A 55,910-nucleotide genomic window follows, 5' to 3' on the forward strand; every position below is an offset into this window, starting at 1 on the left:
GCAGCCGGGTGACGGCGTGCGCGGTGGTGCTCTTGCCCGACCCCGACTCCCCCACCAGCGCGACGATCTCGCCGGCCCGCACGTCCAGGCTCACGTCCCGGGCCGCCTCCACCCGGCCGGTGCGGGTCCCGTAGGAGACGGACAGGCCGGTGACCTCGAGGACCGGGGCGTCCTGGCCGCTCATCGCCGCCTCGCCCATTCGCCGTCGAGCGCCCGCGCGATCCGGTTCGTCGCGAGCACGGTCGCGGCGATCGTCAGCCCCGGGAGCGCGGTCATCCACCAGGCGTTCGCGAGGTAGTTGCGGCCGTCGGAGATGAGCGTCCCCCATTCGGGTGCGGGGGGCGCGGCGCCGTATCCGAGGAAGCTCAGCGACGACACCGCGAGCACGGCCGTGCCGAAGTCGAGGGTGGCCAGCACCAGCACCGGGCCGATCGCGTTCGGCAGGACGTGCCGTCCCAGCACGCCGTACCAGCGCGTCCCGCAGGAGCGGGCCGCCTCGACGTAGACGGCCTGCCGGACCCGCAGCACCTCCGACCGCATGACCCGCGCGAACGTCGCGACGCTCGCGACCCCGACGGCCACGGCGACCTTCACCGTGCCGTAGCCGAGGGCGGTGACCAGAGCGAGCGACAGGAACAGCGCGGGAATGGACAGCAGCACGTCGACGAACCGCATCAGCACGTCGTCGATCCAGCGGCCGGCGAACCCGGCGAGCAGGCCGAGCAGCCCGCCGACGGCGAACGACACCGCGACGGCGATCAGCGTGGCCTTCAGCGACAGCGCCGCGCCGTGCACGACGCGGGAGTACAGGTCGCGGCCGAGCTCGTCGGTGCCGAACCAGTGCCCGCCGCCCGGCGCCCGGAAGCTCTGCGCCGGAACCCCGGTCAGCGGGTCGCGCGAGGTGAACAGGGCGGGCCAGAACGACGCCAGGACCACCGCCGCGATCACGGCGATGGACAGCACGAGACCGGGACGTCGCAGGAGGAAGCGCGCGATTTGGGCGGCTCCGGCGCGGCGGCGGACCGCCGGTCCGGGCGCGTCCGGCGCGCCCGGCGCCACCGGGACGCCGAGGACCGCCTCGGCCGCGATGCCGTTGTCGAGGGTGCTGCTCATGCGGGACTCCAGCGCCGGCCGGACGCGGCGGCGATCCGCGGGTCCAGCAGCGGGTAGACGAGGTCGACGATCAGGTTGACCAGGACGAAGACCAGCGAGCCGAACACCACGACGCCCTGCACCACCGGGATGTCCTGGGTGGTGACCGCGCCGGCAGTGACCCGCCCGAGGCCGTTGCGGGAGAAGACCGTCTCGATCACGACCGAGTTGGCGATGAGCTGCCCGACGAGGATCCCGACCACGGTCAAGGCCGGCAGGGAGGCGTTGCGCAGCGCGTGCCGCAGGTGGATCCGCGGCCGTCCGGCCCCCTTCGCCCGGGCGGTCTGTATGTACGGTTCGTCCAGCGTGGTGAGCAGGCTCTTGGACAGGACCTGCGCCACGACCGCTCCGGTGGGGATCGCGAGGGTGACGGCGGGCAGCACGAGACCGCGCAGCCCGCCGTTCCCGAACGCCGGCAGCAGCCGCGCCTGGAACGAGAACACCTCGACGAGCATCAGGCCGACCCAGAACGTCGGGACCGACACGCCGAGCGGCGGCAGCGACAGCAGCAGCTGCCGCAGCCATCGCCGGGACGTGTAGGTCGCCGCCATCGCGAGGCCGCCGCCGAGCAGGACCGCGAGCGCGAGCCCCGCCCCGACCAGCTGGAGCGTCTGCGGGAGCGCGTCGCCGATGACCGACGTCACCGGCCGTCCCGTGGACACCGAGTCGCCGAAGTCGCCGCGCAGCGCCTTGCCGAGGTGGTCGAGGTACTGCACCGGGATCGGCTTGTCGAAGCCGTACTCGCTCTTCAGCCGCTCGATCTGCGCGGGGTCGATCCCCGCCTGGTCGGCGCCCTGCCCGGCCATCGCCGAGACGGGGTCGCCGGGCAGGAGGTCGAGGACGAGGAACGACAGCGTGTAGGCCGCCCACAGGACCCCGGCCGCCTGCGCCAGGCGCAGGGCCACATAACGTCGCATCGGTTCACCTCTCTCCGGAAGCCCGCCGCGATGCCCTCTAGCCGATCCAGGCGTCGTGGAGCTGGATGCGGCTCGACGCGTCGAACAGCACGCCGTGGACCTTCTTCGCGACGCCCAGTTCGGTCTGCAGCTCCACGACCGGGATCGTGTAGGCGTGCTGGACGATGTCCCGCTGCGCCTTGGCCACCAGCTCCCACCGCTCGGCCTGGTCGGACGCGGCGGCCTGGCCGTCCAGCAGGCCGTCCAGGCCGGTGGCCGGGAGCTTGTAGAGGTTGGCGAGCCGAGTCGAGAACGAGCTGCGCAGGATGTCGGGGTCGGCCCGGGTGACGTTCCCCCACAGCAGGTCGAACGCCCCGGACCGCTGAACTTGGGTGAGCTGCGCGATCGGCTTCTCCTGCAGGACCAGCTGCACGCCGACCGCCTTCAGCTGCTGCTGGAGCAGCTCCAGTGCCGGCTTGTTGGTGGCCGCGTTGGCGAACCAGGTGACGGTCAGGGCCAGCTTCTTGCCGCCCTTCTGCCGGACGCCGTCGCTGCCGGCCGTCCAGCCGGCGGAGTCCAGCAGTGCCTTGGCCTGCGCCTGGTCGAGGGCGAGCGACGCCCCGGCGTCGGTGTATCCGGGCGTGGTGTGCGCGAGGACGCTGGTGGCGGGCCGCGTCCCGGACGGGAAGACGGTCTGGGCGACCTGCTTCCGGTCGACCGCCAGCGTGATCGCCCTGCGGACCTTCTCGTCGTCCAGCGGAGGACGCGCGTTGTTCGGGGAGACGCCGAAGACGACGCCGGGGTTGGCACGTGCCAAGAGCCGGACCCCCGACGCCTTCAGCGCCGACTCGTCGGCCCGGCCGACGCTCCCGATGGCGTCGACCTGCCCGGACTGCAGCCCGCCCGTCCGGACGCCCGACTCGGGAAGGATCTTGAAGACGAGCCGGTCGAGGTAGGCGGCGCCCTGCTTCTTCCACAGCGAGGACCCCCACGCGTAGCCCTTGCGGTTCGCCAGCGCGATGGACTGGTTCGGCACGTACTTCGACAGCGTGAACGGCCCGGACCCGACGATGCCCTCACTGCACCGCTGCTGGGGCGTCCTGCGCACGCTGGCCTCCGCCTCGATGCCCAGCGAATGCGTGGCGGTGGCCTGCAGGAACTGCGCGTTCGGCTGCTTGAACCGCACCTCGGCGGTGAGGTCGTCGACGACCGTGGTGCCCTCGTATCCGCTCAGGTACCCCTCGGCCAGGACGCCCAGCGCGCCCAGCTTCGGAATGGCGTCGAAGTTGGCCTTGACGACCTTCGCGGTCAGCGCGGTCCCGTCGCTGAAGGTCACCCCGGGCCGCAGGTGGAAGGTGAACTTGCGCGCTCCGTCGCCGACATCCCAGCTCTTGGCGAGCCACGGCACGATCTTGCCGGTGGACGGGTCCTGGTCGGTGAGCGAGTCGACGAACTGCCGCACCGAGTAGATGGTGTCGTTGCTGCCGACCTGCTGCGGGTCGACGCAGCCGGCGTCCGACCCCACCGCGAAGGTGAGCGTCCCACCGGTGCGGGGCGCCCCGCCGGCGGCGCCGGACGCGCCGCCGCCGGAGCCGCACGCGGTCGGCGCCGCCAGGGCGGCCGCCAGGACGGCGGCGGTTCTCCACGGGCTCGACGTCACTCTCACGGGGCTCTCTCCCATCACCGGTGGCCGGATCACCGCGAACGTAAGCCTCCGGCCATGTTCTCGTCAATACCAACCAATTAAGTATGAAATCACATCGGCCCGGCCGCCGGTGAAGCCCGCGTCCCGGCCGGGACGTGGGTTTCGAACGTTCCACCGCCGGATCAGCCCAGGCGGCGGAACGCGCTGGCGTGGAAGACCAGCGGCGGGACGTCGGACGCGGCGTCCAGGTCGTGGACGCGGAAGAGGACGATGTCGTGGTCGCCGGAGCGGAACTGCTCCTCCAGCGTGCACTCGTACCAGGCGGACGAGCCCTCGACGAGCACGCAGCCGTCCGGGGTGGCGCGCCAGTCGACGCCGGCGAACCGGTCGCCCGTGCGGGCGCCGAGCCTGCGCCCGACGTGCTCCTGGTGGGCGCCGAGCACGCTGATGCCGATGCGGGGCAGTTCGCGCAGCAGTGGCCAGGTCGTCGAGGTGTGCGCGACGCACACCGACACCAGAGGCGGGTCGAGCGATACTGGGACGAAGGAACTGGCGGCGATTCCCGCAGGGCGCCCGCCGACCAGGCCTGCGACCACGGCGACGCCGGTCGGGTAGGCGCCGTAGACCCGGCGCAGGTCCAGGCCGAGTTCGGTCATCGCGAGCCCTCCTTCGGCAGGAGCGCGGTGTGACCGGCGCCGGGACCGGACGTCAGGTACACATCGGCGTGCTCGGCCGCGACCGGCCCCGCCGCCGCGGACGAGCCGCCGAAGTACAGCCGCTGGACCGGATCGGACACGGTCGTCAGATGCGACGGAGGCGTCTTTTCTATATTTCCTACCGACATGGTTAGGATTGTGCGCCTCGTCCCCCCGCCGGTCAAGGTGGCGGTCCCGACGGGACGAGGGCGGGGTCAGGCGTCGCGGAAGTGGAGAAGCAGCCCGCCGGCGAGGAGCGCCGCGGCGGCCCAGGCGGCGAGGACGCCGAGGCCCGCCCAGGGGGCGATGGGCAGGCCGCGCAGGTCGGTGGTGGCCTGGACGGTGAGCCCGGCCGTCATCGGCGACAGTTGCCGGAGGTGCCGTGCCAGGTCGGAGCCGCCGAGCACGGTGGTGAGGATCGGCAGGAGGTAGAGCAGGCCGAGGACGGTCCCGATGGCCGTCGCGGCGTCGCGCACGGCGGCGGCGACGCCCAGGCTGAGCAGGGCGATCAGCCCGAGGTAGAGGACCGATCCCACGGCGGCGCGCAGCACCGATCCGTCGGTCGGTGACAACGGTGGGATGCCGTGCGCGGCGGTGAAGCCGTGGCCGGGCAGGACGAGCCGTCCGGCGAGCAAGGATCCCAGGACGGCGGGAATGCCCGCCGACAGCGTCAGGCCGGTGACGGTGACCGCCTTGGCGGCCAGGACGACGGTCCGGCGGGGCATCGCGGCGAAGGTGAGGTGGATCATGCCGCTGCCGTACTCGCCGCTGATCGCCGGCACGGCGAGGACGACGACGATCGCCTGGCCGAGGTAGATCCCGGTCAGGCCGGTCCGCGCGGGATCCAGGTGGCAGCCCGCGGACGGGCACCGGGCCGCCGCGTCCGCCACGAGACCCAGCGCCACGGTCGCGGTGACGACGGCGAGCAGCAGCCAGATGGTGCTGGGCACCGTGCGCAGCTTCGTCCACTCCGCGCGCAGGGCGCGGCTCATGCGTCCCTCCTGCGCAGCAGGACGGCGGCCAGCACCAGGGCGAGCACGGTGTAGCCGCACAGCACGGCGAAGCCGGCCCACGGCGGTAGCGGGAAGTAGCCGTTGCCCGGTGTGTAGGGGGCGTCCACCTGCCGGTAGTGCGGGGTGGTCTGCTGTACGGCGAAGGCGGCGGCCGGAGTGACCCGCAGCAGCCAGTCCGAGACTCCGGCGGGCAGCACCGACAGCGGGGACGCGAAGAAGTACGGCAGGACGATCGCGGTGACGACGGCGGTGACCGCCGCGGCGCCGTGCCGCACGATCGTGCCCACGGCGAGGGCGAGGACGGCGGCGACGGCCAGGAGCGCCGCGGTCCCGGCGACCACGCGGATCTCGGTGAGCGTGCCGACCGGCAGGACGAAGTCGCCGTTGGAGCGCAGCAGCCGCTCGCCGAGCGCGACCGCGGCGATGCTCCCGGCGAGCCCGGCGGCGAAGGTCACCGAGCCGATCACGACGGCCTTCGCGGCCAGGACCCGGCCGCGTCCGGGGACGGCGGTGAAGGTGACGCCGATCAGGCCCCGGCGGTACTCGGCGGTCATGAAAAGCGTCGCCACGACGATCACCGCGATCAGCCCGCCGAACGCCCCGAGCAGGGTCCGTTCGACGGCGACGCCGCCTCCGTCCACCGCGGGCACGTAGGGCGCCACGTCCCCCGATCCGGTCACGGTGACGGTGCCGGCGGCCTGATGGAACCCGACGTCCGGCGACGGGCCGTCACCGGACCCGCCTCCCACGTTCGCACCGGCCCAGGCGCCGCCCCGCCACGAGCCGCGCAGGTCGATGTGGTCGAAGCGGGCGGTGGCCAGGGTGCGGGCGCCGCCCCCTCCCGATCCGCCGAGGGACTGCGCGGAGCCGGACTGCGCGGACGCCGGGGAGGCGGCGAACATACCGGCCTGCACGGTCGCCGGCAGCCCGTGCAGGTGGACGGTGCCCGCCGCGCTCCAGTGGGTTCCGTCGGCGGACTGGTAACCGGTGAGCGCGTCACCGGAGCGGGAAAGCCGGAGCCACCGCGGGGACGCCGCCGAGCCGGTGCCGGGCGAGGCCTCGATGTCGCCGGTGAAGTCGTACTGCATCCGCACGCCGTGGCCGGGGGTGACGATCAGGGCCGCGTACGCCGATCCCGGGCGGGTGCCCGCCTTGACGATCAGTCCGGCCTTCGACCACGGCTGCAGGCCGGCCGGGCCCCGCCCGGCGGTGAGGGAGGCCATGCGGACGGTGATGCCGCCGTCGCCGTCCAGTGGCCGGTGCACGAAGGAGAAGGCGTCGGTCACGGCCTCGCCGTCCGGCCCCACCGGGGCGGAGCAGCCCGCGCCGGGGGCGGCCGCATCGCCCGGAGCGGTCACGCCGCCGCACGAGCTGTGGTCGAGTAACGCGATCCCAGCGGTGGCCAGCACCGCGATGACCATGCCGATCGTCCAGCCCCGGACGGTGCGGAACTTGGTCCACTCGGCCCGCAGCAGCGCACCGAACCCCGCGCGGCCGGTCCGTGCCCTCGGCTTGTCCGGCGTCATCGTGGGCGTGGTCATCGCGTGGCCTCCCCGGCCGGCTCGGCGCGGTACTCGACCGCGTCCCGGGTCAGCCTCAGGTAGGCCTCCTCCAGCGTCGCGCGGTGCGCCGACACCTCCGAGAACGGCACCGCGCCGGCGCCAAGCAGCGCGACGACCCGCTCGGCCGGCAGCCCGGAGACGGTCAGGGTGTCCCGGCCGGTGGCCGCGACGGTGGCGCCCGCGTCCGCCAGCACGGCCATCGCCTGCGGCGGAGCGGTGGTCCGCACGGCCACCCGCCCGGCGGACACCGTCGCGATCAGGTCGGCCACGCCGAGGTCGGCGATCACCTTTCCGCGGCCGACGATCACCAGGTGGTCGGCGGTGTCCTCCAGCTCGCCCATCAGGTGGCTGGACACCAGCACCGCGCGTCCCTGGGCGGCCAGCGCCCGCAGGAGCCCGCGCATCCAGACGATCCCTTCCGGGTCCATGCCGTTGAACGGTTCGTCCAGCAGCAGCACCGGCGGGTCGCCGAGCAGTGCCGCGGCGATCCCCAGCCGCTGCCGCATGCCGAGGGAGAACCCGCCCGCCCTGCGCCGGGCCACCCGTTCCAGGCCGACCTTCCCGATCACCTCGTCGACCCGGCCGGCGGCCAGCCCCTGCGAGCGGGCCAGCCACAGCAGGTGGTCGCGGGCGCTCCGGCTCGGCTGGACGGCGGCGGCGTCCAGCAGCGACCCGACCAGGGTCAGCGGGTGGCGCAGGCTCCGGTAGGGCCGCCCGCCGATCAGCGCGGTGCCCGCGTCGGGCGCGTCCAGGCCCACGATCACCCGCATCGTGGTGGACTTCCCGGCGCCGTTGGGGCCGACGAATCCGGTGACCCGGCTCGGCCGGACGGTGAACGTCATGCCGTCCAGCGCCGTCGTCGGCCCGAACCGCTTGCGCAGGCCGCTCACTTCGATCGTCCCCTGGCTCATCCGGCCGCCTTCCGGTTCGTGAACATTCGCGTCGAAAGCGGTTGTACGCCGGCGCCGGTATCAGCACGGTGCCCGCGGCTGAAACCCGGCTGATACCCGCGGCCTGGCATCGTCGGGGCCGGGCCGCATACCCTCGCGCTGGGCCGGGCGGCGCCGCGGAAGGATCACGGACGATCATGAGAGTGCTGGTAGCCGAGGACGTCGAGGACCTGGCCGCGGCGATCGCGACCGGGCTGCGCCGCGAGGGCATGGCGGTCGACGTCGCCCTCGACGGGAACGCCGCGCTCGACCGCCTCGCGTGCACCCGCTACGACGTCGTGGTGCTGGACCGGGACCTGCCCGGGGTGCACGGCGACGAGGTCTGCCGGCGGCAGGCCGCCGACCGGTCCGGGAGCCGGGTGCTGATGCTGACCGCGGCCGGCACGGTCAGGGACCGGGTGGAGGGCCTCGGCCTGGGCGCCGACGACTACCTGCCCAAGCCCTTCGACTTCGCCGAGCTCGTCGCGCGCATCCGGGCCCTCGGCCGCCGCCCCGCGACCTCGCTGCCCCCCGTGCTCGAACGCGGTGACGTGACCTGCGACCCCGGCCGCCGGGTCGCGTTCCGCGCCGGGCGGCGCCTGGAGCTCAGCCCGAAGGAGTTCGCGCTGCTGGAGTGCCTGCTCGGTGCCGCCGGCCGGGTCGTGTCCGCCGAGGAACTGCTGGAGCGCGTCTGGGACGAGGCGGCCGACCCCTTCACCACCGCGGTCAAGCAGACCATGCGCCGGCTGCGGGCCAAGCTCGGGGACCCGCCCGTCATCCGCACCGTCCGGGAGGGCGGATACCAGATCGGAGAGCCGTGATGCGCCTGCCCCAGCGGACGCTGCGGACCCAGCTCACCCTGCTGTACGCCGCCGTGTTCTGCACCTCGGCCGCGGCCCTCGCCGCCCTCGCGGTCATCTTCAAGCCGAACTTCTTGGTGGGGAGCGAGTGCACGGCCGCCCCGTCCGTTCCGCACCGTCCACCGTCCTGCGGCAGATCCGCGGACTCGTCCGTCATCGGCACCATCGCCCACGACGCGAGCCAGAACGTCGCGGGCGTGGCGATGGTCGCGGTCTTGGTCGTCCTCGCCGTCGTGGTCGGGCGGCTGATCGCCGGACGGGTCCTGCGACCGCTGCGCACGATCACCAGGACCGCCCAGGACATCTCCGCCCGGAACCTGCACCAGCGCCTGGCCCTCGACGGCCCCGGCGACGAGTTCCGGGAGCTCGGGGAGACGCTCGACAGCCTGTTCGGGCGGCTGGAGGCGGCCTTCCAGGCGCAGCGGAACTTCGTGGCCAACGCCTCCCACGAACTGCGGACCCCGCTCACCGCGGGGCGGACCGTCCTCCAGGTCGCGCTCGCCGAACCGGACGCCACCGCGCAGTCGCTGCGGTCGGCCTGCGAGAAGGCACTGAAGTGGGGCGATCAGCAGGAACGCCTCATCCAAGCGCTGCTCACCCTGGCCGGCAGCGAGCGCGGGATCGAACGCTGGGAGCCCTTCGATCTCGCCGACATCACCCGCAAGGTCATCGCGGACCACCGCCGCGCAGCCGACCGGCGGGACGTCCGCATCGACGCGACCCTCACCCCGGCGCCCGCCACCGGCGACCCGGCCCTGGCCGAGAGCCTGATGGCGAACCTGGTCGGCAACGCCGTCCGCCACAACGTGGACGGAGGCCGGGTGGAGGTCGCCACGACCGTGTCCGGCGGGCAGGCCGTCGTCACGGTCGGCAACACCGGGCCGCTCGTCCCGCCCGACGAGGTGGACCGCCTCTTCCAGCCGTTCCAGCGACTCGGCGCCCAGCGGATCCGCCATGACGGCGGGCACGGGCTCGGCCTGGCGATCGTCCGCGCGATCGTCCGCGCCCACGACGCCGCGCTCACGCCCCGTCCCCGCCCCGAAGGCGGCCTGGACATCACGGTGGCCTTTCCGCAGTCCCGCAACGCCTGACCCGGGTTTCGCGCCGATGGCGCGGCGGCGCGGTGTCGTGGGTCACATGAACGATGTAGGCTAACGTACTAGTTCGTCCATTAAGAGGGGGCTCATCGCGGTATGCGCAGGTCAATCGCGACCGTGTCGCTCAGCGGCTCACTGGCGGACAAGCTGACGGCGATCGGCGGCGCCGGCTTCGACGGGGTGGAGATCTTCGAGAACGACCTGCTCGTGAGCGGCCTGAGCCCCGAGGACGTGCGGCGGCGCGCGGCCGACCTCGGGCTCGCCATCGAGCTGTACCAGCCGTTCCGCGACTTCGAGGCGGTGCCGCCGGACGTGCTGGCGGACGGGCTGCGCCGGGCGGAGCACAAGTTCGCGGTGATGGAGCGCCTCGGCGCCACGCGGATGCTGGTGTGCTCGAGCGTGTCCCCGGCCGCGATCGACGATGACGCGCTCGCCGCCGGGCAGCTCCGGCTCCTTGCGGAGCGCGCCGCGGAACACGGGATAAGGATCGCTTACGAGGCGCTCGCCTGGGGACGGCACGTCAGCGACTATTTCCACGCCTGGAAAATCGTCCGGATGGCAGATCACCCCAATCTGGGGCTGTGCCTGGACAGCTTCCATATCCTGGCGCGCGATGTCGACCCGTATGCCATACGCACGATCCCCGGCGACAAGATTTTCTTCCTCCAGCTCGCCGACGCTCCCGCCCTGCCGATGGACGTGCTCCATTGGAGCCGCCATTACCGGTGTTTCCCCGGCCAGGGTGATCTGGATGTGGCGGGGCTCGTCGCGGAAGTTCTGCGGACGGGATACGACGGGCCCTTGTCGTTGGAGGTGTTCAACGACATCTTCCGGCAGGCGGCCTCCATGCGAACAGCGCAGGACGCCATGCGCTCGCTCATCGCGCTGGAGGAGCAGGTGGGAGTGCGCGCGGGCGCTTCGGTGACGGGGCTGACCTCTCCGCCTCCTCCGGTCGTGCCGAGCGGATTCGCATTCGCCGAATTGGCCGCGCCCACGGGCGCGCTCGGAGGCCTGCTGGACGCTCTGGGATTCGTCCGCGTGGGCACGCACGCCGGTAAGCCGGTGGAACTCTGGCAGCAGGGAACGGCCCGCGTGCTGGTGAACAGCGGGAGCGCGGAGAGCCCGGACGGTCCCGCACTCGGTGCGATCGGGCTGGAATCGCCGGACCCGGCCGCGTCGGTGAAGCGCGCCGAGGCACTGCTGTCCCCGGTCCTGCCGCGCATGCGGGGACCACATGACGCTCCGCTGGACGCCGTCGCCGCGCCGGACGGGACCGAGGTGTTCTTCTGCCGGACGGCCCGTCCCGACCATCCGAGCTGGACCGACGATTTCTCCGAGAACCGTCGAAGCGCCGATGCCGCCGCCGGTGAGATCACGCATATCGACCACGTGGCGCTCACCCAGCCGTGGCATCACTTCGACGAGGCGTCGCTGTTCTACCGGAGCGTTCTCGGGCTTCGCCCCCATGAGAGCCTCGAACTGCCCGACCCGTACGGCCTCATGCGGAGCCGGGCGGTGTCCACCGAGGACGGCGCGGTGCGCGTGGCGCTCAATGTCGCCTACGTCGGCGCGCACGACGGGTCGCACGACCTGGCTTGGCAGCATGTCGCCTTCGCCAGCCGGGACATCGTGGCAACCGCGCGGCGGTTCCGGGCGTCAGGGGCCGAGATGCTCTCCATTCCGGCGAACTACTACGACGATCTCGAGGCTCGCTACGACCTCGGCGCGGAAAGGCGTCGGCTTCTCCGCGAGCTGAATCTCCTTTACGACCGGGACGGGCAGGGCGAGTTCCTGCATTTCTATACCGAGACGACCGGGCGCGTGTTCTTGGAGATCGTCCAGCGCGTCGGCGACTACCGCGGATACGGTGCCGTCAACGCGCCGGTAAGGCTGGCGGCCCAACACGCCCGGCCGCGCCGCGGCTCGGGTTGAGCCGGGGGCCGGAGCCGCCCGGGGACCACTGGTGGTCAGCACGCGGAGGCCGGGTCCGGATCGCCATAGGATGTGTCCTCGTCCGCAACCGACTCGTGGAGTCACATGTCGTCGCAGTCCGTCACCCCCGCCTCGGGCGAGCGCCAGCGTGACGCCGACCGCACCCGCGCGGAGATCCTCGAGGTCGCGCAGCGGGAGTTCGCGCGGCACGGGTACGCCGGCGCCCGGGTGGACGAGATGGCGGCGCTCATGCGCACCACCAAGCGGATGATCTACTACTACTTCGGCGGCAAGGAGAAGCTGTACGTCGCGGTGCTGGAGAAGGCCTACGGCGAGGTGCGGAAGCTGGAGTCGACCATCGACGTCCAGCACCTGGCGCCGGTGGAGGCGATCCGCACGCTGGCGGAGCTGACGTTCGACCACCACGAGGCGCATCCCGACTTCATCAAGCTCGTCAGCATCGAGAACATCCACCAGGCCGAGCACCTGCGCAAGTCGGAGGCCCTGCCGAACCTCAGCGGCCCGGTGGCGGAGCTGATCTCGCAGATCCTCGACGCCGGACGCGCCGCCGGCGACTTCGTGGCCGAGGCGGACGCCATCGACGTCCACATGATGATCAGCTCGTTCTGCTTCTTCCGGATCGCCAACCAGCACACGTTCGGCACGCTGTTCGGCCGGGACATGACCGCTCCGGAACATCGGGAGCGCCACCGGGAGATGATCGGCGAAATGGTCGTCGCGTATCTCACCGGCGCCGGCCGCCGGACGCCCGGCGCCGAACGCCCCTCATGACGTGATGCCGGACTACCGGCCCGCGTCGCCGAAGAATGCTTCCGCCGCCGATCTGGCGTCCCGTATCGCGGCGCGCATGGAAGTCTCCCCGTTCACGGCTTCGCCCACGACGCAGAACCGTTCTCCGATCGCATCGGCCAGCGAGGCCGGCGGCGTCTTGGCCGGTATCACGCCGTGTGACACGAGGACGGGCCCGAGAGCCGGGACGGATATCCGGCCGGCCGGACCGTCCGCCACCATATGGTCCGTTTCGATCCGCTGGACGCGGTGCCGGAGCAGAATGCGCACCTTGGAATTCTCCGTCAGCCGGGTCTCGGCGAGCATCCTCGCTCGCGGCCCGACCTCGGGAGCCAGTGCCTCTCGCGCGGTGATGATCTGTACCTCGCCGCCCTGCGCGGCGATGTGGTCGGCGACGGCCATCGCGGCCTGATCGGCGCCCCAGACAGTGCATCGCTCCGGCGGTTCGCCCGGGCGGCGCAACCACTCCCTGATGTCGATGACGTGCGGCCGATCGGCTCCCTCGACGTCCGGGACGCGTGCCCCTCCTCCTGTGGCGATGACGACGCCGCCGGGACGGAGCCCGGCGACCCGGTCCGCGTCGCCCTCGACGCCGGTGCTCACGATGACGTTCAGGCGGTCGAGTTCTTCGGCGTACCAGTCGATGATGCGACGGTATTCGGGATTGCAGCCGAGCCCGGCGGCCAGCAGGAACTGACCGCCCAGCCGTTGCTCACGTTCGATCAGGTGGACCTTCTGCCCGTGCTCGGCGGCGACGCGGGCCGCCTCCATTCCCGCGGGCCCTCCCCCGATGACGACCACGCTTCCCGCACGAGCCCGGAGCCCCGGTGTCCGCCGGGGCGGCTCGCCGATGAGCAGGCCCGCGTCCGGATTCACCGTGCAGGGGACGGGCGCGCCCCCGTGGAGGCTGTCGATGCACAGGTTGCAGGCGATGCAGGGACGGAACGACGCGCCGTCGAGTACGCGGCGGGGCCATTGCGGATCGGCGTGCAGCGCACGGGCCATGCTGACGAAGTCGGCCTTGCCGCCGGCCACGATGTCGTGCGCGACATCCGGAACGGTGATCCTTCCGGCGACACCGACGGGCAGGCCCGGTCGCCGGTAAGGCGCGGCGTGCTCGGCCAGCAGGCCCGGATGCCACTCCCCCGGCTGCACCATCCATTGCGGAGCCTCGTAGTTGCCGGCCGAGACGTCGATGAAATCGAGGGCGCCGGCGGGAAGGGAGCCGATCAGCTCGAAGGTCCGCTCCGCGTCGAGCCCTCCGGGCACGCCTTCGAAGGCGGAGATCCGGATGCCGACGGCGAGGTCCGGCGCGGCGTCCCGGACGGCTTCCATGACGAGCGCGAGGAAGCGGGCCGGCTCGCCGAACTCGTCCGATCGGAGGTTGGTCAGCGGAGAGAGGAACTGGTGCACCAGGTAGCCGTGCGCGGCGTGGACCGACAGGACGTCGACGCCGGCGTCGCGGCAGCGGCCTGCGGCCGCCCCGTAGGCCTCGACGAGGTCGTGGATCTCCTCACGTCCCAGAGCACGCGGCATGTCGCCGCCTGCGGGTGCGCACGGAACCGGCGACGGTGCGACGGGAGGCAACCCGCTGACCCGGCGCTGCACCGTGCGGCCACCGTGGTTCAGTTCGACACCCGACTTCGCACCATGGCGGTGCGCCGCCTCCGCCATGGCCGCGAGCCCGGGAATGTGGCGTTCCTCTGCCACTCCCATCTGGCGCGGGCGCCCTTTGCCGTCGGCGCGCACATAGGCGGCCTCGCTGAAGATCAGTGCCGCGCCGCCTTCGGCGCGCGCCTCCAGATAGCGGAGATAGGAATCGGTCAGTTCGCCGTCGGCCGTGCAGTAGTTGCGCTCCATCGGAGCGCAGACGATCCGGTTCCCGAGCTCGACCGGGCCGAGGGTCAAAGGCTCGAACAGCGCCGGGTGGTTCACGCCGCCGGCCTGTTCCCGGCGCCGACGAAACCGGTGAGAACTCCGGCGCGCATCAGCCCTCCTGAGCCGCAGGGGCGAGGCGGGCGCCGCCGGGCCTGCGGTAGACGAAGTCCGGCGCCGTTCCCGCGTCGCGCCCGGCGTGGACGGCACGGTCGCGGACCAGATGGTGGTCGGGAGACAGGGAGCAGGCCGGATCCGTGCGGGAGGCGTCGCCGGTCAGGGCGTGCGCCTGACATCGGCATCCGCCGAAGTCGGTCTCGCGTCGCGGGCAATCACCGCACGGCCCGCTCATCCATGCGGTCCCGCGATAGGCGTTGAACGCTTCGGACCGCTGCCAGATCCACTCCAATGAATGGTCGCGCACATTAGGCGGACGCAGATCGGTCATCGCGTAGGCGGCGGGGCACGGAAGTGCGGTGCCGTCGGGCGCCACGGTGATGGAACGGGCGCCCCAGCCGCCCATGCACGGTTTCGGAACGCCCTCGTAGTAGTCGGGAAGGACCCAGACCAGTTCCGGACCTTCCGACTTCTCTCGATAGGCGGCCACCGTCTGCTTGGCGCGGTCGAGTTGTTCCCGAGTGGGAAGCAGAGTCTCCCGGTTGCGGAGGGCCCAGCCGTAGAACTGGGCGTTGGCCAACTCGATGCGGTCGGCTCCCCAGCGTTCACCCATTTCGATGATCTGTGGCAGACGGTCGAGGTTGTGCCGGTGCAGGACGACGTTGAGCCCGAAGGGCAGCTCGGCGGCGCGAATGATTCCCGCGGCCTTTTCCTTCGCCGCATATGACGTGCGTCCAGCGATGAGGTCGGAGTTCTCCCGGTCGGAGTCCTGCACCGAGAGCTGCACGCTGTTGAGCCCGGCGCCGACCAGCGCGTCCAGCCGGTCGGCGGTGAGGCCGAGGCCGCTGGTGACGAGCTGGGTGTAGATACCGGCACGGTGCGCCGCCGCGACGATCTCCTCCAGGTCGCGACGCAGAAGCGGCTCGCCACCGGAGATGTGCGCCTGGACGATGCCGAGGTCGGCGGATTCGGTGAAGACCCGCGCCCACTCGTCCGCCGCCAGTTCGGTGCTCCGGCGGACCAGTTCGAGGGGGTTGGAGCAGTACGGGCAGTGCAGGGGGCACGCGTGGGTCAGCTCGGCGAGCAGCGCCCACGGCGCGGCGGTTCCGGTCATCGCAGCCACCCCTCGGCACGGATTCTGGTGATGAATTCGGGGACGTCCCGTTCCAGTGGGGCGTCCGGGTGGTCGACGGCGAGAGCGGCGACGATGTCCGCGATGGTGCGGCGACCATCGCAGAGGCGCAGGATGCGGCCCGCTTCCGGGCTGAGCAGGACGGCGCGCTCGGGCATCAGCAGCAACTCCGCGCGGCGGACCCGGTCATAGCGGAGCATGACCGCGGGGACGAGCGCGGGCCGCATCTGGTCGGTCGGCGACGCCGCTGGAACATGCTCAGTACGCATCCGCGGCTCCGGAATTCAGGGCGACCGCGCGCTCGACCGCGTCCAGCAGGGACCAGAGCACATCGCATTTGAAGGTGAAGGCGGACAGTACGCGTTCCTGGTCGGCGCGCGTCTCCGCCCACCGGTGCACCAGCGCGAGGGCCTCGTCCGCGTCGCGGCGCCCCTGCTGCACGCGGACCTGGAAGTACCGCAGCCCTTCCGGCTCGATCCAGGGGTAGTGGCGCTCCCACGCCCCGATCCTGGTGACCATCAGGTCCGGGGCGAAAAGCTCGGTCAGGGACGAGGCGATCGCTTCCAGCGGTGTGCCGAGGCGGCAGAAGTTCACATAGCCCTCCACGGCGAGGCGGACGCCGGGCAGGACGCCCTCTCCCGACAGCAGCAGCATCCGGTCCAAGCCGACCGCTTCGCCGAGGCGCAGCCACCGCTCGATCCCGCCGGCATCGCCCGGACCGTCCCCGTCACCGTCGCGGCCGTCGTGGTCGTGGATGCGCCGGATCCAGCTGCGGCGCAGTTCCCGGTCATCGAGCTTGGCGAGGATGAGGGCGTCCTTGATCGGGATGTGCCGCTGGTAGTGGAAGCGGTTCAGCACCCAGCAGCGCAGCTCCTCCGGCGTGAGCAGGCCGTCGTGCATGCGCAGGTTGAACGGATGCCGGTGGTGGTAGCGCTCGGCGGCGATCTCGCGCAGCCGGTGCTCCAGCTCGTCGTCCGTCCAGGGCAGGGGGCGGGCGGTGCGGCGCGGGGCGCGCGCCGATGCCGTGCTCACAGTTCGATCACCAGGCCTTCCGAGGCGACCTCGATCCCCATCCCGGCGAGGGTGCGGTGACCGTCATGGCCGGGGTCGACGAGGGGGTTGGTGTTGTTGAGGTGGGTGTACAGGCGCCGCGTCGCGGGGAGCGTCCGGAGCCGTTCCGCCGTGCCGTTCGGGCCGCTGATCGGCAGGTGTCCCATTTCGGTGGCGGTCCGCTCGGTGAATCCGGAACGGCGTGGTTCGTCGTCGTCCCAGAACGTCCCGTCGACGATGACGCAGTCCGCCGCGGCGAGCGCGCGGTCGAGCCCGGGCGGCCAGCCGGCGACCGCCGGCGCGTACACGAGGCTCTTGCCGCTGCGCCGGTCGGTGACGTGCAGCGCCGACGACCAGGCATCGTCGCGGACGTCGAGGCCGGCCGCGTAGCGGGGCCGCTTGCCCGAGACCCTGACGGCCCGGATCTCCACGTGCTCGCCGCCGTCGAGCGGAACGGGCTTGTCCTCCGGGAGGTCCGACCAGGTCAGCCCGGCGTACGGGGCCAGGACGCGATCCAGCCGCAGTCCGCCCGCCAGCGCGTCGCGGACGGCGGCGGTGGCGATGACGTGCAGGCTCGGCGCCTCCCGCAGCCGCGGCAGGCCGAGCGTGTGGTCGAGTTCGGCGTCGGTCAGGACGACCCCCGCCACCGGGGTCTGCCGCCGCCCCGGCCCCGGCCGCAGGTCCGCGCTCGTCTCGATCTGCTCGGCGATGTCCGGTGTCGCGTTCACCACGTACCAGCGTCCGCCGGACGCCTCGATCGCGATCGAGGCGTGCAGGCGGCGCCAGGACGGGTGCGCGCGGGCGGCGGCGCATCCCTCGCATGCGCAGTTCCACTGGGGAACGCCGCCGCCCGCGGCGGTGCCGAGTATCCGCACCCTCATCGGCGTCGGATCAGAACTCGACGCCGAAGTAGGCGGTGACCTCCAGCGAGGTCTCCACCACCTGGTAGTCGGGCGTGGACCAGGAGGCGGTCCGCTGGGCGGCCGCGTCCTGCGCCCGGGTGTCGTGGACGTCGCTGTGCGCCGTCTCGGCGTCGGGGATGTGCAGGGTCATCTCTGCTCCTTCCGTGGAGGGACTGCCGTGAGAGCCGGCAGGGCCCGGGGCGCACCGGCCCCGGGAGTCACTGGACGACGATCTTTCCGGTGCTCTGCGGGAAGACCGGGTCGTTGTAGAAGTACTCACCGCGCTTGGTGAAGGTGTGCTTGTAGGTCTCGCCGGGCTTGAGCCGCCCGGAGTTGAACGCGTGCTCGAAGAACGACGCGGCGCCGTGCGAGTGCTCGTTGCCGGACGGGTTGACGAAGGTGACCTCGGTCCCTACCGGCACCGTCATGTTCTGCGGGGACATGGCGTTCTGCGCGACGGTGTTCTCCTCCTCGCCGGGGGCGGCGGCGGCGGAGTTCCAGATCCGGCCGAGGGTGATGGTGTTGTCCGCGTCCGCTCCCGCGACCGCCGCGGTGCGGATCTGGTTGCGCTTGGACGGCGGGGTGGGCGTGGGCGCCTCGCCGACCTTGCCGCGCAGCTTGAACGCCCACAGATGGTCGCCCTTGGGGATGTCGGGGTACGGCAGCCAGCTCCCGCCGGCGAAGACGGCGATGTACTGCTCGCCGTCGATCTCGTAGCTGACGGGGCTGGTGTGGACGCCGGCCCCGCACTGCCAGCTCCACAGGTCGCGGCCGGTCGCGTCGTCCATCGCGTGCAGGACCCCGTCGGGGCCGCCCTGGAACATGACGCGTCCGGCCGTGGTGAGGATCCCGTTGCCGTGGGCGAGCGACCACTCGCCCTCCTTGCGCCACACCGGCTTGTTGGTGCGCGGGTCCACGGCGACGATGCCGCCGGAGAAGTACTCGCCGAGCGGGCGCGCGGTGTTGACGCGTCCGCCGTTGGTGTTGGAGTAGGAGGAGTTGACGAGCCCGTATCCGACGTAGACGAATCCGGTGTGCGGGCTGAACGACATGTACGACCAGTCCGCGCCACCGCCGGCGCCGGGGAACAGGATGGTCGCGTCGTCCCAGAACGGCGTGAAGATCTCGCCGGTCGGATAGTAGGGGACGGGCCGGGTGCTGTCGTGGAAGCTCGGCGACTGGTGGACGAACGGCTCGCCGCCCGGGAACGGCTGCGTCGGCCAGGTCTTCTGCCGCGGCTCCTGCGGGACGGGCCGCTCGGTGATGCCGTGCACGCCCTTGCCGGTCTCGCGGTCCAGGATGTAGAACATCCCGACCTTGCTGCCGTACACCACGACCTTGCGCTTGCGGTGGCCGATCTGCACGTCGGCCAGCACCGGCGCCATGACGTTGTCGAAGTCCCAGATGTCATGGTGGACGGACTGGAAATGCCAGCGCCGCTTCCCGGTCTTGGCGTCGATGGCGACCAGGCAGTTGGCGAACAGGTTCGTCCCGCCGCGGGTCGAGCCGTTGGTGCGGGGATAGGGGTTGCCGAACGTCCAGTAGACGAGGCCGAGTTCGGGGTCGATCGCCGGGTGGATCCAGCAGACGACGCCGCCGGTCTTCCAGGTGTCGCCCTCCCAGGTGTCGTTGCCGAACTCGCCGGGTCCGGGCGGTCCCCAGAACGTCCAGGCGACCTCGCCGGTGCGGGCGTTGAGGGCGTAGGCGCGGCCGCGGGCGCCGGCGGTGCTGCCCTCGGTGCCGACGTAGATGAGGCCGTCGAAGTAGACGATGGCGCCGGCGAGGCCGCCGCGGTTGCCGCCGCACTGCCCCTCCTGCGGGTCGCAGTTCGGGTCGCCCTCACCGGCGATGAGCAGCTCGCGCTGCCACACGATCGCGCCGGTCTTCTGGTCGAGGGCGTAGACGATGTTGGAGCCGGACGTGGTGAAGACCAGCCCGTCCCCCAGCCCGACGCCGCGCATGTTGGTCTGCTGCGAGCCGACGTTGGTCTTCCACTTGACCTCGCCGGTGCGGCCGTCGACGGCGAAGACGTTCTGCTGGGCGCTCTGGACGTAGAGCACGCCGTCCTGGACGACGATCGTGCTCTGCTGCGAGCGCCCGGAGGTGCTGCCGCCTTCCAGGTTGACGTGCCAGGCGCCGCCGAGGTGCCTGACGTTGCCGCGGTCGATCCCGCGGAGTGTCGAGTGGTTCTGGTTGCCGAGGTTTCCGCAGACCGTCGGGAAGTCGCGGCCCGTGGCCCCGAAGGCGGTCGGCTGCGGCGGGACGGGCAGTGCGAGGCGGGACGAGGCGGCGTCGGCGTTGGCCGCGGGAGTGCGCAGCGGCGTGAAGGCCACGGTCCCGCCGACGACCGCGGCCGCCCCGGTCAGGAAGTTCCGTCGATCCATGCTCTCTCTCATTCCGTGGTCCGCTAGACGGACTCCAAGGTCCGATCGACGGACGACACGGTAAGCCGCTTCCGGCGCCCTGGCAATAGCCTGCATCCCGAACGGCTCCCGCACATCGGTAATTTCACCAGTCATGACAGAGGGATCCCGGTGGTCCCAGGCGAGCGGGCGGCACGCGGGGTATTGCCGACGGCCGATCCGCATGAGATCGTCCTAGAACCTCTAGACGGTTCAATCAGTCCACTAGATGGACCGCTGAGTGAGAACGCCGGAAAGGAACCCGCCCCATGAGGAGACCCTCGTCCCATCTGCTGACCGCGGCCGCCACCGCGGTCGGCACGGCCGCCGTGCTGGTCACCGCGACGCTGTCCAGCGGGCTGCCGGCCACGGCCGGCCCGCTCACCAAGCCGAAGAACAGCGGCGCCCAGGAACTCGGCGACCCGGTCTACGGCGTCTGCCGCGGCACCGACCCCCGCTGCTACCACGACTGGGGCAACTTCGACCCCGCCAAGGGCTACAAGATCCTCGTCTACAGCCGCACCGCCGGCCCCCGGCACGCCAACCTCGGCCCGGCGCTCGGAGCGGGCATGAACCCGCCGCTCAGCGACGCCAACGTGGCCCAGAAGGCCCTGGTGAAGATGGGGCAGGACAACGGGTTCGGCGTCGACTGGACCGAGGACGTGTCGCAGCTCGCCTCGCCGTCCACGCTGTTCCGCTACAACGCCGTCGTCTTCATGAGCACCACCCGCGACACCCTCGACGACGCGGCCCAGACCTCGTTGCGGCAGTACATCCGCGGCGGCGGCGGCTTCGTCGGCATCCACAACGCCTTCGGCACCGAGTACAACTGGCCCTGGTACGAGGGGCTCCTCGGCGGCGCCAACTTCTACGACCACGGGCGCGCGCAGGCCGGGACCGTCCAGACCGTCGACCGCAAGGACGCCTCCACCGCGGGGCTGCCGAGCCGGTGGAACTTCAGCGACGAGTGGTACAACCTCGTCCCGTTCCCGAGCGAGGTGCGGTTCCTCGCCACCGTGGACGAGAAGACGCTCGCCGACGGCGTCGCGGGCAACATGAACCACCCGGGGCACGGCTCGTTCCACCCCGTCGCGTGGTGCCAGTACTACGACGGCGGCCGGGCGTTCCTGACCACCCTCGGGCACGACGCCAAGGCGTTCACCGACGACGGCACGGGCTTCGCCGGAGCGAAGCAGTTCCAGAGCCTGGTGCTGAACGGCATCGAGTCCGCGATGGGCATGAAGCCCTTCTGCCGCTGACCCGCACCCCTCGGGCGCGCACGTCCCCTGCCCGCCGGCCGACCGGGAGACCCCCGGTCGGCGGCGGGCGGTCGCGCGTCCGGGCGCCCGGTGGCCGCGCCTCGACGGCGCACGGCGCGGCCACCTGGACCGCGCCGCCACCTAGAGACCCAGGTAGATGCGCCGGACCTGGACGTCGTCGCGGAGTTCCCTGGAGGTGCCGACCATCGCGACCTCGCCGTTCTCCATGACGACGCAGTCGCTGGTCGCCTCGAACGTCAGCTTGGCGTTCTGCTCGACCAGCAGCAGGCTGAGGCCCTCCTCGCGCAGCCGCACCAGGACGGCGAGGATGTCCTCCACGAGCTTGGGCGACAGCCCCATGGACGGCTCGTCCAGCAGGATCAGCCGCGGCCGGGCCATCAGCGCCCGGCCCACGGCCAGCATCTGCTGCTGCCCGCCGGACAGCGCGCCGGCGAGCCGGGACCGCATCTCCCCCAGCACCGGGAACAGCTCGTACACCTCGGTCAGCGACCGCTTCGTCTCCGCGCCGCGCCACGGACGGGCGTAGGCGCCGAGCATCAGGTTCTTCTCGACGGTGAGGCCGGGGAAGACGTGCCGGCCCTCGGGGACGTAACCGATCCCGTGCCGGACGATGTCGCGCGGCTTGACCCGGGTCAGGTCCGTGTCTCCGAAGGAGACGCGTCCTCCGCTGCGCGGGACCAGCCCCATGAGGGCCTTGAGCGTCGAGGTCTTGCCCGCCCCGTTCGCCCCGATGATCCCGACCGACTGGCCGGGCTTCACCGTGAACCCGATCGAGTCGACCGCGCAGACCCCGCCGTAGTGGACGGAGAGGTTCTCCACCGTCAGGGTCGCGGGCGCCGGGCCGGTGCCGGCCTCGGTCCTCTCGCCGTCCCTGGCGGTCGTGTCGGCGTTCATGAGCTCACCTCGGTGGGGTTCGGCAGCGGCATCTCGGCCATGGCGGAGTCGCCGAGGTACGCCTCGATCACCGCGTGGTCCGCGACGACCTCGGCGGGGGTCCCCTCGGCGATCACCGACCCGTTCGCCAGGACGGTCACCCGCTCGCACAGCGACATCACCAGGCCCATGTTGTGCTCGATGAGCACGACCGTGACGCCGCTGTCGCGGATGGACCGCACGATCTCCGCGAGCTGGCGCACCTCCTCGCCGTTGAGCCCGGCGGCGGGCTCGTCGAGCAGCAGCAGGCGAGGCTCGCCGGCCATCGCGCGGGCGATCTCGATCCGGCGCTGGATCCCGTAGGGCAGCGAGCCGGGCGCCGCCGTGGCGAACTCGGTCAGCCCGAAGCGCCGGAGCAGGTCGTCGGCCCGCCGGTGCAGGCGGCGCTCCTGCCGCCAGACGCCGACGGGCCACAGCACGTACTTCCAGATGGCGTACGTGCGGGACCGGTCCAGGGCGACCAGCAGGTTGTCCCGGACGGTCAGCTCCCCGAAGAGCCGCAGGTTCTGGAAGGTGCGGGCCAGGCCGTGCCGCGAGAGCCGGTACGGCCGGGACCCGGAGACGACCTGCCCGTCCATCAGCACCCGTCCGCCGGACGGCCTGTAGAAGCCGCTGATGACGTTGAACAAGGTGGTCTTCCCCGAGCCGTTCGGCCCCACGATGCCGCGGATCTCGCCGTACCCGACCGTGAGCGACACGTCCTTCAGCGCCTTGAGCCCGCGGAACTGCTTGGCGATGTCCTTGATCTCCAGCAGGGGCCGCGATTCGCCGTCCGCCGCCTTGCCGCCTTCCCGGGAGGCGCCCGCCTCGTAAGGTTCGAAGGGCCGCATGACGGACCGTTCCGCCGTCCTGCCGAGCCGGCGGTCCAGCAGGGCCTTCAACCGGGCGGGGACGCCGGCGAGCCCGGTGGGCGCGAAGACCACCATGAGGACCACGACGACGCCGAAGCCGAGCTGCGCGTAGGTGGGGTAGTCCACCAGCTGCTCGCGGATCAGCGTCAGGCCGACCGCGCCGACGACGCAGCCGACGAGGCTCTGCCGGCCGCCGATCACGACCATCGCCAGCAGCAGGAACATGTTGGAGATGTTGAACGTTTCGGGCGCGATGTAGCGGATCAGGCCCGCGTACAGCACGCCGGCGAGGCCGCCGAACACGCTCGACAGCATGAACGCCGTCATCCTCAGCAGCGGGATCTCCGCGCCGACCGCGCCGGCGGCGAGCGGGTCGTCCCGCATCGCCATCAGCCTGCGGCCGAGCCCGGTGCGGACCACGAACAGCCCGAACGCCAGCGCGAGCGCGAACACCACGACTTCGAGGTAGTAGTACAGGTACTCGCTGGACAGGTCGACGCCGAACATCGGCGGGACGGGGATCGCCGAGATGCCCTCGGCGCCGCCCGCGATCTTGGCGTTGGTGGTCCAGTTGATGAAGCCGAGCGCGAGCCCGAGCGTGACGATGCCGAGGTAGTGCGACTGCATCCGCAGCGCCGGGATGCCCACCAGCAGACCGATCAGCGCGGACGCGACCAGCGCCAGCGCCGCGGCGGGCCAGAAGCCGAGCCCGTTGTGGGTGGTGAGGATCGCGGTCGCGTAGGCGCTCACCCCGAAGAAGGCGATCTGCGCCAGGTTGATCTGCCCGGCGATGCCCATGGCCAGGCCCATGCCGATCGCCAGCAGCGCGAACACGATCGCGATGTCGACGACGTGGATGGCGTAGCTGCCGACCGTGTACGGCAGCAGCCACGCGATGAGGACGAGCACCGCGATCGTCCCGAGCTTGGGCGTGTTCCGGTGCCTGAGGAGGGCGTTCATGCTCGGCTCACCGTCGTCTCTCCGAACAGCCCGGTGGGGCGGATCATGATGGCCACGGTGAAGACCAGGAACACCACCAGTTCGGAGTAGCCCTGGAAGTGGCCGGCGGCGAAGGAGTCCAGGACCCCGATCGCGAAGCCGCCGACGATGGCGCCGGGTATGTTGCCGCAGCCGCCGAGCATGGCGGCCGCGAACCCCTTGATCCCGATGGTGCCGCCCATCGTCGGGTTCACGTACAGCAGCGGGCCGACCAGCCCGCCGGCGAGCGCGGCGAGCCCGGCGCCGATGGCGAAGGCGATCGCGTTGCTGCGGCCGACGTGGATGCCGACCGCGGTGGCCGCCTCATGGTCCATCGCGACCGCCTGCATCGCGGCGCCCATCTTGGTCCGCTGCAGGAACGCGACCAGCATGAACACCGCCACCGCGGCGATGGCCAGCACGACCAGGTCGTAGGTTCGGACGCGGAGCCCGAAGAACTCCAGCGGGGCGCCGCCGACCGGGGTGCGGACGGCGCGGCCGGTCGCCCCCCAGATCAGGACGGCCACCGCCTGCAGCACCATCCCGAAGCCGATCGTGCCGATCAGCATCAGGGTGAAGTCCTTGTTCTCCAGCGGGCGCAGCACCCGCTCGATGAACAGCCCGATCAGCCCGGTCACCGCGATGGCCAGCACCATGGCGAGGGCGAAGGGCAGCTTGGTGGACATGTAGAACGTGGACGCGGCGTAGGCGCCGATCATGAGCACGTCGGCGTGCGCGAAGTTGACCAGCCCCATGGTGCGGTAGACGAGGGAGAACCCCATCGCCACCAGGGCATAGATCGCGCCGAGGCTCAGTCCGCCTATCAGTGTCTGAAGGAAGACCTGCATGGTTCTCTTTCTGCGCGGCCGGCGTCGGAGCCGGCGGGGACGAGGGCGGGGCGGCCGGGGCCCCGGGGGCCCGGCGCCGGGGGGGGGGGGGGGGGGGGGGGGGGGGGGGGGGGGGGGGGGGGGGGGGGGGGCCGGGGGCCCCCCCCCCCCGTCGGTCGTCCGGGGCGGCCGCCGGTCAGCCGTCGGCCTTGACGACGGTCCCGTTCTTCATGATCCCGATGGAGGTCGCCTTGATGCCGACCCCCGTGTCGTCGTACTGGAAGTCGCCCAGCAGACCCTGGTACCGGACGGCGCGGATGGCGTCCGCCAGCTTCCTGCCGGTCGCGGCGTTGCTGTTCTTCAGCGCGGTGAGCAGGATCGACGTGCCGTCGTAGGCCTTGGCCCCGTGCAGTTCGGCGTCCTCGCCGTAGGCGGCCTTGTAGGCGGCGGCGAACTTCTTGGACGCGTCGCTGACGTCGTTGCTGAGGTACGGCGAGCTGACGATGGTGCCCTCGACGTTCTTCACGCCCGCGGTGTCGCGGTAGACGGGGGTGCCCTGCGGGGCGGCGCCGGCGAACGGCGCGTCGATGCCGAGGTCGCGGGCCTGCTTGACGATGAGCCCGGACTCGACCTCCTCCGAGCCGATGAAGACGACCTCCGGCGACTTCTGCCGGATCTTGGTGAGCTGGGCGCTGAAGTCCTTCTGGTCGGTGGTGACGGTCTCGTCGGCGACGGGCTTGATGCCGCGGTCGCTCAGCGCCTTGAGGAACGCGTCGTGCTCCCCCTTCCCGTAGGAGCCGTTGTTGCTGATCATCGCGATCTTCTTCATCTTCTTGGTGTCCACGACGTACTTGGCGAGCGTCTCGTCGTAGGTGGTGGACGTGGGCCCGTTGAGGAACAGGAACGGGCTCTTGAGCGCCACCATCCCGTTGGACTGGCCCGAGGCGATGTTCGGGATCTCCTCCTGGCGCAGGGTGGGCGCCATGGCGATGGTGACGGCGCTCTCCGCGGTGCCGATCATCGCGATGTAGTGCTGGCTGCCGATCTTGCGGGCGATGTTCGTGCCGACGGTCGGGTCGCCCTGGTCGTCGAAGACGTCCAGCTTGATGGTGCGCCCGCCGATGCCGCCGGCCTTGTTCCATTCGTCGACGGCGAGCTTGGCGCCCTTGTACTCCCACTTGCCGAGCGAGCTGAGCTGCCCGCTCTGCGCGTCGACCACGGCGATCTTGATGGGGCCGCTGCCGCCGGAGCCGGAGTCCTTCGACTCACCGGGGGTGCCGCAGGCCGCGGTCAGGCCCGCGGCGAGGACTCCGGCGGCCAGGGCGGAGACACGGAGTCGGGGGATGGTGCGCATGGATTTCACCTCGGTGGGTGGAGATGTCGGGGTGGGTGGGGTCGGCTCAGGAGGTGAGCAGCGAGGGGTGGCCGCTGTCGTCGGGGAAGACACCCTGGTAGATGTCGTTGATGTTCCAGTGCCCGGGTGTGGGCACGGGCTCGTTGACCATCGGCACGTCCAGGACGGCCGGGCGGCGCGCGGTGATGGCCGCGCGCAGCGCCGGCAGCAGGGCGTCCGGTGCGGTGATGCGGTGTCCGTCGGCTCCGCACGCCTCGGCGTAGGCGGCGAAGTCGGGGCTGTAGGGGCGGCCTTCGGGGTCGCGGAACTCGCAGCCGTAGCTGGCGCCGAAGTTGGCGGCCTGCAGGTCGGCGATCGTGCCGTGGGCGCGGTTGTTCATCACCACGAAGATCACCGGCAGGCCCTGCTCCACGGCCATGGGGACGGCGGGGAACTGGGCGCTCATCCCGCCGTCGCCGACGAGCGCGACCACGACGCGGTCCGGGGCGCCGATCTGCACGCCGACCGCCGCCGCCGGGCCGAAGCCCATGGTGGACGCGCCGCCGGGCGTGATGAAGCGGCCCTCCGCGGGCAGCTCGTAGCACTGCGCGACGCCGTTCTTGTTCCAGCCGACGTCGGTGACCAGCACCGCGTCGGCCGGCAGGGCCTCGCGCAGGTCGGCGAGGATGCGCTCGGGCCGGAGCGGGAAGTCGCCGCTGCGGCCGCGTTCGCGGCTCTGCCCGAACAGTTCGGTGCGGGAGGTGCGGATCCGTTCGCGCAGTTCAGGGCGGTCGACCGGGTCAGGGTGGACGTCCTGCACGGCCCTGCCGATCGCCTGGACCGCGAGGGTCACGTCGGCCACGGCGCCGATCTCCACCGGGTAGTTCCGTCCGATCTCGGCGGCGTCGATGTCGATCTGGATGAGCCGTCCCCGCGTCTCCGCGGCGTCCGGGCCGCCGAGGTTCCAGGTGTAGCGGTCGTCCCACGAGCTGGCGTCGGTCTCGGCGAACCTGGTCGCCAGGGCGAGGACGACGTCGGCGTTGCGGGCGTAGTCGTTGGTGGTCCGCAGCCCCCAGAAGCCCGGCATGCCGAGCAGCAGCGGGTGGTCGTCGGGGACGGCGCCCTTGCCCATCAGCGAATGGACGATCGGGATGTCGAGGTGCTCGGCGAGGGAGAGGAGCGCGCGGCGCCCGGTCTCCCCGCGCAGCCCGCCGCCGAGGTAGATCAGCGGACGCTCGGCCCCGGCGAGCCGCGCCGCGATCCGCTCGGCGGTCGCGGCCGGCAGGTCGGGAAGGGAGTCGTGCGCCGGAAGCGGGTGGTCCGCGGGGGTGACGGGCCGGGAGAACAGGTCCATCGGGACGTTCAGCAGCACCGCGCCGGGACGTCCCGACGTGGCCGTCCAGAACGCGCGTTCGGTGAACCGCCCGAGGTCCTCGGCGCGGTGGACGTGCCAGGCGCGCTTGACGAAGGGCCGGTAGATCGCGGTCTGGTCCGCGTCGTTGTGGAGGTTGACCTCCTGGTGCGGGTGACGTCCCCGGTAATAGGACGGGACGTCCCCGGCGATGGTCACCAGCGGGACGGAGTCGAGCGCGGCGGTCGCGACGCCGGTGACGGCGTTCATCATGCCCGGCCCGACGTGCACGAGCAGCACGCCCGGCCGTCCGGACGCGCGGGCGTAGCCGTCGGCGGCGTGCGCCGCGGCCTGCTCGTGCCGGGCGATGACGAACTCGATGGGGCTGCGGCCCAGCGCGTCCAGCAGGGCGATGTTGGTGTGGCCGCAGGTCCCGAAGACGTACTCGACGCCGTAGCCTTCGAGCTGCCGGACGAGCGCCTCCGCCGCGGACACCGACACGGCGGGCTCGCTCTGGGGCTGGACGTCCACGGTCATGAGGGCATCTCCTCGTTTCGGGGCCGACTGGTGCCGGCGGAGCCGGCTCGGGGGGCGTGGGGGGTCGTCCCCCCTCGGGCGCTACCGGTGCCGGCGGAGCCGGCTCGGGGGGTGCCGGGGGCCGTCGCCCCCGGGGCGATACTGATCCAGGTCTTGCCGGCGATCTCGGCCGCCCGCGCGAACGCCTTCGGGGCCTCGGCGAGGTCGAAGCGCTCGCGCAGGACCCGGCCGGGGTGCAGGCCGTGCTCGTCGAGCAGCGCGATGGTGCGGGGGAAGTCCGCCGGGTGGTCGTAGATGAGGCAGCCGCGGACGGTCAGCCGTTGCTGCACGAGGGTGAAGGTGGAGAGCCGGGCCGGCCGCGGGCTCTGGCCGACGGCGATGAGGGAACCGCCGGGCGCGGCGCGTCCCAGCGCCTCCTCGAACGCCTCGGGCGCGCCGGACGTCTCGATCACCGCGGGGAAGGCCGTTCCGGCGGCGGGCGCGGCGGCGTCGTGCGCTCCGAGTTCGAGTGCCAGCGCGCGGCGTCCCTCGTGGGGCTCGACGATGTACGGCACTCCCCCGGCGTGCGTCACGGCCATGGAGACGAGCAGCCCTTGCGAGCCGGCGCCCACGACGAGGCACCTGTCGCCCTTGGCGAGGCCGCTCATGCGGACGGCGTTGAGCGCCACCGTGAACGGCTCGACGCACACGGCGTCGGCGTCGTCCCACGATTCGGGGACGGGCCAGGTGAACCGGGCGGGGACCGCGACGCGCTCGGCGAGCAGCCCGGGCTCGGTGATGCCGGCCGCCCGGCGGTGGTGGCACCCCGCCGTCGCGCCGGTTCGGCACGCCTCACATCGCAGGCACGGGTAGTTCGGTTCGATGACGACGCGCTGCCCGGGGAACCGGTCGGCGACCTCGTCGCCGGTGGCGACGATAACGCCGAACGCCTCGTGCCCGAGTACCCACGGAAGGGCGGGCACCTGGCGGCGGCCGGCGACGACGGCCAGGTCGGAGCCGCAGAGGCCGACGCCGTGGACGGCGACGACGACGTCCAGCGGCCCGCAGGACGGCTCCGGAAGGTCGTCCACCACGGCGACGTCGTCCGGCGCGAGCAGGACGGCCGCCTTCACGCGGTGCCCCAGAGGGAGGTTCCGCGCAGCATCATCGTCTTGATGACGGTGTAGTCGTCGATCATGCAGCGGGGCGACTCGCGCCCGAAGCCGGAGTCCTTGACGCCGCCGAACGGCACGTGGTCCAGCCGGAAGTTGGACGAGCCGTTCACGACGAGCCCGCCGACCTCCAGGTCGCGCCACGCGGTGATGATCCGGTCCATGTCGCGGGTGAACAGGCCGGCCTGGAGGCCGTACCGGCTCTCGTTGCACTGCTCGATCGCCTGGTCCAGATCGTCGAACGGCAGCACCGCGACGAGCGCGCCGAACACCTCCTCCCTGACGACCGAGCAGGTGGCGGGCGGGTCGGCCACGACCGTGGGCATCGCGGTGGCGCCGTCGCGCTTGCCGCCGAGCAGGACGCGGGCGCCCGCCTCGGCGGCCTCCGCGCTCCACCGCACGACGCGTTCGGCCGCGTCGTCGTCGACCATCGCGCCGACGTCGGTGCCCGGGTCCATCGGGTCGCCCACGGTCAGCGACTCCACCTGGCCGGTGAACAGGTCGAGGAACTCCTCGAAACGGGAGCGCTGCACGTACACGCGCTGGACCGAGATGCAGCTCTGGCCGGAGTTGCTGTAGCCGGTGCGGGCGCAGATCCGGGCGGCCTCGGCGATGTCGGCGTCCTCGCAGACGATCGTCGCGGCGTTGCCGCCCAGCTCCAGCACGAGGCGCTTGGCCCCGGCCGCCCGGGCCACCGCGTTCCCGGTAGCGGCGCTGCCGGTGAAGCTGATGACGGCGACCTCGTCCGCCGCGCACAGCGCGGCGCCCACGGAACCGTCCCCGTGCAGCAGCTGGACGGCCTCGTACGGCATCCCGGCCTCGATCAGCAACGCCACGATCGCCGTGGACACGGCGGGTGCCTGAGGTGGTGCTTTGACGATCGTCGTGTTGCCGGCCGCGAACGAGGCGCCCAGCTTGTGCGCGAGCAGGTTCGCGGGCGCGTTGAACGGTGTGATGGCCAGGGCGACGCCGGCCGGGGCCCGGTAGGTGAAGGCGGTGTTGCCGGTGCCGCGCGCCCATCCGGCGACCGGCAGGTTGTCCCCGCCTATCTGCCGCGCCTCGGCGGCGCACACCGCGAACGTGTCGGCGACCCGGTCGATCTCACCGCGCCCGTCCTTGAGCGGCTTTCCCAGCTCCAGGGCGAGCAGGCGGGCGAGGCCGTCGCGGTTCTCGGCGGCGGCGCGCGAGGCCCGCTCCAGCACCTCGGCCCGGGAGGCCGGTGCCAGCCTCGCCACGGTACGGGCGGAAGCGCGCGCATAGTCGCGTACTGCCTCGACGTCGCCGGGGCCCGCCGCGGGGGCGTGGCTGACCGGCCTGCGCGCGTACGGCCCGATGCGCTCGTTCTGCGGGCCTTCGGACGTCCACCGGCCGCCGACCAATGCCGCCGCCTGCACCCGCTCGCCCTCGGCCGCTGCCGCGAGCACCGCTTCCAGCATCCGTTCCTCCCGATCCGCTAAGCGGACTCTTAGTGCCATCGTGCGGACTTCGGGCCAACGTACGGGGCGGCGGCGAGCGCTGACAAGGGCCCTCCGGGAGAAAGTTGAGGCCGCCATCTCCCCGGAACGCCCCGTCATGCGCCTGCACCACCTCCCGGCGCGTTCCCTAATGTTCGAACCAGTGAGTTAGTTATAGGTGACATGGCTCACCAGAGGAAGGGCGGAGCCGAAACTTCCCGCGATCGCCCTATAAGACCGACTGACGGTCCAACTAGACCGCTGTATGGACTGCGTGTAACGTACGAGCCATTCCCGGCCGCGCCGGGACGGCCCCGCGCCGGCCCGCCGTTCCGCATCCGCGGCCGAACGAAGTACGCCAAGCTTTCCGGACGTTACCGCCGATATCGGGGAGATCGAGGACCAGTGAGCCCAGCGAACAAGCCCGGCGCCGAGCCGGCGTCCGACGCCCAGGGCGTCCGCAGCGTCCAGCGCGCCGTCGAGATCATGTCGCTGCTCGGCGAGGACCGTCCGGTGATCTCGATCCGCGAGATCGTCGAGGCGACCGGGCTGGCCAAGACGACGGTCATCCGGCTCGTGCAGACGCTCGAGCAGAACGGCCTGCTGTGGGCGGCGCCCAACGGCTACCTGCCCGGCCCCGGCCTCTGGCGCTGGGCCCACCTGGCCCGCAGCAGCTGGGAACTGCCCCCCGAGACCCGCAAGTTCATGCGCGACCTCGGCGCGCGCCGCCGCGAGACCGTCAACCTCTACATGCTCCGCGACATCTACCGGGTCTGCGTCGCCCAGCAGGAGAGCCCGCAGCCGCTGCGCCACGTCGTCCACATCGGCGACGAGCTCCCCCTCTGGGCCGGCGCCTCGTCCAAGGCCCTCCTGCGCGACGCCCCCGACGCCCTCCTCAAGCGGATCGCCGTCAGCTCCCCCTACGGGGAGGGCCACGTCAAGCGGCTGCGCGAATGGATCGACGAGGCGGCGCACCGGGGCTGGGCCGCCAGCCACGGCGAGCGCGAGGACGGGCTGTCCGCCGTCGCCGTCCCGGTCCTCGGACGCTCCGGCACGGTCGTCGCCGCACTGTCGCTGAGCGGCCCCACCGTCCGCTTCCCCGACGACGTCGTCGAGCAGTGCGCCGCGGACCTGCGCGAGGTGGCCGCGGAGATGTCCGAACGCGGTTTCGACCACCCGCTCAGCCCCGCGCGCTGACCCGCGCACCGGGCACCCGCCGTGATCTGAAGGAGCAATGCGCATGCCCAAGCGACCGCTCAGCGGCATCCGGGTCCTCGACCTGACCAACGTGCTGGCCGGCCCGTACTGCAGCTACCAGCTGGCGCTGCTGGGAGCCGAGGTCGTCAAGATCGAGGTTCCGGGGCAGGGGGACCTCGCCCGGCACCTCGGCCCCGACGTCGACCTGAACCGCTCCGGTATCGGCGCCTCGTTCCTGGCGCAGAACGCGGGCAAGAAGTCCGTCGAGATCGACCTCAAGGACGCCTCCGACCGCGCCGACTTCGAGGACATGGTGCGCGGCGCCGACGTGCTCCTGGAGAACTTCCGCGCCGGCGTCCTCGCCCGGCTCGGCTTCGGCTGGCCCCGCCTGCGCGAACTGAACCCCGGGCTCGTCTACTGCGCCATCTCCGGCTTCGGCCAGACCGGGCCCATGAGCCAGGCGCCCGCCTACGACCAGATCATCCAGGGCCTGTCCGGGATGATGAGCATCACCGGCACCAAGGAGACCGCGCCCCTGCGCGTCGGCTTCCCCGTCTGCGACACCGTGGGAGGGCTGACCGCCGCGCTGCACATCTCCGCCGCCCTCGCGGGCCGCGCCCACACCGGAGAAGGAACGTTCCTCGACGTCTCCATGCTGGAGTCCGCGGTCTCGGCCATGGGCTGGGCGATCTCCAACTACCTGGTCAGCGGCGTCCCGCCCGAACCGATGGGCACCCAGAACGCCACCGCGGCCCCCTCGGGCACCTTCGAGGCCGCCGACGGCCCGCTCAACATCGCCGCCAACCGCCAGCAGCAGTTCGAGACGCTGTGCGACCTGCTCGACCGGCCCGACCTCCTCACCGACCCGCGGTTCACCGACCGGGAGCAGCGCAAGCTTCACCGGGACGAACTCACCGGGGAGCTCAACCTCAGCCTGCGCCGCCGCACCGCCCGCGAATGGGAGCAGATCCTCAGCCCCGCCGGCGTCCCCGCCGCCCGCGTCGCCACCGTCCCCCAAGCCGTCGAGCTCGACCAGCTCGAACACCGCGGCTTCTTCACCGAACTCCCGTTCCCCGACGGTTCCGAGCGCGTCCTCAAGGTCGCCGGCGGCGGCGTCCTGCACGACGGCGAACCGCTGCGCCCCACCGCTCCCCCGCCCCTGCTCGGCCAGCAGAACGCCGAACGCGCCGCCCTCGCGCACCGCTGGAGCGGGCAGGCCGACAGCGCCGTCACCCCATGACCGACAGCCCAGCGCAGGAGGCTCCCGTGAACGACATCGACCCGACAGGCGCCGTCGCGGCCTGGTGGTCGACCGCCATCTCCCGCATGGAACCCGGCGTCATCGAACTGCGCGGCCGCCCCGTCCAGGACCTCATCGGCACCACCGGCCTGACGTCCATGATCTGGCTGATGCTGCGCGGCGACCTGCCCACCGCCCGCCAGTCCGCCCTCCTCGACGCGGCCCTCGTCGCCGCCGTCGACCACGGCCCGCAGGCCCCCTCCATCGCCATCGCCCGCATGGCCGCCACCTGCGGCGTCGGCCTCAACAACGCCGTCGCCAGCGCCGTCAACACCCTCGGCGACGCGCACGGCGGAGCGGGCGAGCAGTGCGTCCGGCTCCTGGACGACGTCCTCCGGCGCGAGGCCGGCGGCCTGGACCTGCGCACGGCGGCCGAGCAGACCATCGCGGCCTGGCCCCGCTACCTGCCCGGCTTCGGCCACCGCTTCCATCCCCGCGACCCCCGCCGCGACCCGCTCCTCGCCCTCGTCCGGGACGCCGTCCGCGACGGTGTCGTGCCCGGTGACCACCTCCGCGCCGGCGAGTCCGTGGAGGCCCTCCTCGCCGAGGGTCGGGACAGGCCCGTCCCGATGAACATCGACGGGGCCACCGCCATCATCTACGCCGAACTGGGCTTTCCCGCGCCGCTGGCGCGCGGGCTGTTCGTCCTCAGCCGCAGCATCGGCATCCTCGCCCATGCCTGGGAGGAGACCCAGAGCGGCCAACGCAACAAGGGCCCCATCCCCCGCACCATCCTCCCCGCCCACCACACCTGAGGTGTGGCGCGTGGTGTTCCGTCCCCAGGACGGAACACCACGCGCCGCGGTCACTGGAATGCGGACGTGCCGGTGAGGGCGCGGCCGATGACCAGGGAGTGGACCTCGGACGTGCCTTCGTAGGTGAGCACCGACTCCAGGTTGGTGGCGTGGCGGATCACCGGGTACTCCAGGGTGATGCCGTTGGCGCCCAGCAGGGTGCGGCAGGTGCGGGCGATCTCGATGGCCTCGCGGACGTTGTTGAGCTTGCCGACGCTGACCTGCTCGGGCGTGATCGTGCCCGCCTCCTTGAGGCGGCCGAGGTGGAGGGCCAGCAACAGCGCCTTGCCGGTCTCCAGCGCCATGTCGGCGAGCTTCTGCTGGGTGAGCTGGTAGGAGGCGAGCGGCCGGTCGAACACCTGGCGCTGGCCGACGTAGTCGATGGTGGCCTCCAGGCAGTCCAGGGCGGCGCCGATGGCGCCGAACACGATGCCGAAGCGGGCCTCGTTCAGGCAGCTCAGCGGCCCGGACAGGCCGCGGGCCTGCGGGAGCATCGCCTCGGCGGGCAGCCGGACCTCGTCCAGGACGAGTTCGCTGGTGACGCTGGCGCGCAGGGACAGCTTGCGGTCGATGTCGCGGGTCTGGAAGCCGGGCGTGCCGGCCGGGACCAGGAAGCCGCGGATGCCGTCGTCGGTGCGGGCCCACACGACCGCGATGTCGGCGATCGATCCGTTGGTGATCCACATCTTGGTGCCGCTCAGGATCCAGTCGGAGCCGTCGCGGCGGGCCCGGGTCCGCATCCCGGCCGGGTCGGACCCGAAGTCGGGCTCGGTCAGGCCGAAGCAGCCGATCGCCTCGCCGCGCGCCATCGCCGGCAGCCACTGCTGCTTCTGCTCCTCGCTGCCGTGCTTCCAGATCGCGAACATGGCGAGGGAACCCTGCACCGACACCAGGCTGCGCAGCCCGGAGTCAGCGCCCTCCAGCTCCAGGCACGCAAGCCCGTAGGAGACCGCGCCCATCCCGGCGCAGCCGTAGCCCTCCAGGTGCATGCCGAGCACGCCGAGGGAGCCGAGCCGCTGGGCCAGCTCCCGCGCCGGGAGGTGGCCCTCGTCGAACCATTCGGGCAGGTGCGGGCGCAGTTCGGTGTCGCAGAACCGGCGGACGGTCGCGCGGATCTCGCGTTCCTCGTCGCTGAGGAGCCCGTCGATGCCGAACAGGGCGGTGGGGTGCACCGGCTGGTGCCGCGGTGAAGTCGTCATACCCGGCAGTCTACAATTGGATCCAATATCCAGATCCAAGGAGGGGTGCGCATGGGCAGCGGGGCGCTGGAGGGGCTGCTGGTCGCCGATTTCAGCCGGGTGCTCGCCGGGCCGTACGCCACGATGCTGATGGCCGACCTCGGCGCCGACGTCGTCAAGATCGAGCGGCCCGGCGCGGGCGACGACACCCGCTCGTGGGGTCCGCCCCACTCGGCGGACGGGGACGCCACCTACTTCCTCGCCGTCAACCGCAACAAGCGGTCGATCGCCCTCGACCTGCGCGACGGGTCGGAGCGCGATGTCGCCCGCCGCCTGGTCGCCCGCGCGGACGTCATCATCGAGAACTTCCGGCCCGGCGCCATGGACCGGCTCGGCCTGGGCTACGAGCACGCGCGGGAACTGAACCCCGCGGTCGTCTACTGCTCCATCACCGGGTTCGGCCCCGGCAAAGGCGCCGACCTGCCCGGCTACGACCTCATCGCCCAGGCCGTCGGCGGGCTGATGAGCGTCACCGGCGAGCCCGGCGGCGAGGGCACCAAGGCCGGTGTCGCGCTCGTCGACGTCATCACCGGCCTGCACGCCGCCACCGGCATCCTCGCCGCGCTCCGGCACCGCGACCGCACCGGCGAGGGCCAGCACGTGGAAGTGTCACTGCTGTCCTCGCTGCTGTCGGCGCTGACCAACCAGGCGTCCGCCTACGTCGCCGCCGGAGCGGTGCCGAAGGCGATGGGCAACCGCCACCCCAGCATCGTCCCCTACGAGGTCTTCCCGGCCGCCGACCGCGCCATCGTGATCGCCGCCGGCAACGACCGCCAGTACCGCGCCCTGTGCACCGTTCTCGGCCGCGAGGACCTGGCCGCCGATCCCCGCTACGCCACCAACACCGACCGCGTCGCCAACCGCGAAACCCTCGTCGAAGCGCTCTCGGCGACGCTGCGGACCCGGACCGCCGACGAATGGTTCACCGCCGTCTCCGACGCCGGCGTGCCGTGCGGCCCCATCAACGACCTGGCCGAGGCCTTCGACCTCGGCACCCGGCTCGGCCTCGCACCCGCCGTTCAGGTGGACGACCCGCGCCGGGACCGCCCCGCCGCCCAGGTCGCCAACCCGATCCGGCTCACCGCGACCCCGCCCGCCTACCGGCTCGCCCCGCCGCGTCTCGGCGAGGACGACGCCTGGGTCCGCGAGATCTTGGGCCGGTGACGATGCGGCGCCGCAGTTCGTCCCCGACGACCTGCGGCGCACCGTCGGCGAAAAAGTCAGCTGGCGCTTTGTTCGGCGGCGTCCCTTTGCCGCTGGATGGCGGCCACGCTTTCCCGCGTACGGACGATGTGGTTCGTCAGGAGCGTGACGGCTTCCGTCTTGTTGCGCTCGACGGTCGCGTCCAGGATCGCCTGGTGCTCGTCGGACTTGGCCCTGCGCTCCGTCCGGTACTTGGCGGAGAACCTCCGGTAGCGCTCGGCCTGATCGAAGAGGTTGGAGCAGAGCCCGAGCAGCCTCGGCGAGGGCGTGGCCGACAGTAGGGCCATGTGGAAGTCCTTGTGCCGAGCGCTCCATTCGGCGTTGAGCACCAGCGGTCCCTCGGGGAGCCGGGCCTCGATCTTCTGGAGCCGGTAGAACGCGGAGACCGAGCGGACCTCCCACTCGTCGTCGCCGTGCTCGATGGACTCCTCGAGCGCCTGGAGGTCGAGTAGGAGGCGCAGTCGCGTGATGTCCGCGAAGTCCTCCGCGGACATGGGGGCCACGCGGAAGCCGCGCCGTTGGTCGGCGACGACGAGGCCCTCCTGCGTCAACCTGTTCAGGGCCTCCCGCAGCGGGCTGCTGGAGTAGCCGTAGCGGGTCCGGAGCAGTTCGACCTTGAGCTTGGAGCCGGGCTCGTGGACGCCCGACAGCAGGTCCTGGCGCAACCGATCTGCCGCCTGGTCGACCAGGGGCGGCGATGCCGTAACGCTGCTCATAACTGGATTCTATGCATGAAAACCGGGTCGCCGGCTAATGCCGCTGGTCACAGCGGGGTGACTGATCAAGTGTGCATGGACTTCATCTTGTGCACAAAATGTCGTAGCATCCGGAGAAGCCGCAGCTCGCGGTCGCCGAGGAAGCCACGATCCGTCTCCCGAGGAGTCGTCATGAAGCTCGCGTCCTACCGCCACGCCGATCAGGAGCGCTTCGGCGCCGTGGTCGACGACACCGTCATCGACCTGACCGACGCAAGCGGCCACCCGACGCTGGCGTCCTTCGTCGGGAGTGCGGACTACGCGAAGCGCGACGCCCTCATCGCGCAGGGCACCGCCGTCCCCCTGAGCGAGGTCACCCTGCTGCCGGTGATCCCCCGCCCGGAGAAGATCGTGTGCAGCGTCCGCAACTACATGGACCACCACCAGGAGGCCGTCGCCGCGGGCCTGAAGCGCGAGCTTTCGGAGTTCCCGCCCGTGTTCCTGCGGGTGTGGCGCTCCCAGGTCGCCCACGGGCAGCCGATCATCCGGCCCAAGGCCTCGGAGAGCCTGGACTGGGAGGGCGAGCTGGCCGTCATCATCGGCCGCGGCGGACGCGACATCCCCGCCGAGTCGGCCTGGGACCACGTCGCCGGCTACAGCTGCTACAACGACGCGTCCGTGCGCGACTTCCAGTTCCACGCCAAGCAGATCGCCGCCGGCAAGAACTTCGAGTCCACGGGCGGGTTCGGCCCCTGGATGGTCACCGGCGACGAGATCGCGCCCGGACAGGTGCTCAAGCTGGAGACCAGGCTGAACGACGAGGTCGTCCAGTCCGGGGACACCGGCCAGATGATCTTCGACGTCCCGCAGCTCATCGCCTACGCCTCGACCATCTTCACCCTCAGCCCCGGAGACGTGATCGTCACCGGCACCCCCGCCGGCGTGGGCTTCAGCCGCAAGCCTCCCCGCTTCATGAAGCCCGGGGACGTCGTCGAGGTGGAGATCGAGGGGATCGGCGTCCTCCGCAACCCGGTGGCGCAGCAGGCATGACCGCGCGCGCCGAGGAGACCGGCGGCGAGCCGGTGAAGGTCCGCAAGCGCGGGCTCACCGTCGAGACGGTCTTCCATGAGTTCGGGCCCGCGGCCGAGCGGCCGCTGCGGCTGGCCGCCGCGACCGCGGTGGTCGCCAACCCCTACGCCGGCCGGTACGTCGAGGACCTCACCCCTTTCATGGCCGCGCTCAGACCGCTCGGGTCCGAGCTCGCCGGCGAGCTGGTCGACGCGCTCGGCGGTACCGGCCGGGTGGAGGCCTACGGCAAGGCGGCCATCGTCGGCGTGAACGGGGAACTGGAGCACGGCGCCGTGTGGCACGAGGCCGGAGGCTGGGGCATGCGCGCCGTCCTCGGCGAACCGAAGGCCATCGTGCCCTCCGCGAAGGCCGTGGCGGCCACCGGCTACCGGCTGATGGTGCCGCTGCACTACGTCCATGCCGCTTACGTCCGCAGTCATTACAACGTGATGGAGGTCGGCGTCCAGGACGCTCCGCGGCCCAATGAGATCCTGTTCGGGCTGGTCATGGCCGATGGCGGCAGGGTGCACTCCCGCCTGGGCGGCCTGGCCAAGGAGGCGGTCTCCGTCCACGACGGCCAGCGCTGAGCCGGCGGCACAGATCCACGACAGGAACAGCACACATGTCTCAAACCAGTACGGAGACCGGTCCGGTCCTCTCCCACTTCGGGGTCTTCTGCCGCGATCTCGACGCCATGGTCGCGTTCTACTCCGGCGTCTTCGGGATGAAGGTGACCGACCGGGGCGAGGGCCACACCATGCCCTTCACCATCGCCTTCATGTCGGGCAGTCCCCGGCAGCACCACCAGCTGGCGCTCGCCTCCGGCCGCGGCGCGAACGACCCGAGCACCGTCATGCAGATCTCCTTCAAGGTCAAGGACCTGGACGCGCTGCGGGAGAGCCGGCGGCGCGCGGAGGCCGCCGGTGCGACGAACCTGCGCGGGCTCAACCACGGCAACGCGCTGTCCATCTACTTCTCCGACATCGAGGACAACACCGTCGAGGTCTACCTCGACACGCCGTGGTACGTGGCGCAGCCGCACGGCGACCCGCTGGACCTCGGCCGTCCTGACGGCGAGATCTGGGCCGAGACGGAACGGATCTGCCGCGCCGACCCCACGTTCATGACGGTCGAAGAGTGGCAGCGGAAGTTCGAAGAGGCCTGACGCCTCTCGAAAGGAGAGACCATGGTGCGTCGAGTCGTCACCGCCGTCAGCGGCACCGGGCGTTCGGTGATCAGCAACGACGGGGAACTGCGGCAGGTGCCCTACCGGCACACTCCGGGGTTCGCCCACTCGCTGGTGTGGACCACCGGAGCGCCCCCGGTCCCCCGGGCCGACGGCCCTGGCGAACCGCCGGCGAGCTTCGTGCCGGGCCCGGGAGAGACGATCGCGATGACGGTCACCTTCCCCCCGGACAGCGTCTTCGGGGATCCTGCCTTCGACCCCGTGGCGGCGGCGGCCGAGAACGTGAAGCACAACCCCGGACTCGCGGATCTCTTCGAACCCGACGCGCCCGGCATGCACACCACCCCGACGGTGGACTACGTGGTGGTCCTGGACGGCACCGTCGTCCTCGAACTCGACGACGGCGCCACCACGACGCTTCACCCCGGCGACCTCGTCATCCAGAACGCCACCCGGCACGCCTGGCGCGTCCCCTCCGACAGGCCGGCCACCATCTTCGTCGTCCTCATGGGCCACGCCCGCTGACCCGGGCGCAGCCCGCGCGAACGGCGCCGCCCGGCGCGACGGGGTCTCGGCGACCCCGGCGCGGCCGGACCCGCGAGCGCCCACCACCCCGTTCTCTGCGAAGGAGCAGCTCATCGTGACCAGGACCATGCGCGCCGCGCGACTCCACGAGGTCGGCCGTCCCATGCGGCTCGAAGAGGTACCGGTTCCCGTCCCCGGCCCGGCGGACGTCCTGGTCGCCGTGCGGGCGGTGAACATCGTGCCGAACCTCGCCAACATCCTGAGCAACTGGACGACCTGGTTCCCCATGAACCCCCTGCCCACGCTTCCGGCGATCTTCGGCCTGGACCCGGCCGGCGTGATCGAGGAGGTCGGGCCCGCGGTCGAGGGCTTCTCGGTCGGGGACCGCGTCTACGTCAACCCGGGCCGCTCCTGCGGCGGGTGCCGCGCCTGCCGGGAGGGGCGGCTGGTCCAGTGCGCGAGCTTCGCCTTCTCCGGCTACTTCGGGTTCTCCGCCACCTCGATGGGGCTGCTCGACCGGTACCAGGGCGGCCTGGCGGATTACATGATCGCGCCGTCGCGGTCGCTGGTGAAGATTCCGGCCTCGCTCTCCTTCGAGGCCGCCGCCCGCTTCGGCTACCTCGGCACGATGTACTCCGCGCTCCGCAAGGCCGGGGCCGGGCCCGGACGCAGCGTCCTGGTCAACGGCATCACCGGAACGCTCGGCATCGCCGCGGCCCTGCTCGCGCCGGCGCTCGGGATCACCACCCTGTACGGGACCGGACGCGACCGCGGACTCCTCGAGGAGATCGACAAGCTCGCCCCCGGGCGGTTCCGGCTGCACTCGCTGCTGGACGGCCCCGTCGACGAGTGGATCGCGGAGCGCACCGGCGGGGCCGGGGTCGACGTCTACATCGACGCGCTCGGGCCGGGCGCGCCCCACGAGACCCTCCAGCAGGGAGTGCGCGCGCTGAGCCGCGGCGGCGTCGCGGTCAACATCGGGGCCGTCGCCGGCGAGGTGCCCCTCGACCTGCACCGGATGATGGACATGGACCAGACCGTCCGGGGGTCCGTCTGGTTCACCGCCGGCGAGGGCCAGCACATGGCCGACATGGTCGGGGCGGGCTCGCTGGACCTCTCGCCGCTGCGGCACCACGTCTTCCCCCTCGACGACGTGAACCAGGCGATGAACAACATCGAGGTCCGCCACGGCGGCTTCAGCAACTTCGTCATCACACCGAACCCCGGGCACTGACCCTCGACGCTCCCTTCCTCTCTCCGCCGGCCGCCCCCGCCTGTGCCGGGTGGTCCGCAGCTCCGGGGCGCTGCTGACCGTTCCCACCCGGCCACGGCCGCACCCCTCACCCGTCGCGCTCCAGCGCGACGAAAGGAACCAGCCATGGAGAACCCCTCGATCGAGGCCGGCGAAGCCGTCGCCCCGTCCGTCCCCACTCCGGTTTCCGCCGGCACCGCCCGTCCGCGTCCGGGACTCGCGGTCGGGACCCTGCTCGCCGCCGCGTTCTGCGTCTTCATGGCGCAGTTCGCGCTCACCGTCCCGGCCAGCCTCAACGGCCTGTTCCAGCTGGACTTCGGCACCTCGGCGTCCGAACTGACCTGGATCACCGACGCCTTCCTGGTGCCCGTCACCGTCCTGGAGCTCACCTTCGGGCTGCTCGGCGACATGTTCGGGCGCCGCCGGCTGCTCGTGGGCGGCGCCGTGCTCGTGGCCGCCGGCTTCCTGGTGTGCGTCCTGACGCCCGGGACCGGAACCTCCCACGGCACCCGCCTGGCCGTGATGTGGACGGGGCAGATCCTCGCCGGCATCGGCGCCGCCGCGGTCATCCCGACCACGCTGGCCATGGTGGCCGCAGGCACGCACACCGCCCGGGCACGGGCCCGGGGCCTGTCCGTCTGGGCGGCGTCGCTGTCGATGGGCAGCGTGGTGTCACCGGTCGTGTGCGGCGTCACCGCGCAATGGGGCTTCGGCTCGAACGCCAACGCCGGCTGGAAGTGGACGTTCATCGCGGTGGCCGTGCTCGCCGTCGCCGCCGCGGTCCTCGCCGCGACGGTCGCGCAGGACTCCTCCGCACCGGAGGGGCGGGCCTTCGACTGGCCGGGCCAGATCACCATCGCGCTGTCGGTCCTCGGCCTGCTCTTCGCGGTCATCCAGGGACCGACCAGCGGCTGGGGAAGCGCGGAGGTCCTCGCCGGGTTCGGATGCACCGTCGTCTTCGGCGCGCTCTTCGTCGCCGTCGAGCGCCGCTCCGCGTCTCCCCTGCTCCAGATGGACCTCTTCGCCAACCGCAGCTTCTCCATCGCCGCGGGCGCGACCGTGGTCGGCATGTTCGCCTACCTGGGCACCGGTTACATCACGAGCATCCGGTTGACGGCCATCCAGGGCTTCACCCCGCTTTCTGCCTCGCTCGCCTTCGTGGTCTTCAACGGCGTGTCCGCGCTGATCCAGGTGCCGATCGCCTCGCGCCTGATCGAGCGGTACAACCCCAAGTGGGTGCTCGGCGCGGGCCTGCTCCTCATCGCGGCCGGCGACTTCTGGATGGCGTCGGTCTCCATCGAGCACCACTCGATCGGCGTCCTCCTCCCGCCGCTGGTCATCGCCGGCGCCGGCGTCGCGTTCGCGCTCACGGCGGTCACCGCCGTGGTCATCAACACCGTCCCCAACCACCTCGCCGGGATGGCCGCCGGCTGGGCGAGCCTGCTGCGCGACTTCGGCTTCACCCTCGGCCCGGCCGTCGTCGGCGCCATCGCGCTCAGCCGCGCGGCCGACGAGATCAGCGCGAAGGTCGCCGCCAACCCGGCCCTGTCAGCGGCCCTGCAGAAGTTCAACGCCTCCGCGGCGAGCACCCCGGAAAGCCAGCGGCAGGCGGTCGAAAGTGCGATCGGCGCCGTCAACTCGGGCCCGCTGGGAGCCAACGGAGTGCCCGCCACGATCACCCTTCCCGACGGGACGAAAGTGCCGTTCAACCCGCTGAAGGACACCGCCTTCCACGCCCTCGGCGGCGCCTACTCGGTCGGCTACCTCATCGTCGGGATCTGCGCCGTGGCGGCGGCCCTCATCGCCATGCTGTTCATCGCCGGCCGTGCCCACGATCCCCTGGTCAGCGAGGATTCACTGCAGGATTGAGGCCCGCTCCGGACGTCCGCCGGGACCCGGCGAGCAGCATCGGCTGGAGCCAGCGGCGAAGGAACGGGCGCGGATCGCCGATGGTGGCCTCCGGCACGGAGAGGTAGGAGTACAGCAGCCGCATGAACAGTTCGGCGAGGCTGCCGAGTTCGTCGTCGTCGTAGCCGAGGGCGGCCCAGTCGATGTTCAACCGCCGCAGGAAGGTCTTCATCTCGGCGAGGGCGCCGGGCGAGAGGATGTCGGAGCCCAGACCGGTCGCATGACCCGCGATGAAGACCATCCCGACGTAGGGTTCGCGCGGCAGCTGCTCGACCGCGCGGGCGAAGACCTCGACGATGATGTGGACCGGATCGGTCAGGGACTCGATGTCGGCCGCCATCCGCGCCTCGAACTCGGCGGCGGCGGCGAACCCCGTGGCCTTCATCAGGTCCTCGATGTTGCGGTAGTACCGGTAGACCGTCGCCCGGGTGACGCCAAGTTCCTCCGCGACCTGGGTGAAGCCGGTCTTGCGCGCGCCGTACCGGTCCACGCACCGGATCATGGCCTCGATGATCCTGCGCCGGGCCTCGTCGTCGTCGCGAGGAGGATTCCCCCGCCACCCATGCGTGCGCATCAGTCCCTCTCACAGCGAACGGCCCGATCGGGGCCGGGAAGCCGACTTCGGTTGCGCCTCGGTGACGCCGGCGCGCGGCGGCACCCGCCCCCGGGCCGCGCACGTCACTGCGCCGGTCGAGCCGAGGGAAGGGCGCCCGGCAGTCCGGAGCCGGTGCCGCCGGAGAGCGGCTTGCCGTTCTCGTCGGTCGCGGATTCCACCCCTTGGCTCAGCAGAGTGATATTACCGGCCAGCCACTTGCCCGAGACGAGCTTCATGCTGAGGGCGACCGTGGCGCCGGTGTTGCTCTGGACGGTCTTGTCCGTCGTCACCTTGGTGTTGATGACGACCATGACGTTCGCCGCACGGTTCTTGACCTCCCCCGGATAGATGCCGGTGATGGCGGCCTTGGAGCTGACCTTGTTGGCGGTGAAGTAGCTGGTGAGGGTGGCGGCCGTCGGCCGGATGGCGTCGGCGGCCGCCTTGGTGAGCAGCGGGTACTTCGCGGCGAACGACTGGGACATGTGCTGGTAGTCCCAGTTGAAGAAGACGCTCGCGACCTTGCCGGCGCTGCCGGCGAGGCTGCGCCGCTGCTGGGCGTCCTTGGAGAGGTCGTCCTTCCCCTGCCAGACGGTGTAGAGGAGCACGGTCACGGCCACCAGGGCGACGAGGGGCACGATCGCCAGGATCCGCGCCGTCACGGACCTGCGGCGGCTCACCGTGACGGCCGTCCTGCTCGCGAGGGACGCGGCCCACACCTCGGGCGCGATCTTGGGGATCCTCCGGCCGGCGGGCGCCGGAGCGACCGGCCGGGACCGGCGCGCCCGCCGCTTCTCCGGCTCCGCGTCCTTCGGCTCCTTGGTCTTCGACTCCTTGGTCTTCGACTCCTTGGTCTTCGGCTCCGCGTCGTCCGGCTCCGCGTCCTTTGGCTCTGCGTCGTCCGGTGGCTCTGCGTCGTCCGGCTCGTCTGCCGACTCGTCCGTCGGCTCGTCCGACGGTGCCTCGGGGTCCTGGCGCTCGGTGGCCTTGCGTTTGCCCTTCGTCCTGACGATGACGTAGGTCCGGTCGTACTCGTGGACGGCGGGGGCGTCGTCGTCGGCCGTCCGGGTGCCGGATGCCTTGGCTGTCACTGGCCTCTCCTCCTCCAGGGCCGGCGCCAGGCCAGCCCGAGCATGCTCATGGCGACGCGCAGCAGCACCAGGCCCGCCACGACCGGCGGGACGTAGATGAGCCACCACTCGGGGTCGTGGTGCGTGCCGCCCGCGGTGTTGCGGGCCGTGATCCCGGCCGGGGTGGTGGCGGTGGCCTGCGCGTCCGGTCGGGTGGTCGCGGCCGTCTCGGTCTTCTTCATCGGCGGGATCTGCCGGCGGGGCAGATCGACCCCCGGGCAGGTCGGGATGGCCGGGATCGTGGGCAGCGGGGTGAGGTCGCGGTACTCGATCGCCGACTTGACCGGGGTCAGCGTGAGGATGAACCTCAGGTTGAGGTTCGGCTTGCCGTTGACGAAGGTGATGACGCCCCTCATGGCGGACGCCAGCTGCGGCGACCACTGCAGCCCTCTGGAGAGGGCGTCGACGTTGCCGGGTGTCAGCAGCGACGGCAGCGCCCCGCCCAGCGCGCCGAGCATGCACTGGGCGGCGGGTTTCGACTCGCGCAGCAGCTTCGCGGTCCGCGTCAGCAGGTCGGGGGTGGTGTCGCGGATCCGGGCGAGGGAGTCGTCGACGTCCGCGAGCGCGGAGGTGACGTCGGCGGTGCTGGCGATCCCGGTGGCGAGGTCGGCGCGCTTGCCGGCGAGCACGCCCGTCAGCGTGCCGAGATTGGTGATCAGGCTGTCGAGGGTGCCGGTGTTGCCGGCGAAGGTGCGGGCGAGTTGGGAGGCGCCGTCGACGGTGAGCCGGAGGGTGTCGCCGCGCCCGTCCAGCCCCTGCGCCAGCTCCCGCGTGACGATCTTGAGGTTCTCCGGGTTCAGCCCGTTGATGGCCTTGGTGACGGACGCGAACAGGTCGCCGTAGCTCTCGCTGACGCTCGTCCTGGACCGGGGGATGACGTCGCCGGGGCGCATCGCGGGCGCGTTCGCCCGGCCGCCGGCGGGCTCCAGGTCGACGTACGGTTCGCCGATGGCGGACTTGAGCGCGGCGGTGGCGGTGACGCCCTGCGGGACCTGCCGGCCCTTGTCGATGGCGAGGCGGACGACGACCGTCGTCCCCTCCAGCCGGACCGAGTGGATCTTGCCGATGGCGACGCCGAGATAGGTCACGTCGAAGCCGGGCTGGAGCCCGCGCGAGTCGGAGAACTGCGCGCTGATTGCGTACGGGCGCGAGAACGGGTCGAACCCGAGCACGTTGCGCACCGCCCACACCGTCAGGACGAGGGCGAGCAGCGTGAACACCGCCAGGTTGACCCTGATCCGGCGGGTCATCGCTGCGGCCCCAGCATCCGGACGAGGTCGGCCAGCGACGACGGCGACCGCCCGCCGCCCCGGGTCGCCGACCCGTTGAAGTCGAGCACCGGGTAGGTGAGCAGCTGCCCGTTGTAGACCTGCCGCGGCATCCGGGAGACGAACTCCTGGACGCGGTTGATCAAATCGCCGAGTCTCGTCTTGTCGGAGGCCAGCACCTGGAACGTGGGCCCCATCTGCTCGAGGAGCCGGCGGAGCTGGTCGGTGTGGCCGATGAGGACCGTGTCGTTCACCGTCCGCGCCAGGTCGGACAGCGAGTGCACCGCGGTGAGGATCTTCTGCCGGTCGTCGGCCAGCAGCTTCGTGGCGTCCGCGAGCCGGCCGGGCAGCCGCTTCAGTGAGTCCTCGTGCGCCGCCAGGCTGCTCCCGAGTTCGGCGAGGTCGTCCACGGCCCGGCCCAGTTCCGCGCGCCGCTCGCCGAAGGTCTTCAGCAGCGTGTCCGCGTTGACGATCATCGCGTTGAGCTCGGGGCCGCGTCCCGCGAACGCGGTGCCCATGGTGTTCACGAGGCCGGGGGCGTCGCCGTCGGCGAGGGCGCCGACCAGCGGCGCGGCCTTGCCGACGATGTCCTCGAACCCGGGGCTGGTGGTGGTCTCGGCGATCCGGGCGTGGTCGGCGAGGAAGGGGCCCTGGTCCAGTGCCCGGCCCGGGGGCGGCTGGAGCTGCACGTAGTTCTCGCCGAGCAGCGAGGTCGTGGTGACCTTGGCGGTCGTCCCGGCCGGGATGTGCACCCCGTCCTTGATCGACATGGTGACCCGCGACCGGTAGCCCTGCCCGGTGTCGACCAGGCTGATCTTCGTGACGGAGCCGACCGCCACGTCCGCGACCTTGACGCTGTGCCCGGTGACGAGGTTCTGCACGTCGGTGAAGTCGGCGGTGAGGGACAGCGGTCCCTTGGGCGCGTGCAGTGTCTGGATCGAGCAGCCGCACAGCAGGCCGCAGAGGACGAGCGCGCCGGCGAGCAGGAACGGTCTCACGGTGGCTCCTACTGGCAGTTGGAGTAGGGGGGCGGGAGGGGGCACGGCACGTTCCGGTCGATGGTGGGCTCGCGGAGGACCGCGGCCAGGTAGGAGCGCGCGAAGTTGTCGAGGGTGACCCGCAGGATGATCGCGCGGTCCTTCGGTTCGTAGGCGTTGACGAACTGGAAGCCGAAGTTGGGCAGCGCCTGCAGCACGCCGCCGAGGCTCTCGGCGCTTCCTTTGAGGGTGAGGCTGACCTGGGCGGTCCGTTCCAGGTCGGCGGGGATGGTGTCCTGGTGCATCTTGATCAGGACGTCGCCGCGCTTGGCGAGGTCGGCGATCGCCTCGACCAGTGTCCGGATGTTCGCCCGCTCGCCGGCCAGCATCTTCGAGGCCTTGGAGAAGTCCGTGACCAGCGTGCCGAGCGTCTTCTCCCGGCCGCGGACGATGCTCGCGAGCCGGTCGAGGTTCTGCGCGACCTGGAGGAGCTGTTTGTCCTGCCCGGCGAGGTCGTTCACGAGCTGCCCGGCCTGCTGGAAGGCCTGGTTGAAGGCGGCGCCGTTGCCGTTGAGGCTGCCGGCGGCGGTGCCGAGTGCGGCGTCGGCCTTGGCCGGGTCGAAGCTGTCGAGGAGCTTGCCGAACGATTTGAGGGCGTCGTTGACCTCGACGGGGACCTGGGTGCGGTCGGTCCGCAGCACGGCGCCGTCGGGGAGCCGCGCCAGGCCGGGGCGCCAGGCCGGGCTGAAGGTCAGGGTGCGCTCGCCGATCAGGCTCAGCGGCACGATGGCGGCGGTCGCGGTCGCGGGCAGCGGCACGTTCCGGTCGACCGAGGCGACGACGCGGACCTGGCCGTTGACCGGGGTGACCGAGTCGACCTTCCCGACGTTGACGCCCATGACCTGCACCTGGGAGCCGGGGTAGAAGGAGACGGCCCGGGTGAAGTAGGCGGTGACGTGGTAGGAGGACGGGGACGACAAGCCCGGGAGGACCGAGCACGCGCCCAGGGCGAGGACGAGGGCGACCGCCATCGCGGCCGCCGCCGCCCGGTTCGGCGGCCTCATCCGTTCTGTCCCGTCGGGACGAGCGGGTAGTTGGGCGGGTTGAAGTTCGGCTGCGGGCCGACCACGCCGGGCTGGACGGGCCCGAACCCGACGAACCCGCCCTCCATCCATCTGCCGTCCCGGCTGCCGGCCTGGCCCAGCGCGTAGAAGGCGGGGCCGAACCAGGCGAGGGCGACGTTCATGGACGGCAGGTTGTCGCCGGTCAGGGTCTGGGCGGCGAGGTGGAAGTCGTTGAGCACGGTGTTGAGCTGCTTCTGGTGTTTGGCGAGGGTGTCGTCGAGGGTCTTGACGACGCGGCTGCCGCTGCCGAGCGCGGCGGCGAGGTCGTCGCGGCGCTGGACCAGTTCTTTCAGGAGGCTGTCGCCGTAGTCGAGCAGTTGCGCGAGTTGCCGGTCCTTGGACGCCAGTGCGCCGCTGAGCTTGCCGCTGTTGGCGATGATGGCGGCGACCTGCGGGAAGGAGTCGTTCAGTGTCGCGCTGACCGTCCGCAGGTCCGCCAGCATCTTCGCGGTTTCCTGTTGGGAGGGCAGTTTGACCTTGGCGGCTTCGCCCAGCAGCCGGTCGACCGACTGGGCGTCCAGCCGTCCGGCGATGTTCGAGGCGGAGCCGAGCGTTCCGGTCAGCGAGTAGGGGACGCTGGTGCGCTCCAGCGGGATGCGCCGCCGGTCGTCGGGCAGTGAGGTCAGGTAGGGGCTGGCGACCGGTCCCGACAGGCGGACGTATTGGCCGCCCAGCAGGTTGGACAGCCGGATGTCGGCGTGCATGCGTGTTCCGAGCCTGATGCCGGAGTCGACCTTCCAGGTCACGATGACGTGGCCGTGGTGGAAGTCGGGGCGGATCCCGGTGACCTTGCCGACCTTGACGCCGGCGAGTTGCACCTCGCTGCCCTTCTGCAGGCCGCCGGTGGCGGAGAAGACGCCGCTGACGGTGTAGCCGCCCTGAAAGAGGCCGAGGGTGCCGTAGGCGTAGACCGCCAGCACGAGCGCGGCCAGTGTCGGGATCGCCACCGCGGCGATCGCCACGGGGTTGCGGTCGCGGAACGACCGGGCGAGCGCGTCCTTCAACCGGCTCATTTCGCGGCTCCGTTCTGGCCGCCCAGGAACGCCATCCTGACCATCGCCTGGAAGACCTGCTGCTGGGACGGGCTCAGCTTCGCCTCGTTGGGGTCGACCGCGGGCGTGCCCGCGGACGCGGCGCGCGAGCCGCTGGCGGGCGGGGGCGGCAGGTTCTCGGGGAACGGGCAGGTGTCGGTGTACACGATGTTCATGCACAGGGCGTTGCCGCGCACGAACTTGCCGCCGTCCGTCAGGGTCAGCAGCGCCTGCAGGGCGGCCGGCAGATTCTTGATCATTTTGTCGAGGTCGGCCATCCGGCGGTGCGCGATCTCCATCAGGTCGCCGGTGCCCTGCACCAGCCGGCCGAGTTGCGGCGCCGAGCCGCCGAGCACCTTGTCCAGGTTGGTCGAGATGTCCCCCAGCCGGGTGGTCGCGGTGCCGAGGGCGGTGCGGTCCTGCGCGAACGCCTGGGTGAGGTCGGTGAGGTTGGTGATGGTCTGCGCGATCTGCCGGTCGCGGGCCGACAGCGCGTCCGTCACGGTCTTGTAGTTCGCGATCATCTGGCGGATCGTGCCGCTGCGGGAGCCGAGCATCCGCAGCATCGCCGCCAGGTTCGCGGTCATCTGGTTGATCCGGTCCTGGTTGCCGTCCAGCGCGGTCGCGAACGACTGCAGGATCTTGTTGATCTCGTCGGCGTCGATGCCGCCGACCAGCGGCCCGAGGTCGTTGATGAGCGTGCCGAGGTCGGCCGCCGACCTCGTGCGGGTCAGCCGCTGGCCGTTCTTCAGCACGGTGCGGCTGGACCCGGTCTCCAGATAGATCTCGCGCTTGCCGATGGGGTCCTTCCACCGGATGACCGCCGCGGAGTCGGCCGGGATCCGCAGCGACGAGCGGATCTTCATTCCGACGGCGGCCCGCCCGTCGACGACCTTCACCGAGGTGACCCGCCCGACCGGGGTGCCGGCGACCTTGACCTGGTCGCCCGTGCGCAGCCCGCTGACGTCGTCGAACGTCGCCCGCAACCGCAGGTCCGAGCCCAGGTCCGTGCCGACGATCCGGAACGCCATGAAGGCGGTCAGGATGGTCGTGACGATGCCGAACACCACGAACTTGCGCGCCGACCGCAGGTCCACGCGCGACGTGCGCGCCCGGCGTCCCCGTGAGCGGGCCATCAGTTCCCCCTCTTCGCCGGCGGGTTCGGCTTGTTCGGGACCGCCGGCTCGATCGGCCCGCAGACCCCGGGCAGCGTGTCGCACAGCGCGCTGCTCGGATCGATGTGGATGGTGACCCGCGACAGCAGCGTTCCGTGGGGACCGGGAATGGTGGCGATACCGGTGAGCTGCAGCAGGATGGACCCGCTGCTGCTGATCAGGTCCGGGAAGTAACTGCGGTACTTGTAGAGGACGCCGGCGGCGGGTGAGACCGAGTCGATGATCCGGCCGGCGGCGCCCGGGTTGGACGCGAGGATTTGGTTGAGGGTGTTGGCTGATTCGTCCAGTCCGCCGAGGAGTTTGTTGAACTGGGCGGGGTTGCCGGTGATGGAGGGCAGGACCTTGTTTAGGTCGCCGGCCATCCGGCCGATGTCGTTGCCGTGTTGGGCGGTGGTGTGGGCGAGGGCGCTGCCGTCGCCGATGAGGGAGCCGATGGTGTCGTTGCGGCGCGCGGTCAGGCCGAGCAGCTTGGCCGAGTCGTCGACCAGCCCGCCGATCTCGGTTCCGCGGCCGTCCAGGCCGGTCCCCAGGGACTGCATGATGGTGGCGACGTCGCGTGGGCCGAGCGCGTCGAGCAGGTCGATGGTCGGCGCCGCCACATCGGTCAACTCCTGCGGATCGACGGTCTTGGCGATGCTGGCGCCGTCGGACAGGAACGGCCCTTTCCCCTCGCCCGGACCCGGCCGCAGGTCGACGTATTTGGGGCCGAAGACCGACAGCGGCGAGATCGCGGCCTGCGCGGTGACCGGCGCGCGGATACCGCGGTCCAGGCGCAGGGTGACCCTGGCGCGGCCGCCCGCGGTGAGGCGCACCGAGGCGACCTGGCCGACCTTGACGCCGTGGACTTTGACGTCGGAGCGGTTGTCGAGTCCCTCACCGGCCCGGCCGAACGTCGCCTTCAGATAGGTGGAGCCGGGGTGGGTGTCGCGGGCGCCGAGGTAGGAGGCGAGTGCGGCGGCGGTGAGGAGGGCGGCGCCGAGGGCGCCGAACCGGCGGCGGGTGCGGGGGGTGAGATCGACGGTCCTCATCCGGTCAGGCTCACTGTTCCGCCGTTGCCCCAGAAGATGTAGGACAGCAGCAGGTTCACCATCACGATCGCCACCATCGACTCGCGGATCGCCTGCCCGGTCGCCATCCCCACCCCGACCGGGCCGCCGGTGGCGTTGTAGCCGCGGAAGCAGTGCACCAAAACGATGATCACCGTGAACACCACCACCTTCAGGACGCTGTAGAACACGTCTATCGGCGGCAGGTACAGGTGGAAGTAGTAGTCGTAGATCCCCGGCGAGATGCCGAAGAAGTCGATGGAGATGATCCGGGTGGCGAAGAAGCTGGCGAACAGCGCCAGCAGATACAGCGGGACCAGCGTGATCAGCGCCGCCGCCAGCCGGGTGCACACCAGGTAGGCCAGCGAGTTGATGCCCATCACCTCCAGGGCGTCGATCTCCTCGGAGATCCGCATCGCCCCCAGCTCGGCGGTGAACGACCCGCCCAGCTGGAACACCATCGCGACCCCGGCGATGATCGGGGTCACCTCGCGGACGTTGGCGTAGCTGGCGATGATCCCGGCGAGGGACTGCACCCCGACCCGCTGCAGCCCCGGGATGGCCTGCAGGCCGACCGTGGTGCCGGTGAAGAACGACATGAAGAAGATCACCACGACCATGCCCAGCCCCATCACGACCGCGCCGACCCCGGCGCTGATGTCGCTGACCTGCCGGATCACGGCCTTCAGGTGCTTGCCGCGGGCGATGTCGACCACCAGGTGGTGCAGCACCATGCCGGAGAAGACCAGGAACTCGGCGAACTCGGGGTTGCGTGGGATCCACCGGCGGCGCAGGATGCGGGCCGCCCGGTACGGGACGATCGCGGTCATCACATCCCCCTTTCAGATCCGGGGCGGGAAAAGGGTGTAGGCGAGGGTGGAGATCACATAGTTCGCCGCGAACACCAGCATCGCCGCCACCACCGCCGCCTGGTTGACTGCGCGGCCGACGCCGCTGGCCCCGTACCGGCACGTCATGCCCTTCCAGCAGGCCACCGCGCCGGCGATGAACCCGAACACCCACGCCTTGAACAAGGTGATCAGCAGATCCGACAGCTGCAGCAGCGAGGTCGCGCCGTCGAAGTAGGAACCGGGCGTCACCCCCTCCCGGACCACGTTGAAGAAGAACCCCCCGGCGATCCCCGCCAGAATGATCAGCGAGCACAGCATCACCCCGACCGTGCTGGCCGCCCACAACCGCGGCGTCACCAGCCGGTGGACCGGGTTGATGCCCATCACCTCCATCGCGTCCAGCTCATCGCGGATGCGCCGCGACCCGATGTCGGAGGTGATCGCCGACCCGGCCGCCCCGGAGATCAGCAGCGCCGCCGCCATCGGCGCCACCTGCGTCACCAACGCCTGCACCACCGTCGCGCCGGTACCGGACTCCGCGCCGATCTGCCGGACGATCTGCCCCACCTGCAACGCGATCGTGCCGCCCAACGGCAACGCGATCAGCATCACCGGCAACGTCGTGACCCGCGCGATGAACCAGCACTGCTCCAGCCACTCGCCCCACCAGCGCCGCACATCCCAGGTCTTGCGGAACCCCTCCAACGAGATCGCCAACAGCGTCCCCGCCTGCTCCAACCAACCGAACAAGAACCGCCGCAGCGGACCGGTCCATGCGGGGCGGGGCCGGCGCAGCCGGGTCTCCACGGCCGCGTTCATGGACCGGCCCCTTGCCGTGCTCGCATCCTGCCTCCTCTTTCTGGATCCGGTGCGGGCCGTCGGCCCCGCGCCGTCACAGGTCGGACCGGGCCGGGCCGCTGGTCGCCCTGCGGCCCTCGGCGCCCGTCATGGCGAGGACGGCGGCCTCGATGCCGCCGTGAGAATCGTCAACGTCGAACAGGAGATCGTGACTCTTGGTTGCAGCGAACCAGAGTGCGCAGATTTCTCATATGTGACTTACATCTCAGAGAACGACAGTACATACGCGTGCGGGCAGTATTGTCAAGTACTCATCCCGAATGGGCCGGTAACGGTCCGTGCTCGGCGATCGGCGCCGATATCATGGGCGGGACGGGCAGGAGTGCACCATTCCGGGTGCGGGTCGGAGGCGAGACGCATGGCCACGCGCCGCCGGATCGGTGCGCCGGATGCCAGGAACCGCGGAGTCCTGCTCGACGCCGCGGAGCGCCTCATGCTGGAGGAGGGCTACGCCGCGGTGACCTCGCGGCGCGTCGCCGAGGCGGCCGGCCTCAAGCACCAGCTCGTGCATTACTACTTCCGGACGATGGACGAGTTGTTCCTCGAGCTCTTCCGGCGCCGGGCCGAGCAGGGGCTCGACGCGCAGGCGCGCGCGCTGTCCTCCCCACGGCCGCTGCGGGCCCTGTGGGAGTACAGCACCGACCCGGCCACGGTGGCGCTGACGATGGAGTTCGTCGCGCTGGCCAACCACCGCAAGGAACTGCGCGCGGAGATCGCCCGCTACGCCGACCGCTTCCGGAAGGCGCAGGCCGAGGCCATCGCGAGTGTCGCCGGCCGGTACGGGATCGACGTCGAGGAGTTCCCCCCGCTGGCGCTGTCGGTGCTCATGACGAGCGTGTCGCGGGTGCTCGTCATGGAGCAGGCGGGTCTCGGGATGTCCGCCGGCCACGCCGAGACCGTCGAGATCGTCGAACGCTGCCTCCGGCGCTACGAGGGTGACCCGGGAACCGCGGACACGGCCCCCGGACCACCGGAGCCGCAGGAGTCGCGCTAGCACCCCTCCGGCCGGCTCCCCCGCGATCAGCCGAGGACGAGCGGCAGGGTCTCCCATCCGCGGACGGTTGAGGTCTGCGCCAGCTTGGCGTTGTCCCAGTCCACGTCCCATCGGGGCCAGCGCCGCAGCATCTCCTCCAGCGCCACCCGTCCCTCCAGCCGGGCCAGCGCGGCGCCGAGGCAGTAGTGGATGCCGACACCGAACCCCATGTGCTGGCCGATGCTGCGATGGATGTCGAAACGGTCGGGGTCGGGATAGCGCCGCTCGTCGCGGTTCGCGGAGGCGACGATGAACATCATCGCGCTGCCCTCGGGCACCGTCCGGCCGTGGAACTCCACGTCCCGGGTGACGTGCCGGGCGATGTAGGGGCCCGGCCCCTCCAGGCGCAGGACCTCCTCGACGGCGTTGGTGATCAGGGACGGGTCGTCGACGAGCTCCTGCCGCTGGTCGGGGTTCTGGGCCAGGACCGATCCGATCCACGCGATGAGGCGGCCGGTGGTCTCGTTGCCGGCGCCCGCCACGACCGTCACGTAGGTGAGCACCTCGTCGCGGGTGAGCGTGCGCCGCTCGCCGTTCTCGTCCTCGAACTCGGTGGTCAGCAGCTGCGTCATGAGGTCGTCGGACGGGTTCTTCATCCGCCAGTCGATGTAGTCGCCGAACATCTCGTTGCTGAGGATGGCGCCTTCCTTGAGGTCCATCTGCCCGCCGGCCTCGGTGCGCAGGCTCTCGTCGGCCGAGTCGCGCAGCGCGGGCAGGTCGGCCTCCGGGATCCCGAAGAGCATGCCGATCACGCGCATCGGCATCTGGGCGCCGACCTCGGCGGCGAGGTCGAAGCGGTCCAGGCCCACCAGCGGGTCGAGGGTGCGGACGCAGAACTCGCGCACCTTCGGCTCCAGTTCGGCGATGCGGCGGGGGGTGAAGACGCGGACCAGCAGCCTGCGGTGGATGTCGTGGATCTCGGGGTCCTCGAAGATGAGGGTGCCCGGCGGCAGCTCGATGCCGGCCTTGACGAACTCGAGGATGTTGCCGCGGGCCGAGGAGAACGTCTGCCAGTCCGGCAGGCCCCGGTCCATGTCGGCGTACCGGCTGACGGCGTAGAAGTCGTACTTCTCGTTGTGGTACAGCGGCGCATCGTCCCTGAGCCGGCGGTAGGTCGGGTAGGGGTCCGCGGTGAACCTCGGGTCGTAGGGGTCCCAGTAGAACGAGTCGTCGCTGGTCACGTGCGTTCCTCCCGGTCGTGCTCCTGCATGAGGGGACGGCGGCTCGTCCGCCGGGCTCTGGATCGGTCCGGTCACTTGAGCATCGAGCCCGCGTCGATCGGCAGCGGCACCCCGGTGATGTAGCGGCTGTCGTCCGACGCCAGGAACAGGACCGCGTTGCTGATGTCCTCCGCCTCGACCCAGGGCACCGGCAGCAGGTTCATCATCTGGGAGATCGGCGCCATGTCCTCCTGGGTCGGGTTCTCCAGGTCCGGGCGGAACATCCGGTAGGTGAGGTCGTTCATCAGCATGGGCGTGTTCACCTGCGTGGGGTGGACGGAGTTGACACGGATGCTGTGCTGCGCCAGTTCCACGGCCATCGACCGCATGAGCCCGACCACGCCGTGCTTGCCGGCGACGTAGTTGGCGATGTTCGGGTGCGCCTTGAGGCCGCCGACGGAGCTGGTCAGCACGATGGCGCCGCCGCGGCCGCCTTCGATGATGTGTGGGATGGCGGCCTTGCCGGTGTGGAAGA

The 55,910-nt window shown here is 71.4% G+C and carries 53 protein-coding genes (2 of these 53 running past the window's edge); 16 read left to right on the forward strand and 37 right to left on the reverse strand.

All coding sequences use genetic code 11. The annotated features are described in order from the left end of the window. The 9 genes from ABD296_RS00875 to ABD296_RS00915 form a co-directional block, all read right to left on the reverse strand. Positions 1-184, reverse strand: the beginning of a protein-coding gene (locus tag ABD296_RS00875; protein ID WP_344260222.1) for an ABC transporter ATP-binding protein. Its footprint begins 1,490 nt before the window's first position; only the first 184 of its 1,674 coding nucleotides appear in the window; it begins with the start codon at positions 182-184; the stop codon falls past the left edge of the window. Then, positions 181-1,113: an ABC transporter permease gene (locus tag ABD296_RS00880; RefSeq protein WP_344260224.1), complete on the reverse strand. Its 933-nt coding sequence runs from the start codon at positions 1,111-1,113 to the stop codon at positions 181-183. The genes ABD296_RS00875 and ABD296_RS00880 overlap by 4 nt, the downstream gene beginning before the upstream one ends. Further along, positions 1,110-2,069 carry an ABC transporter permease gene (locus ABD296_RS00885; RefSeq protein WP_344260226.1) on the reverse strand — a complete coding sequence of 320 codons (960 nt, stop codon included), beginning with the start codon at positions 2,067-2,069 and terminating at the stop codon, positions 1,110-1,112. The genes ABD296_RS00880 and ABD296_RS00885 overlap by 4 nt, the downstream gene beginning before the upstream one ends. A gap of 37 nt (positions 2,070-2,106) precedes the next feature. Then, positions 2,107-3,714, reverse strand: a complete 1,608-nt coding sequence (locus ABD296_RS00890) for an ABC transporter substrate-binding protein (protein WP_344260228.1) — start codon at positions 3,712-3,714, stop codon at positions 2,107-2,109. Positions 3,715-3,875: 161 nt separating this feature from the next. Continuing rightward, entirely contained in the window at positions 3,876-4,349 is a 474-nt protein-coding gene (locus ABD296_RS00895) for a flavin reductase family protein (protein ID WP_344260230.1), read from the reverse strand. Beyond that, the gene (locus tag ABD296_RS00900; protein WP_344260232.1) at positions 4,346-4,489 is read right to left on the reverse strand and encodes a hypothetical protein; all 144 of its coding nucleotides are present in this window, start codon (positions 4,487-4,489) and stop codon (positions 4,346-4,348) included. The genes ABD296_RS00895 and ABD296_RS00900 overlap by 4 nt, the downstream gene beginning before the upstream one ends. Before the next feature lie 114 nt (positions 4,490-4,603). Further along, entirely contained in the window at positions 4,604-5,380 is a 777-nt protein-coding gene (locus ABD296_RS00905; protein ID WP_344260233.1) for an ABC transporter permease, read from the reverse strand. Beyond that, positions 5,377-6,942, reverse strand: coding sequence for an ABC transporter permease subunit (locus ABD296_RS00910; RefSeq protein ID WP_344260235.1), 1,566 nt, complete (start codon positions 6,940-6,942; stop codon positions 5,377-5,379). Before ABD296_RS00910 ends, ABD296_RS00905 begins: the two co-directional genes overlap by 4 nt. Next, positions 6,939-7,874 carry an ABC transporter ATP-binding protein gene (locus ABD296_RS00915; RefSeq protein WP_344260237.1) on the reverse strand — a complete coding sequence of 312 codons (936 nt, stop codon included), beginning with the start codon at positions 7,872-7,874 and terminating at the stop codon, positions 6,939-6,941. The genes ABD296_RS00910 and ABD296_RS00915 overlap by 4 nt, the downstream gene beginning before the upstream one ends. 176 nt (positions 7,875-8,050) lie before the next feature. On the opposite strand from ABD296_RS00915, the gene ABD296_RS00920 reads away from it, so the two are divergent. From ABD296_RS00920 to ABD296_RS00935, 4 genes are all read left to right on the forward strand, one after another. Further along, positions 8,051-8,713, forward strand: a complete 663-nt coding sequence (locus tag ABD296_RS00920; protein WP_344260240.1) for a response regulator transcription factor — start codon at positions 8,051-8,053, stop codon at positions 8,711-8,713. Continuing rightward, positions 8,713-9,843 carry a sensor histidine kinase gene (locus tag ABD296_RS00925; RefSeq protein WP_344260242.1) on the forward strand — a complete coding sequence of 377 codons (1,131 nt, stop codon included), beginning with the start codon at positions 8,713-8,715 and terminating at the stop codon, positions 9,841-9,843. The genes ABD296_RS00920 and ABD296_RS00925 overlap by 1 nt, the downstream gene beginning before the upstream one ends. A 102-nt stretch (positions 9,844-9,945) precedes the next feature. Further along, complete coding sequence (locus ABD296_RS00930; protein WP_344260244.1) at positions 9,946-11,781, forward strand: bifunctional sugar phosphate isomerase/epimerase/4-hydroxyphenylpyruvate dioxygenase family protein; 1,836 nt, start codon at positions 9,946-9,948, stop codon at positions 11,779-11,781. 105 nt (positions 11,782-11,886) lie between these two features. Further along, positions 11,887-12,573, forward strand: a complete 687-nt coding sequence (locus ABD296_RS00935; RefSeq protein WP_344260246.1) for a TetR/AcrR family transcriptional regulator — start codon at positions 11,887-11,889, stop codon at positions 12,571-12,573. Between the two features lie 12 nt (positions 12,574-12,585). On the opposite strand, the gene ABD296_RS00940 is transcribed toward ABD296_RS00935, so the two are convergent. The 7 genes from ABD296_RS00940 to ABD296_RS00970 all read right to left on the reverse strand — a co-directional run bounded on the left by ABD296_RS00940 (position 12,586) and on the right by ABD296_RS00970 (position 20,051). Beyond that, complete coding sequence (locus ABD296_RS00940) at positions 12,586-14,676, reverse strand: oxidoreductase (RefSeq protein WP_344260248.1); 2,091 nt, start codon at positions 14,674-14,676, stop codon at positions 12,586-12,588. Continuing rightward, a complete protein-coding gene (gene pqqE / locus ABD296_RS00945) occupies positions 14,579-15,697 on the reverse strand; it encodes a pyrroloquinoline quinone biosynthesis protein PqqE (protein ID WP_344260249.1) in 1,119 nt (372 codons plus the stop codon). The genes ABD296_RS00940 and pqqE overlap by 98 nt, the downstream gene beginning before the upstream one ends. Then, positions 15,694-15,984 (reverse strand): pyrroloquinoline quinone biosynthesis peptide chaperone PqqD, encoded by a 291-nt coding sequence (gene pqqD, locus ABD296_RS00950; protein WP_344260251.1) that lies wholly within the window; start codon positions 15,982-15,984, stop codon positions 15,694-15,696. Before pqqD ends, pqqE begins: the two co-directional genes overlap by 4 nt. Further along, a complete protein-coding gene (pqqC, locus tag ABD296_RS00955) occupies positions 15,974-16,747 on the reverse strand; it encodes a pyrroloquinoline-quinone synthase PqqC (protein WP_344260253.1) in 774 nt (257 codons plus the stop codon). Before pqqC ends, pqqD begins: the two co-directional genes overlap by 11 nt. Further along, positions 16,744-17,646: a pyrroloquinoline quinone biosynthesis protein PqqB gene (gene pqqB / locus ABD296_RS00960; RefSeq protein WP_344260255.1), complete on the reverse strand. Its 903-nt coding sequence runs from the start codon at positions 17,644-17,646 to the stop codon at positions 16,744-16,746. Before pqqB ends, pqqC begins: the two co-directional genes overlap by 4 nt. 10 nt (positions 17,647-17,656) lie before the next feature. Then, positions 17,657-17,818: a pyrroloquinoline quinone precursor peptide PqqA gene (gene pqqA, locus ABD296_RS00965; protein ID WP_344260257.1), complete on the reverse strand. Its 162-nt coding sequence runs from the start codon at positions 17,816-17,818 to the stop codon at positions 17,657-17,659. Between the two features lie 67 nt (positions 17,819-17,885). Continuing rightward, complete coding sequence (locus ABD296_RS00970; RefSeq protein WP_344260260.1) at positions 17,886-20,051, reverse strand: outer membrane protein assembly factor BamB family protein; 2,166 nt, start codon at positions 20,049-20,051, stop codon at positions 17,886-17,888. Between the two features lie 287 nt (positions 20,052-20,338). On the opposite strand from ABD296_RS00970, the gene ABD296_RS00975 reads away from it, so the two are divergent. Continuing rightward, positions 20,339-21,328, forward strand: coding sequence for a ThuA domain-containing protein (locus ABD296_RS00975; RefSeq protein ID WP_344260262.1), 990 nt, complete (start codon positions 20,339-20,341; stop codon positions 21,326-21,328). Positions 21,329-21,469: 141 nt separating this feature from the next. Here ABD296_RS00975 and ABD296_RS00980 read toward each other — a convergent pair whose 3' ends face one another. The 7 genes from ABD296_RS00980 to ABD296_RS01010 all read right to left on the reverse strand — a co-directional run bounded on the left by ABD296_RS00980 (position 21,470) and on the right by ABD296_RS01010 (position 30,746). After that, entirely contained in the window at positions 21,470-22,243 is a 774-nt protein-coding gene (locus tag ABD296_RS00980; protein WP_344260264.1) for an ABC transporter ATP-binding protein, read from the reverse strand. Beyond that, positions 22,240-24,093 (reverse strand): branched-chain amino acid ABC transporter ATP-binding protein/permease, encoded by a 1,854-nt coding sequence (locus tag ABD296_RS00985; RefSeq protein ID WP_344260266.1) that lies wholly within the window; start codon positions 24,091-24,093, stop codon positions 22,240-22,242. Before ABD296_RS00985 ends, ABD296_RS00980 begins: the two co-directional genes overlap by 4 nt. Beyond that, positions 24,090-24,959, reverse strand: a complete 870-nt coding sequence (locus ABD296_RS00990) for a branched-chain amino acid ABC transporter permease (protein WP_344260268.1) — start codon at positions 24,957-24,959, stop codon at positions 24,090-24,092. The genes ABD296_RS00985 and ABD296_RS00990 overlap by 4 nt, the downstream gene beginning before the upstream one ends. A 175-nt stretch (positions 24,960-25,134) precedes the next feature. Further along, positions 25,135-26,292 (reverse strand): ABC transporter substrate-binding protein, encoded by a 1,158-nt coding sequence (locus ABD296_RS00995; RefSeq protein WP_344260270.1) that lies wholly within the window; start codon positions 26,290-26,292, stop codon positions 25,135-25,137. A 46-nt stretch (positions 26,293-26,338) separates the two neighbouring features. Continuing rightward, on the reverse strand, positions 26,339-28,159 hold the full coding sequence (locus tag ABD296_RS01000) for a thiamine pyrophosphate-binding protein (RefSeq protein WP_344260272.1): 1,821 nt from the start codon (positions 28,157-28,159) through the stop codon (positions 26,339-26,341). Beyond that, complete coding sequence (locus ABD296_RS01005) at positions 28,156-29,271, reverse strand: zinc-dependent alcohol dehydrogenase (RefSeq protein ID WP_344260274.1); 1,116 nt, start codon at positions 29,269-29,271, stop codon at positions 28,156-28,158. The genes ABD296_RS01000 and ABD296_RS01005 overlap by 4 nt, the downstream gene beginning before the upstream one ends. Further along, complete coding sequence (locus ABD296_RS01010) at positions 29,268-30,746, reverse strand: aldehyde dehydrogenase family protein (protein WP_344260276.1); 1,479 nt, start codon at positions 30,744-30,746, stop codon at positions 29,268-29,270. Before ABD296_RS01010 ends, ABD296_RS01005 begins: the two co-directional genes overlap by 4 nt. A gap of 423 nt (positions 30,747-31,169) precedes the next feature. On the opposite strand from ABD296_RS01010, the gene ABD296_RS01015 reads away from it, so the two are divergent. Genes ABD296_RS01015 through ABD296_RS01025 form a run of 3 tightly spaced genes read left to right on the forward strand, consistent with a single transcriptional unit; the run spans position 31,170 to position 34,016 of the window. After that, complete coding sequence (locus ABD296_RS01015; RefSeq protein ID WP_344260278.1) at positions 31,170-31,961, forward strand: IclR family transcriptional regulator; 792 nt, start codon at positions 31,170-31,172, stop codon at positions 31,959-31,961. A gap of 43 nt (positions 31,962-32,004) precedes the next feature. Further along, positions 32,005-33,201 carry a CaiB/BaiF CoA transferase family protein gene (locus ABD296_RS01020; protein WP_344260280.1) on the forward strand — a complete coding sequence of 399 codons (1,197 nt, stop codon included), beginning with the start codon at positions 32,005-32,007 and terminating at the stop codon, positions 33,199-33,201. A 26-nt stretch (positions 33,202-33,227) separates the two neighbouring features. Then, positions 33,228-34,016, forward strand: a complete 789-nt coding sequence (locus ABD296_RS01025) for a citryl-CoA lyase (RefSeq protein ID WP_344260282.1) — start codon at positions 33,228-33,230, stop codon at positions 34,014-34,016. A 50-nt stretch (positions 34,017-34,066) separates the two neighbouring features. Here ABD296_RS01025 and ABD296_RS01030 read toward each other — a convergent pair whose 3' ends face one another. Further along, positions 34,067-35,254, reverse strand: a complete 1,188-nt coding sequence (locus ABD296_RS01030) for an acyl-CoA dehydrogenase family protein (protein ID WP_344260284.1) — start codon at positions 35,252-35,254, stop codon at positions 34,067-34,069. 51 nt (positions 35,255-35,305) lie between these two features. On the opposite strand from ABD296_RS01030, the gene ABD296_RS01035 reads away from it, so the two are divergent. Then, positions 35,306-36,457: a CaiB/BaiF CoA transferase family protein gene (locus ABD296_RS01035; RefSeq protein ID WP_344260286.1), complete on the forward strand. Its 1,152-nt coding sequence runs from the start codon at positions 35,306-35,308 to the stop codon at positions 36,455-36,457. Positions 36,458-36,513: 56 nt separating this feature from the next. On the opposite strand, the gene ABD296_RS01040 is transcribed toward ABD296_RS01035, so the two are convergent. Further along, on the reverse strand, positions 36,514-37,212 hold the full coding sequence (locus tag ABD296_RS01040; RefSeq protein ID WP_344260288.1) for a GntR family transcriptional regulator: 699 nt from the start codon (positions 37,210-37,212) through the stop codon (positions 36,514-36,516). Positions 37,213-37,383: 171 nt separating this feature from the next. Between ABD296_RS01040 and ABD296_RS01045 the strand changes: the two genes are divergently transcribed. The 6 genes from ABD296_RS01045 (at position 37,384) to ABD296_RS01070 (ending at position 43,091) form a co-directional block, all read left to right on the forward strand. Beyond that, positions 37,384-38,241, forward strand: coding sequence for a fumarylacetoacetate hydrolase family protein (locus ABD296_RS01045; RefSeq protein WP_344260290.1), 858 nt, complete (start codon positions 37,384-37,386; stop codon positions 38,239-38,241). After that, entirely contained in the window at positions 38,238-38,846 is a 609-nt protein-coding gene (locus ABD296_RS01050; RefSeq protein ID WP_344260292.1) for an amino acid synthesis family protein, read from the forward strand. The genes ABD296_RS01045 and ABD296_RS01050 overlap by 4 nt, the downstream gene beginning before the upstream one ends. A 35-nt stretch (positions 38,847-38,881) precedes the next feature. Further along, complete coding sequence (locus ABD296_RS01055; protein WP_344260294.1) at positions 38,882-39,424, forward strand: VOC family protein; 543 nt, start codon at positions 38,882-38,884, stop codon at positions 39,422-39,424. A gap of 21 nt (positions 39,425-39,445) precedes the next feature. After that, complete coding sequence (locus ABD296_RS01060) at positions 39,446-39,970, forward strand: cupin domain-containing protein (RefSeq protein WP_344260296.1); 525 nt, start codon at positions 39,446-39,448, stop codon at positions 39,968-39,970. Positions 39,971-40,085: 115 nt separating this feature from the next. Beyond that, positions 40,086-41,204 (forward strand): alcohol dehydrogenase catalytic domain-containing protein, encoded by a 1,119-nt coding sequence (locus tag ABD296_RS01065; protein ID WP_344260298.1) that lies wholly within the window; start codon positions 40,086-40,088, stop codon positions 41,202-41,204. 144 nt (positions 41,205-41,348) lie between these two features. Next, positions 41,349-43,091 carry an MFS transporter gene (locus ABD296_RS01070; RefSeq protein ID WP_344260300.1) on the forward strand — a complete coding sequence of 581 codons (1,743 nt, stop codon included), beginning with the start codon at positions 41,349-41,351 and terminating at the stop codon, positions 43,089-43,091. On the opposite strand, the gene ABD296_RS01075 is transcribed toward ABD296_RS01070, so the two are convergent. The 10 genes from ABD296_RS01075 to ABD296_RS01120 form a co-directional block, all read right to left on the reverse strand. After that, positions 43,066-43,704, reverse strand: a complete 639-nt coding sequence (locus ABD296_RS01075) for a TetR/AcrR family transcriptional regulator (RefSeq protein WP_344260302.1) — start codon at positions 43,702-43,704, stop codon at positions 43,066-43,068. The genes ABD296_RS01070 and ABD296_RS01075 overlap by 26 nt on opposite strands. Positions 43,705-43,808: 104 nt before the next feature. Then, positions 43,809-44,813 carry a prolipoprotein diacylglyceryl transferase gene (locus tag ABD296_RS01080; protein ID WP_344260304.1) on the reverse strand — a complete coding sequence of 335 codons (1,005 nt, stop codon included), beginning with the start codon at positions 44,811-44,813 and terminating at the stop codon, positions 43,809-43,811. Beyond that, the gene (locus ABD296_RS01085; protein ID WP_344260306.1) at positions 44,810-46,102 is read right to left on the reverse strand and encodes an MCE family protein; all 1,293 of its coding nucleotides are present in this window, start codon (positions 46,100-46,102) and stop codon (positions 44,810-44,812) included. The genes ABD296_RS01080 and ABD296_RS01085 overlap by 4 nt, the downstream gene beginning before the upstream one ends. Then, entirely contained in the window at positions 46,099-47,118 is a 1,020-nt protein-coding gene (locus tag ABD296_RS01090) for an MCE family protein (protein ID WP_344260308.1), read from the reverse strand. The genes ABD296_RS01085 and ABD296_RS01090 overlap by 4 nt, the downstream gene beginning before the upstream one ends. 8 nt (positions 47,119-47,126) lie before the next feature. Next, the gene (locus tag ABD296_RS01095; RefSeq protein ID WP_344260311.1) at positions 47,127-48,161 is read right to left on the reverse strand and encodes an MCE family protein; all 1,035 of its coding nucleotides are present in this window, start codon (positions 48,159-48,161) and stop codon (positions 47,127-47,129) included. Next, positions 48,158-49,234, reverse strand: coding sequence for an MlaD family protein (locus ABD296_RS01100; RefSeq protein WP_344260313.1), 1,077 nt, complete (start codon positions 49,232-49,234; stop codon positions 48,158-48,160). Before ABD296_RS01100 ends, ABD296_RS01095 begins: the two co-directional genes overlap by 4 nt. Further along, positions 49,231-50,388, reverse strand: a complete 1,158-nt coding sequence (locus ABD296_RS01105; protein ID WP_344260315.1) for an MCE family protein — start codon at positions 50,386-50,388, stop codon at positions 49,231-49,233. The genes ABD296_RS01100 and ABD296_RS01105 overlap by 4 nt, the downstream gene beginning before the upstream one ends. Next, positions 50,388-51,455 (reverse strand): MCE family protein, encoded by a 1,068-nt coding sequence (locus ABD296_RS01110; RefSeq protein ID WP_344260317.1) that lies wholly within the window; start codon positions 51,453-51,455, stop codon positions 50,388-50,390. The genes ABD296_RS01105 and ABD296_RS01110 overlap by 1 nt, the downstream gene beginning before the upstream one ends. Next, positions 51,452-52,303 carry an ABC transporter permease gene (locus ABD296_RS01115; RefSeq protein ID WP_344260319.1) on the reverse strand — a complete coding sequence of 284 codons (852 nt, stop codon included), beginning with the start codon at positions 52,301-52,303 and terminating at the stop codon, positions 51,452-51,454. The genes ABD296_RS01110 and ABD296_RS01115 overlap by 4 nt, the downstream gene beginning before the upstream one ends. Positions 52,304-52,315: 12 nt before the next feature. Next, positions 52,316-53,143 (reverse strand): MlaE family ABC transporter permease, encoded by an 828-nt coding sequence (locus ABD296_RS01120; RefSeq protein ID WP_344260321.1) that lies wholly within the window; start codon positions 53,141-53,143, stop codon positions 52,316-52,318. Positions 53,144-53,540: 397 nt separating this feature from the next. Here ABD296_RS01120 and ABD296_RS01125 point away from each other — a divergent pair, with 397 nt between their 5' ends. Continuing rightward, complete coding sequence (locus ABD296_RS01125) at positions 53,541-54,176, forward strand: TetR/AcrR family transcriptional regulator (protein ID WP_344260324.1); 636 nt, start codon at positions 53,541-53,543, stop codon at positions 54,174-54,176. 26 nt (positions 54,177-54,202) lie between these two features. Here ABD296_RS01125 and ABD296_RS01130 read toward each other — a convergent pair whose 3' ends face one another. Further along, the gene (locus ABD296_RS01130) at positions 54,203-55,396 is read right to left on the reverse strand and encodes a cytochrome P450 (protein WP_344260326.1); all 1,194 of its coding nucleotides are present in this window, start codon (positions 55,394-55,396) and stop codon (positions 54,203-54,205) included. A 71-nt stretch (positions 55,397-55,467) separates the two neighbouring features. After that, on the reverse strand, positions 55,468-55,910 hold the 3' portion of the coding sequence (locus ABD296_RS01135) for a mycofactocin-coupled SDR family oxidoreductase (RefSeq protein ID WP_344260328.1). It continues 394 nt past the right edge of the window; the window shows 443 of its 837 coding nt (coding positions 395-837); the start codon falls outside the window, past its right edge — the gene reads right to left on this strand; the stop codon is at positions 55,468-55,470.

It is taken from the genome of Actinomadura napierensis (assembly GCF_039529375.1).
Lineage (GTDB): Bacteria > Actinomycetota > Actinomycetes > Streptosporangiales > Streptosporangiaceae > Spirillospora > Spirillospora napierensis.

Excerpts from the sequence above, each read along its gene's own strand:
- ABD296_RS00880 (WP_344260224.1), bottom strand. The coding sequence starts at position 1,113 with ATGAGCAGCACCCTCGACAACGGCATCGCGGCCGAGGCGGTCCTCGGC.
- ABD296_RS00885 (WP_344260226.1), bottom strand. The coding sequence starts at position 2,069 with ATGCGACGTTATGTGGCCCTGCGCCTGGCGCAGGCGGCCGGGGTCCTG.
- ABD296_RS00895 (WP_344260230.1), bottom strand. The coding sequence starts at position 4,349 with ATGACCGAACTCGGCCTGGACCTGCGCCGGGTCTACGGCGCCTACCCG.
- ABD296_RS00905 (WP_344260233.1), bottom strand. The coding sequence starts at position 5,380 with ATGAGCCGCGCCCTGCGCGCGGAGTGGACGAAGCTGCGCACGGTGCCC.
- ABD296_RS00910 (WP_344260235.1), bottom strand. The coding sequence starts at position 6,942 with ATGACCACGCCCACGATGACGCCGGACAAGCCGAGGGCACGGACCGGC.
- ABD296_RS00915 (WP_344260237.1), bottom strand. The coding sequence starts at position 7,874 with ATGAGCCAGGGGACGATCGAAGTGAGCGGCCTGCGCAAGCGGTTCGGG.
- ABD296_RS00920 (WP_344260240.1), top strand. The coding sequence starts at position 8,051 with ATGAGAGTGCTGGTAGCCGAGGACGTCGAGGACCTGGCCGCGGCGATC.
- ABD296_RS00925 (WP_344260242.1), top strand. The coding sequence starts at position 8,713 with ATGCGCCTGCCCCAGCGGACGCTGCGGACCCAGCTCACCCTGCTGTAC.
- ABD296_RS00930 (WP_344260244.1), top strand. The coding sequence starts at position 9,946 with ATGCGCAGGTCAATCGCGACCGTGTCGCTCAGCGGCTCACTGGCGGAC.
- ABD296_RS00935 (WP_344260246.1), top strand. The coding sequence starts at position 11,887 with ATGTCGTCGCAGTCCGTCACCCCCGCCTCGGGCGAGCGCCAGCGTGAC.
- pqqE (WP_344260249.1), bottom strand. The coding sequence starts at position 15,697 with ATGACCGGAACCGCCGCGCCGTGGGCGCTGCTCGCCGAGCTGACCCAC.
- pqqD (WP_344260251.1), bottom strand. The coding sequence starts at position 15,984 with ATGCGTACTGAGCATGTTCCAGCGGCGTCGCCGACCGACCAGATGCGG.
- pqqB (WP_344260255.1), bottom strand. The coding sequence starts at position 17,646 with ATGAGGGTGCGGATACTCGGCACCGCCGCGGGCGGCGGCGTTCCCCAG.
- pqqA (WP_344260257.1), bottom strand. The coding sequence starts at position 17,818 with ATGACCCTGCACATCCCCGACGCCGAGACGGCGCACAGCGACGTCCAC.
- ABD296_RS00970 (WP_344260260.1), bottom strand. The coding sequence starts at position 20,051 with ATGGATCGACGGAACTTCCTGACCGGGGCGGCCGCGGTCGTCGGCGGG.
- ABD296_RS00975 (WP_344260262.1), top strand. The coding sequence starts at position 20,339 with ATGAGGAGACCCTCGTCCCATCTGCTGACCGCGGCCGCCACCGCGGTC.
- ABD296_RS00980 (WP_344260264.1), bottom strand. The coding sequence starts at position 22,243 with ATGAACGCCGACACGACCGCCAGGGACGGCGAGAGGACCGAGGCCGGC.
- ABD296_RS00985 (WP_344260266.1), bottom strand. The coding sequence starts at position 24,093 with ATGAACGCCCTCCTCAGGCACCGGAACACGCCCAAGCTCGGGACGATC.
- ABD296_RS00990 (WP_344260268.1), bottom strand. The coding sequence starts at position 24,959 with ATGCAGGTCTTCCTTCAGACACTGATAGGCGGACTGAGCCTCGGCGCG.
- ABD296_RS00995 (WP_344260270.1), bottom strand. The coding sequence starts at position 26,292 with ATGCGCACCATCCCCCGACTCCGTGTCTCCGCCCTGGCCGCCGGAGTC.
- ABD296_RS01000 (WP_344260272.1), bottom strand. The coding sequence starts at position 28,159 with ATGACCGTGGACGTCCAGCCCCAGAGCGAGCCCGCCGTGTCGGTGTCC.
- ABD296_RS01010 (WP_344260276.1), bottom strand. The coding sequence starts at position 30,746 with ATGCTGGAAGCGGTGCTCGCGGCAGCGGCCGAGGGCGAGCGGGTGCAG.
- ABD296_RS01020 (WP_344260280.1), top strand. The coding sequence starts at position 32,005 with ATGCCCAAGCGACCGCTCAGCGGCATCCGGGTCCTCGACCTGACCAAC.
- ABD296_RS01030 (WP_344260284.1), bottom strand. The coding sequence starts at position 35,254 with ATGACGACTTCACCGCGGCACCAGCCGGTGCACCCCACCGCCCTGTTC.
- ABD296_RS01035 (WP_344260286.1), top strand. The coding sequence starts at position 35,306 with ATGGGCAGCGGGGCGCTGGAGGGGCTGCTGGTCGCCGATTTCAGCCGG.
- ABD296_RS01040 (WP_344260288.1), bottom strand. The coding sequence starts at position 37,212 with ATGAGCAGCGTTACGGCATCGCCGCCCCTGGTCGACCAGGCGGCAGAT.
- ABD296_RS01045 (WP_344260290.1), top strand. The coding sequence starts at position 37,384 with ATGAAGCTCGCGTCCTACCGCCACGCCGATCAGGAGCGCTTCGGCGCC.
- ABD296_RS01050 (WP_344260292.1), top strand. The coding sequence starts at position 38,238 with ATGACCGCGCGCGCCGAGGAGACCGGCGGCGAGCCGGTGAAGGTCCGC.
- ABD296_RS01055 (WP_344260294.1), top strand. The coding sequence starts at position 38,882 with ATGTCTCAAACCAGTACGGAGACCGGTCCGGTCCTCTCCCACTTCGGG.
- ABD296_RS01060 (WP_344260296.1), top strand. The coding sequence starts at position 39,446 with ATGGTGCGTCGAGTCGTCACCGCCGTCAGCGGCACCGGGCGTTCGGTG.
- ABD296_RS01070 (WP_344260300.1), top strand. The coding sequence starts at position 41,349 with ATGGAGAACCCCTCGATCGAGGCCGGCGAAGCCGTCGCCCCGTCCGTC.
- ABD296_RS01075 (WP_344260302.1), bottom strand. The coding sequence starts at position 43,704 with ATGCGCACGCATGGGTGGCGGGGGAATCCTCCTCGCGACGACGACGAG.
- ABD296_RS01085 (WP_344260306.1), bottom strand. The coding sequence starts at position 46,102 with ATGACCCGCCGGATCAGGGTCAACCTGGCGGTGTTCACGCTGCTCGCC.
- ABD296_RS01095 (WP_344260311.1), bottom strand. The coding sequence starts at position 48,161 with ATGAGGCCGCCGAACCGGGCGGCGGCGGCCGCGATGGCGGTCGCCCTC.
- ABD296_RS01100 (WP_344260313.1), bottom strand. The coding sequence starts at position 49,234 with ATGAGCCGGTTGAAGGACGCGCTCGCCCGGTCGTTCCGCGACCGCAAC.
- ABD296_RS01105 (WP_344260315.1), bottom strand. The coding sequence starts at position 50,388 with ATGGCCCGCTCACGGGGACGCCGGGCGCGCACGTCGCGCGTGGACCTG.
- ABD296_RS01110 (WP_344260317.1), bottom strand. The coding sequence starts at position 51,455 with ATGAGGACCGTCGATCTCACCCCCCGCACCCGCCGCCGGTTCGGCGCC.
- ABD296_RS01115 (WP_344260319.1), bottom strand. The coding sequence starts at position 52,303 with ATGACCGCGATCGTCCCGTACCGGGCGGCCCGCATCCTGCGCCGCCGG.
- ABD296_RS01120 (WP_344260321.1), bottom strand. The coding sequence starts at position 53,143 with ATGAACGCGGCCGTGGAGACCCGGCTGCGCCGGCCCCGCCCCGCATGG.
- ABD296_RS01125 (WP_344260324.1), top strand. The coding sequence starts at position 53,541 with ATGGCCACGCGCCGCCGGATCGGTGCGCCGGATGCCAGGAACCGCGGA.